The organism is Pseudomonas sputi (genome assembly GCF_021603585.1).
Lineage (GTDB): Bacteria > Pseudomonadota > Gammaproteobacteria > Pseudomonadales > Pseudomonadaceae > Aquipseudomonas > Aquipseudomonas sputi.
In genome coordinates this window covers 1-47,683 of the sequence record NZ_BQHI01000035.1, presented here as the reverse complement: position 1 = coordinate 47,683, position 47,683 = coordinate 1, and the positions used below count along the sequence as shown (strand labels likewise).

Sequence of the window (47,683 nt, the reverse complement as noted above, 5' to 3'; positions counted from 1 at the left end):
CGATAGACGCGAAAAATCGTCCGACGCCTGCCGCTGGCCGGCGTAATTTGAGTACCCGCAGGCTTTGCTGTTAAATAGGCAGTGTGTCGCTACGCCCCGTTTTCCGGGCCTGCGCATAGGCTGATGCCGGGTACGTGTCCAACGCCTCTTTTTGTTCCGAAGCGAACCGTGCGCCTTCAGCTCTTCCTTGTGAGCCGTCATAACGTGAGTCAATAAAAATGTTGAAAATCGTCCACCTGCTAATGGGCGCAGCAGCCTTGCTGCTGTCCTTCATACCTAGCCTGAAGTCCGAAGCGGTACCTTACCTGCAACAACCCGATGCACTTTACCTGGCCTTTTTCGGCCTGCTGAACCTGATCCTTGCGCCAGTCATCCCTTACTGGAACAAAGGTCCGCGCCAGCATCTGCAAAACCTGGTCAGCGCCCTGCTGGTCCTGACCGTTGTCCTGCAAACCCTGACCCTGATCGCGCCGATGCCTGTCATCGCCGGCCAGCCAGCCGTGCTGTTCAGCCTGGTGATCGCACTGGTCGCCGTGGTGCTGCACCTGGCCGTCAGCTTCTACAAATCCTCACCGGCCGCCGCCGCGCAAAGCTACGACATGAGCAACCGCGATACCGGCACCGTCAAGTGGTTCAACACTTCCAAGGGCTTCGGTTTTATCTCCCGGGATTCCGGCGATGATATTTTCGTGCACTTTCGCGCCATCCGTGGCGAAGGTCACCGCGTTCTGGTCGAAGGCCAGCGTGTGGAGTTCTCGGTGATGAACCGTGACAAGGGCCTGCAGGCCGAAGACGTGATCGCCGCCCTGCCGCGTCGCTGATTCACGCCTCCTGGCACTAAAAAACCGCGAACAGCCTGGCTGTTCGCGGTTTTTTTATTCACGGGAACATGCCCACCCAGCTCTCAATAGTGTGGCGGCGGCGCATCCTCTTCAAAGGATCCGATCTGGCCCACCATCTCTTCCTGGCGCTTGAGCACAGCCGCCATCTGCAACTGCAGACGCTCGACCACTCGCTGCTGCTCCACCAGCACATCGTTCAATGCCTGAATGGTGTCGTCCTGAAACGCCAGGCGGCTTTCCAGCTCGGTAACACGTTGTTCAAGGCTCATGACTCAGCTCTCCAGAAAGGTGAAATCTTCGTCCAGTACCAGACGCAGGCGCTCGCGGATCGCGACCACTTGCTCGGCACTGTAAGGCTTGGCGGGGTGCCTGCCCCATACCGGTGCCGGCCAGGCGGCATCGTCCCGCTTACGCACGATCACATGCATATGCAGCTGACTGACGACATTCCCCAAGGTCGCGACATTCATCTTGTCAGCGTCGAAGGAATCCTTGAGCACCTCGGCCAGGGCCGTGGTTTCCTGCCACAACCGCTGCTGGTCGGCGACATCCAACTGAAACAACTCGCTGATATCGTCCCGACGTGGCACCAGGATGAACCACGGGTAGTTGGCGTCGTTGGACAACAGCAGTCGGCACAGCGGGAAATCGCCGATGGTCAGCGTGTCCTGTTGAAGTCGTGGGTCTAAAGCAAACACTGCGCGCACTCCCGGCGAAATGACCTGTTTTCAGCTTAGCGCCCCGCAGTGAAAGCAGCGCGCCAGGCGACTGGACGGCAGCATACCTGCGATTGCGGCGTCCTTCACGGCGAATGCGCCACGGCAAGGATCTGCGACGCCCTGCAATAGGACATTTACGGCACGAGCGCACCAGTACGGAACCCGAACCGTCTTCGAACGGGGTGAAACGAACGGTTCAGGACGCAGGGTTCACGCAGCATCAACGGCTCGACTAGATGGATTCGGTAAAGCCATTGAAATTTTTTGCACCAAAACCGCACAGCACGTCTACGCTCAGTGGGTCGGGCATCCGCCGAATACTCACCAACGGGGTGAACCGGTAACGTTTTTGGTTGTCGCGCTGCGACTTTCAGGGAGCAACACCATGCGAAGGATGGCGTCAAGCCTGTTCGAAAGGCCCTCGCGCCCCCCGGTTTTATGAGGTTTTTACAGCATCAGACGAGCACCTTGAAAAAAACCGGAACAATTCAGCGGTTTGTGCACGCTTGTTGCATTCATACCCATATGGACTATAAGCGCACCACAAGAAGTGGATGCCTTGAGCCCCATAAAAACAGTGGCAGGGCTGCCCGATGGAGATTCAAGCGTTTTGCCAAGGGACTCTTTTTTACCGATGCTCAAGCGCTGTAAAACAGCGCTGAAGTTGTCAGTCCCATTGCATTTGGACTGTAAATTTGCGACATCTACCAAGCCGATTGCGACACGCTCGTAAAGAAGCCGAAAGGTTGGATGCGCAAGTATCGCCAACATGGTCGGCGTGATATAAGTTTGCGCCGACACAAAAAGAAAGAGCCGCCCAGATAATAAAACAGGTGGGACGGCAGTACTCTTCTAAAACCAAAGGAGCAAATCACGATGCGCGTGATGAAGTGGAGCATGATCGCACTGGCAGTTGCAGCAGCAGCCAGTACTCAGATGGCTACGGCCGCACCGTTCGTAAGTGACCAGGCTGAAGCCAAAGGCTTTGTTGAAGACGCGAAAGCTGATTTGCTGATTCGCAACTATTACTTCAACCGTGACAACAAAGACGGTGCCCGTGACGTAAAAGACTGGACCCAAGGTATCTGGGGCAACTTCAGTTCCGGTTACACCAAAGGTACTGTTGGCGTCGGCGTTGATGCATTCGGTTACCTGGCCATCAAACTGGACGGTGGTGCTGGCACCAGCGGCTCCGGCAACATGAGCCGCAGCAACGAATTCAATGCAAACGGTTCCCGCGACCCTGACGACAGCCAAGGCAAAGCCGGCGCTGCCATCAAGTTCCGCGTATCGAAAACCGAGCTGAAAGTCGGTGACATGCAGCCTAGCACCGCTCCGGTGTTCGCTGTCGGCGGCTCCCGTATCCTTCCGCAAACTGCCAGCGGTTTCCAACTGCAGAGCAGTGAGATCAAAGACCTTGACCTCGAAGCCGGTCACTTCTACTCGGCAACCAGCCAGGACCGTAACTCCCGTGAAGGTGGTCTGTACGCGACCTACGCTGGTGTTGAAGCCAACACCATCGACTACTTCGGTGGCAAGTACGGCATCACCGAAAACCTGAGCGCATCGCTCTACGGCGCCAAACTGGAAGATATCTGGAACCAGTACTACGCCAACGTGAACCTGACCACTCCATTTGGTGGTGACACTTCGCTGAACACCGACTTCAACATCTATCGCACCACCGACACCGGAAGCGCGAAAGCCGGTGACATCAGCAACACCGCGTTCTCCCTGGCCACCGCTCTCTCGTTCCTGAAAGCGCACACCATCACCCTGGCCTTCCAGAAGGTCAACGGCGACACTCCGTTCGACTACATCGGCGTGGGCAAGAACAACCGTGGCGGCGACTCGATCTTCCTCGCCAACTCCATCCAGTACTCTGACTTCAACGCCCCTGGCGAGAAGTCGGCCCAGATCCGTTACGATCTGAAAATGGCCGAGTACGGCGTACCAGGTCTGAGCTTCATGACCCGTTACGTGAAAGGTTGGGACATCGACGGCACCCACACTCCAGCAGGCAGCGCCTACGCTGGTCTGTATGGCGAAGATGGCAAACACAACGAAACCAACTTCGAAGCCAAATACGTAGTTCAGTCTGGCCCGGCCAAAGACCTGTCCTTCCGTATTCGTCAGGCCTGGCACTTTGCTAACGCTGACCAAGGCGAAGGCGATATCAAAGAGTTCCGTCTGATCGTCGACTACCCACTGTCGATCTTGTAATCGCCAACATTTAGTTTGCGGTAACAACAAAAAGGCCCATCTTCGGATGGGCCTTTTTTGTTGCTTTGCTTTTGCGTTAATTGCCTGACCGATAAGTCAGGCAATTAATTAGCAACCTATCATTACACCACCGACTCCTGAACCACACGAATCACTCGCTGCGGAAACGGGATATCAATGCCGGCAGTCTTTAAACGATCACGCGACTGCTCGTTAAACATGAACATCACATCCCAGTAATCCGCCGTTTTCACCCAGACCCGCAGGGAAACAGTGATCGAACTGTCACCCAGCGTCGAAATAACAGCTTGAGGCGCCGGATCCTGCAGAACGCGCTCATCCTTGGCCAGATCCAGCAGCACCTGACGGGCCTTTTGCAGATCGGCTGCGTAATCCACACCTACGTCGAACACAACCTTGCGGGTCGGCTGACGGTTGGTGTTGGTGATGATGCCGTTCGACAGGTTGCCGTTCGGTACGATGATGGTCTTGTTGTCGCCGGTGCGCAGCACAGTGTGGAAGATCTGAATGCTGTCGACGGTACCCGCCACACCCTGGGCTTCGATCCAGTCACCGATGCGGAACGGACGGAACAGCAGAATCAGCACGCCGCCGGCGAAGTTCGCCAGGCTGCCCTGCAATGCCAGACCGATGGCCAGGCCGGCCGCACCGATCGCCGCGACGAACGAGGTGGTTTCGACGCCGATCATCGACGCCACGCTGACGATCAGCAGCACTTTGAGAATGATATTGGCCAGGCTGCTGATGAAACCTTGCAGCGCCAGGTCGGCATTGCGCAGGGCCAGCAGGCCGCCGAGCTTTTGCGTGACCTTGTTGATCAGCCACCAGCCGATGGCCAGGGTAATAACCGCCAGCAGCACACGACTGCCGTATTCCATGATCATCGGAATCCACGCCTGGGACGCCTTGACCAGGTTGTCCACCTCAGCATTCAAATCCATCTTTTATCTCCTGATTGCCGGCTTCCCGGGCTGTAAAAAACCAGCGGCAGAAAGACCGAGCCGAACAGGGCTCAATCGTTTCTGCCGTTGCTTGGGCCTCGGACGCTGTAAACGCCGAGAGGTTCCCGACCGAAAAAGCTTAGTCGCGGAAGTTGTTGAACTGCAGTGGCATGCCGAATTCCTTGGCACGCAGGGCCGCGATGGCTTCCTGCAGGTCGTCACGCTTCTTGCCGGTCACACGCACCTGCTCGCCCTGAATGGCAGCCTGCACCTTGAGCTTGGCTTCCTTGATGTGGCCGACGATTTTCTTCGCCAGCTCCTTATCAATGCCTTCCTTGAGGACGGCGTCCTGCTTCATCAGCTTGCCCGAGGCGAAGGAGTCTTTGACTTCGAGGCACTGCACGTCGATCTTGCGCTTGACCAGGGCCAGCTTGAGGATCTCGATCATCGCTTCCAGCTGGAAATCAGCTTCAGCGGTCAGGTGGACGGTCAGGTCCTTTTCCTTGTATTCGAAGCTGCCCTTGCCTTTCAGGTCATAACGACGATCGAGTTCCTTCACGGCGTTCTCGACCGCGTTGGTGAGTTCGTGTTTGTCCAGTTCGGATACCACGTCGAACGACGGCATGTAATCTCTCCAATAAAAAGGCGCGCTCGTACGGGACGCGGCGCGCTTGGCTTGCGGTTAAAATCGGGCTCATTATAACGGGTCTTTTCCTACCGACACGGCGAGCCTTGCATGCCTGTACCTTACCGAGTGAAAAACTGATGTCCACCCCCTGGCATGTCCTCGGTGCCGGAAGTCTCGGCACGCTCTGGGCCACGCGCCTGGCCCGGGCCGGATTGCCGGTCCGGCTGATTCTGCGCGACATCGACCGCCTGCACGACTATGCAACGGCCGGCGGCCTGACCCTCGTCGAACAAGGCGTGGCCAGCCGTTACGCCATCCCCGGGGAAACCCCGGACAGTCCCGGGCCGATCCGCCGCCTGCTGGTGGCCTGCAAGGCCTACGACGCCGAAGCTGCGGTGGCCGGGCTTGCCCATCGCCTGGCACCGGACGCCGAACTGATTCTTTTGCAGAACGGCCTCGGCAGCCAGGAAGCGGTCGCCGCGCAAGTTCCACAGGCCCGCTGCATCAGCGCCTCCAGCACCGAAGGCGCGTTCCGCGATGGCGACTGGCGCGTCGTGTTCGCCGGCCATGGTTACACCTGGCTGGGGGATGCCGGTCATCCGGTGGCGCCGGTCTGGCTGGACGATCTCGATGCGGCCAAAATCCCACACGAATGGAGCGCCGACATCCTCACTCGCCTGTGGCGCAAACTCGCGCTCAACTGTGCGATCAATCCGCTGACGGTGCTGCACGACTGCCGCAACGGTGGCTTGCAGCAACATCACTGCGAAGTCGCCACCCTTTGCAGCGAATTGACCGAACTGCTCGAACGCTGCGGGCAACCGGCAGCAGCGGATAACCTGCAACAGGAAGTCGAACGGGTGATCCAGGCCACGGCAGCGAATTTCTCGTCCATGTATCAGGACGTGGCCAGTCAACGCCGCACCGAGATCAGCTATCTGCTCGGCCATGCCTGCAAGGTTGCGGAGCGTCATCAGTTGAACCTGCCGCATCTCAAGCAATTGCAGCAGCGCTTGACCGCTCATCTGCACAGTCTCGGATTGCCCGTCGACTGAGCAGCGGCTACGCTGGCCACTTGTTCCTTTGCTGCGATAAACCTGATGCCATTGCGCCAGCGTCTTGAAAACCTGCCGGTCGGCCAGAAACTGCTGGCCGCCCTGCTGGTGCTGTTGACCACTGTGTTGCTGGTCGCCAACCTGACTTTTATCAGCGCTGCCTACTACATATCCCAGGAAAGCATGGCGCCCCAGGCATTGCAGACCATCGGCCGGCTGGTGTCCAACCCGAGCCTGGTGGCCGACGCCTTGCAGTCGCCACAAAGCGCCGAGCGCCTGCTCAAGGAACTCGACAGCTATTCCCCGCTGCGCGCCGCCGCTTTATATGACGGCAAAGGCGAACGTCTGGCGCAATTGCAGCACGGCGACAAACTCAACTTGCCGGAACGCTACCGGCACATCGAAGCCTGGCAACTGACCGAGTTTCGCAGCAACCAGTTGATCACCCTGCCCCGCCCCGGTACTGCCCCGGGACACCTGCTGTTGGTGGCCAGCAGCGAACTGCCGATGGCGTTCTACACCGGTACACTCACGGCCAGTCTGGGGATTCTGATTTTCAGTGTGCTGCTGTGGCTGGTCATCGCCCGGCAGATCAAACGCCTGATTACCCGGCCGATCCATCAACTGGAAGAACTTTCCCGCCAGGTGACTCGAGAAGAGAACTACGCGCTGCGCGCCTCCCGGGGTAACCACGACGAAATCGGCAGTCTCGCCGAGGCGTTCAACACCATGCTGTCGCGCATCGAGGCCCGAGAGCAGCAGCTCAAACGCGCCCGCGACGATTCCCAGGCGGCCTACGATCAGGCCCAGGGTCTGGCCGAAGAAACCCGCCACACCAACCGCAAGCTGGAGCTGGAAGTCCAGGTGCGCAGCAAGATCGAGAAAAAACTCACCGGGTTCCAGAACTACCTCAACAGCATCATCGACTCCATGCCTTCGGCGCTGATCGCCCTCGACGAACAGCTCTACGTCACACAATGGAACCAGGAGGCCAGCGCGCTATCCGGTACACGACTGGACGAAGCGCTGAACCAGCCGATTTTCCTCGCTTTCGAGCCGCTCAAGCCGTTCCTGCCGCAACTCAAGCAGACCGTCGAACAACACACGGTGGCGAAAATCGAACGGGTGACGTGGTTCAAGGACGACGAGCCCAAGCACTACGCCCTGACCTTCTATCCGTTGATGGGCGGCGCCGGGCGCGGCGTGGTGATCCGGATCGACGACATCACCCAGCGCCTGTCGCTGGAAGAAATGATGGTGCAGTCGGAAAAAATGCTGTCGGTCGGTGGACTCGCCGCCGGCATGGCCCACGAGATCAACAACCCGCTGGGGGCGATCCTGCACAACGTGCAGAACATTCGCCGACGCCTGTCGCCCGACCTGCCGAAGAACCTTGAGCAGGCCGAGCAACTGGGCATCGAACTCGACACCGTGAACCGCTACCTGCAAAGCCGGGAAGTTCCGCAACTGCTCGACGGCATCCAGCAGGCCGGTGCCCGCGCGGCAAAAATCGTCACGCACATGCTCAGCTTCAGTCGTCGCAGCAACCGCCAGATGGCGCCGTGCGACCTGCCGGCGCTGATCGATCAAGCCGTGGAGATCGCCGGCAACGACTTCGACCTGGCCATCGGTTTCGACTTCAAGGGTCAGGCAATCATCCGCCAGTTCGATCCGGCACTGGGCCCGGTGCCCGGCACCGCCAACGAACTCGAGCAGGTGCTGCTCAACCTGTTGAAAAACGCCGCGCAGGCGATTCACCAGCGCGAAGATGACAGTGAGCCGGGGCGAATCACCCTGCGCACCCGGCTCAATCCGCCCTGGGCCGAGATTCAGGTCGAGGACAACGGCATCGGCATGAGCGAGAACGTGCGCAAGCGTACCTTCGAGCCGTTCTTCACCACCAAGGAAATCGGCCAGGGCACGGGCCTCGGGCTGTCGGTGTCGTACTTCATCATTACCAACAACCACAAAGGGCAGATGGAAGTGCAGTCGGCGCCGGGGCAAGGCACCTGTTTCACCCTGCGCCTGCCGCTGGCGCAACCGGCGCCCATCGCCGCCGAAACCAATCAACTACCGAGGTAAACCATGGGCTTTCGCTTGTCGAAGATCTACACCCGCACCGGCGACAAGGGCGAAACCGGACTCGGCGACGGCCGCCGGGTGCCCAAGGATCACCCGCGCATCGAAGCCATTGGCGAGGTCGATACGCTCAACAGTCAGGTCGGCGTGCTGCTGGCCGGGTTGATCGCCGAGCGCGAAACCTGCCCCGGACTGAACGAACTGATCGACGTGTTGGCGCCCTGCCAGCACCGGTTATTCGACCTTGGCGGTGAACTGGCGATGCCGGAGTATCAGGCATTGAACACAGCAGAAATCGAACGGCTGGAAGCCGCCATCGATGTCTGGAACGAGGAATTGGGGCCGCTGGAGAATTTCATTTTGCCGGGCGGTTCGATGCTGATTGCCCAGGCCCATGTCTGCCGCAGCCAGGCGCGCAGTGCCGAACGGCGTTGTCAGCATTTGAATGCGATCGAACCGTTGGGCGGGGTTGGCCTGGCGTATATCAATCGCTTGTCGGATCTGTTATTTGTCGCGGCCAGATTGATTGCGCGGCGCCAGGGTGTTGCAGAAATCCTGTGGCAACCGGCGGCGAAACCTTCAGATCAGTAACGACTGTCAGGACGTCTTCGTCGGAACGCCGCCCGGAGCAAGCCCGCTCCCACAGTTGATTGCATTCCAACGGGAAGAACTCGATCAACTGTGGGAGCGGGCTTGCTGACGAAGGGGCCATCAGCGTCACTGAAGCGTCAGGCCTCAGGCCAGAACGCTCTAATTCCCGCCACACCCTGAGCCCCGGCGTTCCACGCTTTCTCGCGCTCTGCTGGGCCGACTCCACCCAGCAGAAACACCGGTTTACTAAAGCCTTCGATCAACGTCGATGCCTGTTCCCAGCCCAACGGCTGTGCATCCGGGTGAGTCAGGGTCGGCTGTACCGGCGACAGGGTGACGAAATCCACGCCCATCTGCTCGGCCAGCGCCAGTTCTTCAGCGTTATGGCAGGAAGCCGCCAGCCAGCGCTCCGCCGGTAGCGGGCGCCCCGCGGCGGCGTATTTGCGCAACTGTGCCGAGGTGATGTGCCAGCCGGCCGCCGGAAAATCGCCCAGCCACTCGAACGGGCCCTTGATCATCAACTGCGCCTTGCCGGCGCACAGGCCGACTGCGTCTACCGCAAGGTCGCGATACTTCGGGTCATAACCATTGGGCGCACGCAGCTGGATCAGCTTGATGCCACCGGCAATCGCCTTCTGGATGCCGCGCAGCAACGCCGGGGTTTCCAGGTCTTCCGGGGTGATCAGGTATTCGGCGGGCAAGCGCGCCGCCGCCACGATAGGCTGGTTGGCCGCCGGGAATTGATAGTCGCCCAACTCGCGCGCCGTCACCCACGCCAAGGGCTGGCCTTCGGCGCCATGGGGCTCACCAGTGAAGCTTGAAACCTCCCAGACATCCAGCAACACCTGCTTGTCCGGGTAATCATGGCGCACCTTGATCAGCGGCCGAGCAGCGCCGGCGACGATGCCCAACTCTTCGTGCAGTTCGCGGGCCAGCGCGGTTTGCACCGACTCATCGGCCTCGACCTTGCCACCCGGAAATTCCCAGAGACCACCCTGATGCTGGGTATCGGCACGCCGGGCGATCAGAATCTTGCCACTGCCGTCACGAATGACGGCGGCGGCGACGTGTACACGTTTCACGACTGCAATTCCTCCAGTCCAGCCTTTTGCCAGGCCTTGAAGGCTGGCCATTGGTAGACGGTTTCAACATAGGCTTGATCTTCGGCCGGCAACTTCACCTGATAGGTGCGCAGGCGCACGGCAATCGGCGCGAAGAACGCATCGGCCAGCGACACCCGACCGAACAGGTAAGGCCCAGGCTCGGTCGCGGCAGCGCGGCATTCGGCCCACAGCGCGAGCATGCGTTCGATGTCGACCTTCACCTCCGGCGGCACCGGATTGAGCGGCGCATCGTGGCTCAAGTTGAACGGCATGTGATTGCGCATGGCGAAGAAGCCGCTGTGCATCTGTGCGCAGGCGGATCGCGCCTGGGCACGGGCGAAGATATCGGTCGGCCAGAGCTGCTCGGAAGGAAACTGTTCGGCCAGGTATTCGGCAATTGCCAAAGAGTCGGCAATGGTGCCGCGGGTGGTTTTCAGCAACGGCACCTTGGCGGTCGGTGAATGCGCCAGCAGCCGCTCGCGAGTGTCGGGCTTGCCGAGTCTGACCAGTTCTTCGGTGTAAGGCGCACCGGTCAGTTCAAGCGCCAGTGCCGCACGCAGGGACCAGGAGGAAAGCAGTTTGTCGCCAATGATCAGGTGAAGGCTCATGTTCGGGTCCTTTCATGGGACAGCAGAAAAGGAGGCCCGCAGACCTCCCTCTTCGGCAGGGATCAGGTGCGATATTCGGCGTTGATCTTCACGTACTCGTGGGACAGGTCGGTGGTCCAGATGGTTTCGCTGCAATCGCCGCGACCCAGTTCGATACGGATGGTGATCTCTTCTTGCTGCATCACTGCCGAGCCCTGGGCTTCGGTGTAGGTCGCGGCGCGGGCGCCACGGCTGGCAATGCACACGTCGCCAAGGAATACGTCGATCTTGCTGACGTCCAGGTCCGGCACGCCGGCACGGCCGACGGCGGCGAGGATGCGGCCCCAGTTGGGGTCGGAGGCGAACAGTGCAGTCTTGATCAGCGGCGAGTGAGCCACGGTGTAGCCGACGTCCAGGCATTCCTGGTGATTGCCGCCGCCGTTGACTTCAACGGTCACGAACTTGGTCGCGCCTTCGCCGTCACGCACGATGGCCTGGGCCACATCCATGCACACCTCGAACACGGCCTGTTTCAGTTTGGCGAACAGCTCGCCTTCGGCACGGGTGATTTCCGGCAGCGCCGCCTTGCCAGTGGCGATCAGCATGCAGCAGTCGTTGGTCGAGGTGTCGCCGTCGATGGTGATGCGGTTGAACGACTTGTTGGCGCCGTCCAGCATCAGGTTGTGCAGCACGTCACGGGAGACTTTGGCGTCGGTGGCGATGTAGCCGAGCATGGTCGCCATGTTCGGGCGGATCATCCCCGCGCCCTTGCTGATGCCGGTGACGGTGATGGTCACGCCGTCATGCTGGAATTGGCGGCTGGCGCCCTTTGGCAAGGTGTCGGTGGTCATGATGCCGGTGGCGGCGGCTTCCCAGTTGTTTTCCGACAGATCGTCCAGCGCGGCCTGCAGGGCGCCTTCAATCTTCTCGACCGGCAGCGGTTCGCCGATCACACCGGTGGAATACGGCAGGATCTGGCTGGCATCCACGCCGGTCAGCTCGGCCAGTTTGGCGGTGGTGCGCTCGGCGGCGGCCAGGCCTGGCTCGCCGGTACCGGCGTTGGCATTACCGGTATTGGTCAGCAGATAGCGCACCGGGTTCTGCACGCGCTTCTTTGCCAGGATCACCGGCGCTGCGCAGAAAGCGTTCAACGTGAACACGCCCGCCACCGTGGAACCTTCGGCGCAACGCATCACGACGACATCCTTGCGCCCCGGGCGCTTGATGCCGGCCGAAGCGATACCGAGTTCAAAACCGGCAACCGGGTGCAACGTTGGCAAAGGACCAAGACCAACAGCCATGAATGCGCTCCTTACTCAATGATGTCAGCACCGCCAAGCGTAGTGACGGTGGTGTAAATGGCAAAACGCCGCGACGGCTGGTGCCGGTCGCGGCGCGGGTATTTCAGCGATTGAAACGGGGTTTACTGGATCTGCCCGTGGCAATGCTTGAATTTCTTGCCCGAACCGCAGTAGCACAGTTCGTTGCGGCCCAGCTTCTGCTCGTTGCGCACCGGGGCGGCAGCTAGGGCGACATCGACCTCCTCACCCACCAGTGCTTCCGGTTGTTCCAGACCTGGCGCTTCAGCGTGTTCGAACTGCATGCGGGCGGCCAGTGCTTCGGCTTCCTGACGCAGGCGCTGCTCTTCTTCGACCGGATCTTCGCGGCGAACCTGAACGTGCGACAGCACACGGATCGAGTCGCGCTTGATCGAATCCAGCAGTTCGGAGAACAGCTTGAAGGACTCGCGCTTGTATTCCTGCTTCGGGTTCTTCTGCGCATAACCACGCAGGTGGATACCGTGACGCAGGTGATCCATGGTCGACAGGTGGTCTTTCCACAGGTCGTCCAGAACGCGCAGCACGATCTGCTTCTCGAACGAACGCAGGGCTTCGGCGCCGGCCTGGTCTTCTTTTTCGTTGTACGCGGCGATCAGCTCGTTCATCAGCTTCTCGCGCAGGGTTTCTTCGTACAGGTGATCGTCTTCATCGAGCCATTGCTGGATCGGCAGCTTCACGCCGAAATCGCTGGCAATCGACGCTTCCAGACCGGCCACGTCCCACTGCTCTGGCAGCGATTGCGGCGGAATGTGCGCGCTGACAGTGGCGTTCAGGACATCCTGACGGAAGTCAGCGATGGTTTCGCCGATGTTGTCCGCAGCCAGCAACGTGTTACGCATGTGATAGATCACTTTACGCTGTTCGTTGTTGACGTCGTCGAACTCGAGCAGTTGCTTGCGAATGTCGAAGTTGCGGCCTTCTACCTTGCGCTGTGCCTTCTCGATGGCGTTGGTCACCATGCGGTGCTCGATGGCTTCGCCAGGCTGCATGCCCAAGGCCTTCATGAAGTTCTTCACCCGGTCGGAAGCGAAGATGCGCATCAGGCTGTCTTCCAGCGACAGGTAGAAGCGGCTGGAACCGGCGTCCCCCTGACGGCCGGCTCGGCCACGCAGTTGGTTGTCGATACGACGGGATTCGTGACGCTCGGACGCGATCACCTGCAAACCGCCGGACTCCAGCACTTGCTGGTGACGCTTCTGCCAGTCGGCCTTGATCTGGGCGATCTGCTCAGGGGTCGGGTTTTCCAGCGACGCGACTTCAACTTCCCAGTTGCCGCCCAACAGAATGTCGGTACCACGACCGGCCATGTTGGTGGCGATGGTCAGGGCGCCCGGACGACCGGCCTGCGCAATGATTTCAGCTTCTTTTTCGTGGAACTTGGCGTTCAGAACCTTGTGTTCGATGCCTTCCTTCACGAGCAATGCGGACATGTGCTCGGAGGTTTCGATGGTCGCAGTACCCACCAGCACCGGACGGCCGGCGGCCATGCTTTCCTTGATGTCATTGACGATTGCCGCGTATTTCTCTTCGGCGGTCAGGAACACCAGGTCGTTGTAGTCCTTACGGGCCAACGGCTTGTTCGGCGGAATGACCATAACGTCCAGACCATAGATCTGGTTGAATTCGAATGCTTCGGTATCCGCGGTACCGGTCATGCCGGACAGTTTGGTGTACAGGCGGAAGTAATTCTGGAACGTGGTCGAGGCCAGGGTCTGGCTCTCGGCCTGGATATTCAGGCCTTCCTTCGCTTCGATGGCCTGGTGCAGGCCTTCGGACAGACGACGGCCCGGCATGGTACGACCGGTGTGTTCGTCCACCAGCACGACCTGGCCGTCCTGCACGATGTATTCAACGTTGCGGTTGAACAGCTTGTGCGCACGCAGACCGGCATAGACGTGGGTCAGCAGACCCAGGTTGTGCGCCGAGTAGAGGCTCTCGCCTTCAGCCAGCAGGCCGACGCGGGTGAGCATGTCTTCGATGAACTGGTGACCGGCTTCGTTGAGTTCGACCTGACGGGTCTTCTCGTCAATGGTGTAGTGACCAGCCTTGGTGACTTCGCCTTCGACTTCTTCAACGTGCAGTTCCAGCTGCGGGATCAGTTTATTGATCTCCATGTACAGCTTGGAGCTGTCCTCGGCCTGACCGGAGATGATCAGCGGGGTACGCGCTTCGTCGATAAGGATGGAGTCGACTTCGTCGATCACGGCAAAGTTGAGTTCGCGCTGGAATTTTTCTTCCATGCTGAACGCCATGTTGTCGCGCAGGTAGTCGAACCCGAATTCGTTGTTGGTGCCGTAGGTGATGTCGGCGGCGTAGGCAGCGCGTTTCTCCTCCGGCGGCTGGAACGGCGTCACGATGCCGACGCTCAGACCGAGGAATTCATACAGCGGACGCATCCAGTTGGCGTCCCGGCGAGCCAGGTAATCGTTCACGGTCACAACGTGCACGCCCTTGCCGGACAGCGCGTTGAGGTAAACGCCCAAGGTACCCACCAAAGTCTTGCCTTCACCGGTGCGCATTTCGGCAATCTTGCCTTCATGCAGGGTCATGCCGCCGATCAGCTGGACGTCGAAGTGGCGCATGCCCATGACCCGCTTGCCGGCTTCGCGGGCAACTGCAAAGGCTTCCGGTAACAGCTTGTCGAGGGTCTCCCCCTTGGCAATGCGGTCTTTGAACTCTGCGGTCTTGGCGCGCAGTTGGTCGTCCGAGAGGGCGACCATCTTCTCTTCGAAGGCATTGACGAGCTGCACCGTCTTGAGCATGCGTTTGATTTCACGCTCGTTCTTGCTTCCAAAAAGTTTCTTTAACAAAGGCGCAAACATATCGGCAGGATCTTCCACACTAAAGGGATGGAGGGCGGCCCCGTGAGTCGCCCGTGCAGCCCTCATGGCCGCATGCGAACGAGCATTCTACCCGGAAACGGTGGTGAGGAAAGTGGGGATATTCCACGATGCTGGCACTGCGCTTTGACGGGGCTCACTTAAAATAGGGGCGTTTTGCTCAACTTCAAGCCATGCAGGGAAGAAGTTAGTCGTTGATTTAATGGGCAAAGCAGGGATAAAAGCAATGGGCGAGTGAAACCGGTGCCATCTGCTACCATGGCGCCTCTACAACTTCAGGTCCTAGATCATGGCATTTCGCCCTCTCACAGCCAGAGCGCCCGCCGTTCTGCTACGCGAAGCCAGGCCGTTGAAAGCCATCCTCGGTCATGCCCAACGCCTGGCCCATCTGCAACGTCTGCTCGAAAGCCAGCTGCAACCTGCCGCCCGCGAGCATTGCCACGTGGCCAGGTGGCGAGAAGGCGAGCTGCTGCTGATCGTCACCGACGGCCATTGGGCCACCCGCCTGCGTTATCAGCAGAAACGTCTGCAACGACAACTGCAGATGTTCGACGAATTCGCCAATCTGACGCGGATCAAGTTTGCCGTGCGGCCACCGACCGTCCAGCGCGAAGCGAGCGGCCCTACGATCGATCTGTCGACGGATGCGGCGGCGACCATCCAGGCCACCGCCGAAGGCATCAGCGATCCGAATCTGCGGGCGGCGCTGGAACGACTGGCCGCCCACGCCAAACCCAAAACCTGAGCCTTGTTGATCAGCGGCGTTTGCTGCCGCCGAGCAATGATCCCATCAGACCGCGCACCAACTGCTTACCCAGCGAATTCGCGGCCTGGCGCATCGCCGACTTGAGCGCCTGCCCCGCCGCCGTGCCGAGGAATTCTCCGGCCCTGTCCGCCAGGCTCGGCTCTTCAGCCGCCGGTTTACCCGGCGCCGCTTCAGCCTCCGGCGCCAGCCCCTTGCGGCCCATCAGGATTTCATAGGCCGACTCGCGGTCGATCGGCTTGTCATACCGCCCCTTGAACGGCGAACCGGCAATCAGCACCGTGCGCTCGGTCTCGGTCAACGGCCCGATCCGCGATTGCGGCGGTGCCACCAGCACCCGCTGAACCCTTTCCGGCGTGCCCTTTTCTTGCAAGGTGCCGACCAGGGCTTCGCCAATCCCCAGCTCGGTGAGCACCGACAACGTATCGAACGCCGGATTCGGCCGGAAACCATCTGCCACCGCTCGCAGGGACTTCTGCTCCTTGGCGGTGAACGCGCGCAGACCGTGCTGGATCCGCAACCCCAGTTGCGCCAGCACATCGTCCGGCAGGTCGCCCGGCGACTGGGTGACAAAATACACGCCCACCCCTTTGGAACGGATCAGCCGCACCACTTGCTCCAGCCGTTCCTGCAACGCCTTGGGCGTGTCGCCGAACAACAAATGCGCCTCATCGAAAAACAACGCCAGCAACGGTTTGTCGGCATCACCGCGTTCCGGCAGTTGTTCGAACAGCTCGGCCAGCAGCCACAGCAGGAAGGTCGCGTAAACCTTCGGCGCCTCGTGCACCAGACGGCTGGCGTCGAGCAGATGGATGCGACCGCGGCCGTCGGCGGCCGGTTGCAGAATGTCTTCCAGTTGCACGGCCGGTTCGCCGAACAACGCTTCGGCGCCCTGCTGTTCCAGAGTGGCCAGCCGCCGCAACAGCGCCTGACTGGAACCGGTGGTGAACAGCGCGGCGTCTTCGCCCAACAGTTGCGGATTGTCCTTGAGGTGATTGAGCAGTGCTTTCAGGTCTTTGAGATCCAGCAGCAAGAGGCCTTCACGATCCGCCACTTTGAACGCCGCGTACAGCGCCGACTGCTGGCTGTCGGTCAGCTCCAGCAGAGCGCCAATCAATAGCGGCCCCATTTCGCTCAAGGTGGTGCGCAGCGGATGACCGGACTGACCGTGAATGTCCCACAAGGTCACGGGGTAGGCCTGAGGCGTGTGCTTGAGCCACGGCATGCCGGCGATGCGCTCGGCAACCTTGCCCTGGGGATTGCCGGCGGCACCGAGGCCGCACAGGTCGCCCTTGACGTCGGCGGTGAACACCGCGACCCCGGCGTCGCTGAATGCCTCGGCCAGACGCTGCAAGGTGACGGTCTTGCCGGTACCGGTGGCGCCGGCTACCAGACCATGACGATTGGCCAGGCGCAGGGCCTGGGCGATCGGTTGCCCGGTGAGGTCGGCGCCGATTATGAGTTGCAAGGAGTCAGGCATTTGGTCACCCAATGGTTAATCTTTGTCGAGCATGGCCGATAGCTAAAGGTGACAGATGCGACTGACAACCGCATCGGAGATTTCCCTAAGGAGAAGCGGAAATACCTGCTTGTACTCATCAAGCCCACCTAGCGAGCATCTATAAAAGCACGCCCTGAATAATAAGACCTTAGCGGAACCCCAAGCCATGAACAAAAATCTGCGTTTCAGCCACAAAATTTTGCTTGCCGCCGCCCTCATCGTCATTGCCGCCTTCGCCTCGTTCACGCTGTATAACGACTGGTTGCAACGCAATGCGATTCGCGAAGACCTGGACAATTACCTCAACGAGATGGGCGAGGTCACCGCCGACAACATCCAGACCTGGCTCAGCGGGCGCATCCTGCTGATCGAGAACGCGGCCCAGAACATCGCCATCGATCCCGAGCCTGCCGCTGTTGCCAGCCTGCTGGAACAGAAAGCCCTGACGTCGACCTTCATGGCGTCCTACCTCGGCGATGCCACAGGGCACTTCACCATCCGCCCGGATGCGAAGATGCCGGACGGTTTCGATCCACGGGTTCGCCCCTGGTATAAAGGTGCCGAAAGCAGCACCACGTCGACCCTGACCGAACCGTACATCGACGCCGCCACCGGCCAGACCATCATTTCCATCGCCACCGCCGCGAAAAAGGCCGGCCAGAGTGTGGGCGTGGTGGGCGGCGACCTGAGCCTCCAGACCCTGATCGACACCCTCAGCGCCCGGGATATCTCCGGCATGGGCTACGCGTTTCTGGTCAGCGCCGACGGCAAGATCCTGGTGCACCCGGACAAGGCCCTGGTGATGAAATCACTGAAGGAAGCCTATCCGCAGGACACCCCGCGCATCAGCAGTGACTTCAGTGAAGTCACCGTCGACGGCAATACCCGCATCGTCACCTTCAGCCCGATCAAGGGCCTGCCGTCGGTGAACTGGTACATCGGCCTGTCGGTGGACAAAGACAAAGCCTTCTCGATGCTCAGCGAATTCCGCACTTCGGCGGTGATCGCGACGGTGATTGCGGTGGCGATCATCATCGCCCTGCTCGGCATGCTGATCCGCATCCTGATCCAGCCGCTGCACGTCATGACCCGCGCCATGGAAGACATCGCCGACGGCGAAGGCGACCTGACCAAGCGCCTGACCATCCAGAACCAGGACGAATTCGGCGTGCTCGGCACCGCGTTCAACCGCTTCGTCGAACGTATCCACGGCTCGATCCGCGAAGTGTCGTCGGCCACCGGGCAAGTCAATGAAGTCGCCCTGCGGGTAGTCGCGGCCTCGAACTCGTCGATGTACAACTCCGACCAGCAGGCCTCGCGCACCAACAGCGTAGCGGCGGCCATCAACCAGCTCGGTGCTGCCGCTCAGGAAATCGCCCGCAACGCCGCCCAAGCCTCGACCCAGGCCAGTGACGCCCGTGGTCTGGCCGAAGACGGTCAGCAAGTGGTGGATCGCAGCATCAAGGCCATGAACCAGCTGTCGAGCATGCTCAGCGCATCGAGCAGCAACATCGAATCGCTGAACAGCAAGACCGTGAACATCGGCCAGATCCTGGAAGTGATTACCAGCATTTCCCAGCAGACCAACCTGCTGGCACTCAACGCGGCCATCGAAGCGGCCCGTGCCGGTGAAGCCGGGCGTGGTTTTGCAGTGGTGGCGGACGAAGTCCGCAACCTCGCCCACCGCACCCAGGAATCGGCGCAACAGGTGCAGACCATGATCGAGGAGCTGCAAGTCGGCGCCCGCGAGTCCGTCAGCACCATGAGCGAAAGTCAGCGCCACAGCCAGGACAGCGTGGACATCGCCAACCTCGCCGGCGAACGCCTGAACAGCGTGACCCAGCGCATTGGTGAAATTGACGGAATGAACCAGTCGGTGGCCACCGCGACCGAGGAACAGACCGCCGTGGTCGAGTCGATCAACGTGGACATCACCGAGATCAATACGCTGAACCAGGAAGGTGTCGAGAACCTTCAGGCGACGTTACGTGCCTGTTCGGATCTGGAGCAGCAGGCTTCGCGGTTGAAGCAACTGGTTGGCAGCTTCCGCATTTAAAGCCGTTCTGCCGGTCGTCTTCGTCGGTTCGCTGCCATCCGACGAAGACGCCCGACACCCCTTGCAAATCCGGCCTTGCACCTTGCGCGAAACCCCGACCGAACATCTATTCTTGATAAAGGTCAACCAAGGGAGATCAACGCGGAGGGACGTTCACCGTGCATATCGCTGACATCACCATGTTCTACGCCCCGGCCAGCGGCGGCGTGCGCACCTATCTGGATGCCAAGCACCGTCGGCTGGGGGTCAAGCCGGGCATCCGCCACAGCCTGCTGATACCCGGCGCGCATTTCGGTGAGCATGATGGCATCTACACGGTCCCCGCACCCGCCCTGCCCTTCGGCAAGGGCTATCGTTTTCCCCTGCGCCTGGCCCCTTGGCGAAACGTCCTGCAGGATCTGCAACCCGATCTGATCGAAGTCGGCGACCCGTACCTCACCGCCTGGGCCGCGCTCGATGCACGGCGACAACTGGATGTGCCGGTGATCGGTTTCTACCACTCGGACCTGCCGCTGCTGGTGGGCAACCGCATGGGCCATTGGGTCACGCCGAATGTCGATGCGTATGTGCGCAAGTTGTACGGCAATTTCGACCGGGTGCTGGCACCCAGCCGGGTCATGGCCGACAAGCTCAGCAGGCTTGGGGTACGCAACGTATATGTGCAGCCACTGGGCGTTGACCTTCAGACCTTCCACCCGGATGCCCGCGACGCTGGATTACGCGCCGAGCTGGGGATCGCCGAGGACACGCGCCTGTTGATCTTCGCCGGTCGCGGTTCCAAAGAGAAAAACCTGCCGGTGCTGCTCGACTGCATGAAACGCCTGGGCCCGCGTTATCACTTGTTGCTGGTCGGCTCGTCGATGCCGACGTCCGTCCCGGACAATGTCAGCGTGATCGACCGGTTCTGCCCGGCCACCGAGGTCGCACGGCTGATGGCCAGTGCCGACGCGCTGATCCATGCCGGCGATCAGGAAACCTTCGGTCTGGTGATCCTGGAGGCCATGGCCTGCGGCATTCCGGTGGTGGCGGTGGCAGCGGGGGCGTTCGAGGAAATCGTCAGCGAATCCTGCGGGCTGCTTTGCGCGCCGAACAATGCGCAAGCCATGGCCAATGCCGTGCGTGAACTGTTCAGTCGCGGGACTGACGTACTCGGTCGACAGGCACGCGAACATGTCGAACGGCATTACGCCTGGGACACGGTGGTCGACAGCCTGCTGGGGCATTACCACGCGGTACTCGGCGATTCGGTTCCTCGGGTGGCCAATGGCTGAATCTCACGAGCGCCCGGCGGTAATGCTGGTGCTGCATGACGTGGCACCCTCCACGTGGGCCGATTATCGAGAGTTTGTCGAAGCCGTTGACCGGTTGGGCAACGTCCCGATGACGTGGCTGGTGGTTCCGGACTTCCATCGCCACGATGCCCTCGAGGCCCATCCGGCATTTTGCCGAATGCTCGACGAGCGGGTTGCCCGAGGGGATGAACTGGCGCTGCACGGCCATTTTCATGAAGACACCGAACCCGCCCCGCGCACCGCACGCGACTGGTTCATACGCCGGGTCTACACCCATGAAGGCGAGTTTTATCAACTGTCCCGTGAAGCCGCCCTCGCCCGCCTGCGCCCCGGCATCGATCTGTTTCGGCGCCACGGCTGGCCGCTGCACGGTTTCGTCGCCCCAGCCTGGCTGATGAGCGCGGGCACGCGCCAGGCATTGCGCGAATTGCCGCTGCGCTACACCAGCGATCCGCAGCATCTTTATCACTTGCCGGATTTCGCGGCGGTCGAGGCCCCGGGTCTGGTCTGGAGTGCACGCAGCGCCTGGCGCCGCGGTCTGTCGAAAGTCGTCAGCGAACAACGTGAGCAGCGCTGGCGTCAGGCACCGGTGATTCGGCTGGGCTTGCACCCGGTGGACATGCGTCACCGCTTTTCCCGGGATTACTGGTGGCGCACCCTGGAACGACTGCTGGCGGACGGACGCGTGCCCATGACCAAAATCGACTGGCTGATGCGCCAGCGCGCCCAAGCCGAGTGTGCCGCTTGAGTCGCGGCATTCTGTTGCTGATCGGCCTGCTGGTGGCCGTGGCGATTCCTGTCCTGCTCGGCGGCGGCGAGACCTGGGAGCGCCTGCAGGCTTTCCCGCTGAACTGGCTGTTGATCATGTTCGCCATGGTGCTGCTGTGCTGGGGCATCAACACCCTGCGCCTGCGGCTGTTGCTCGGCGATCAGCGTGACCGGGTCACGCCCGTCAAAAGCCTCGGGGTGGTGATGGCGGCCGAATTCGCCTGGTGCGCCACGCCCGGCGGCAGCGGAGGGCCGTTGGCGATCATGGCGCTACTGGCGCGCAGCGGCGTCCGCCCGGCCCGGGGCAGCGCCGTGTTTGCGATGGATCAGTTGAGTGATCTGCTGTTCTTTCTCTGCGCCCTCAGCGCAATCCTGATCTACGCGCTGTTCCAGCATCTGAGTGATCGTATGGAATGGCTGCTGATTGTCAGCGCCGTGTCATTGTCCGGGGGCTTGCTCATCTGCCTATTGGTCGCGCGCTATCACCGCCGTTTGATCCGCTTGAGCGGACGTCTGTTGGCCGGGATGAACATCGAACCGCGGACTCGACGGCGCTGGGCGCGGCAGTTGCTGCATTTTCTGGCCGGTTTCACCGATGCGCTGAAATTGCCTTGGCAGACATTGATCAAGGTGTTCGTCCTGACCTGCGTGCATTGGTCGCTGCGTTACAGCGTGCTGTATCTGGCGTTGCGCGGTCTGGGGGCGGATGTGCAGTGGGCCTGGACGTTTCTGATCCAGATGCTTTCGCTGGGGGCGGGGCAATTCAGCCTGTTGCCGGGCGGTGCCGGTGCAGCGGAACTGACCTCGGCGGCGCTGCTGGCGCCGATGGTCGGCAAGTCCACCGCGGCGGCGGCGATCCTGATCTGGCGGGTGGTGACGTATTACTTCTATCTGCTGGTGGGTGGCCCGGTGTTTCTATTGATGCTGGGCCGGCCGTTGCTGAAAAAGCTGCTGAGCGTCAGACAGGCTTCTTGACTTCATCCTCTTCGTCCTTGAGTTGCTCCCACAGCTCGGCAGCACCGGGAAACTCCGTGCCGTCCTCCGGGCTCAGGTCATCCGGGTCATAGCGGCTCAGACAACCCTCGCCCAGGGTGGCGGGCGCCTTGGAAGTGGCTTTGTCCAGTGGATCGCTCATCGGTCATTCCCCAAGGTTCATGGGTCGCTCCCACGCTCTGCGCGGGAGCGATTCTGAATCAGAACACCACGGTCTTGTTACCGTGCACCAGCACGCGGTCTTCCAGGTGATAACGCAGGCCACGGGCCAGCACCATCTTCTCGACGTCACGACCAAAACGCACCATGTCTTCGATGCTGTCGCTGTGGCTGACACGCACCACGTCCTGCTCGATGATCGGGCCGGCATCCAGCTCTTCGGTCACGTAGTGGCAGGTCGCACCGATCAGCTTCACGCCGCGCATCGAAGCCTGGTGGTACGGCTTGGCACCGACAAACGACGGCAGGAAGCTGTGGTGAATGTTGATGACCTTGTGCGCGTATTCGCGGCACATGTCCGGCGGCAGAATCTGCATGTAGCGCGCCAGTACCACCACTTCGGCGTCGTGCTGCTTGACCAGGCGCGACACTTCGTCGAAGGCCGGTTGCTTGTCCTGCGGATTGACCGGTACGTGGTAATAAGGAATGCCGTGCCACTCGACCATGCTGCGCAGGTCGTCGTGGTTGGAAATCACACAGGAGATCTCGCAGTCGAGCTCGTCGCTGTGCCAGCGGTGCAGCAGGTCGGCCAGGCAATGGGATTCGCGACTGGCCATCAGCACCACGCGTTTTTTCTGCTCGGTGTCGGTGATGCGCCAGTCCATCGAGAATTCTTCGGCAATCGGTGCAAATTTCTCGCGCAACACCTCGATACCGAAAGGCAGGGAATCGGCACGGATTTCGTGACGCATGAAGAACCAGCCGACCTGATTATCCGAGTGGTGGCTCGCTTCGGTGATCCAGCCATTGTGGGCCGCCAGAAAGTTACTGACTTTGGCAACGATGCCAACGCGGTCCGGGCAAGAAATCACCAACCGAAAAGTGCGCATGAGGGGGAAACTCCAGAACTTCGCAAAGGCGGCCATTCTAGCGACTGCGCGGAAAAACTGCAGTATTGATGACCCTCGGAGCCTCACGGCTGCCCATCACAGCTTTTTTGACGCACGTAAACGCCAGAATGATGGCGTCGCAATAGCCATGCTTGAACAGAGCGGTGTGAATATCTGTGAAGACTCCATCACATTATTTAACTGAATATTCAATTCAGGGGTTTTCGACGTAACTAATCCAAATAAAAACCCCGGTTAAATGTTTACTTGATGAAACAGCCTGACTATTATTGCCGCACTGTCCCTGCCATCGCGCACTTCCACATAAGGTAGTAATCATGTCCTTGATCAACGAATATCGTGCCACCGAAGAAGCTATCAAAGAGCTGCAAGCCCGTTTGAAGAACCTGTCGCAAGACGACAAACTGCAAGCCGAGCTGGAATTCGAAGGCAAACTGCGCACACTGATGGGCGAATATTCCAAGTCCCTGCGCGACATCATCGCGCTGCTGGATCCAGAGTCGAAAACCAAAGCACCACGTGGCGGCGCAGCCAAAACTACCGGCACCAAGCGTGCTCGCAAAGTTAAACAATACAAAAACCCGCACAACGGCGAAGTCATCGAAACCAAAGGTGGCAACCACAAAACTCTGAAAGAGTGGAAAGCCAAGTGGGGCGGTGACGTGGTTGAAGGCTGGGCGACCCTGCTGGGCTAAGCCGCAACCCCTGTCGCAGAGCGCTTCTGTGACACAAAAAACGCCAGCGAATGCTGGCGTTTTTTTATGCCCGGCATTCAAGCGCCGGACATGTTCGATTTCAAAGATCCAACCGTTTGCGTAATGCCTGGACATAGTTCTGCCATTCACCCAGCACCTCGGCCTGCATCGGCGCAGCACTAAGCAGCCATTGCTCCATCGCCTCGGCAAAAGATTTCAAGGTATTAGGCGCGCCCCACTCCGGCTCGGACAAGCGCTGCCGGCAAAAGATTTTCCAGCGTTCTTGCTCTTCGAAATTCAACGTATCGGGAAAGTTACGTGCTCGATATCGAAACAACAATTCAGGCAAACGTTCGTCATCGAACGGCCATTGCTCTCGCGCCAATTGGGCAGGATCGGTCGTCCTCACTTGCTCACATAAACGACGATCGCGATCACCGATAAATCCGTCATACAACTGTTGTTCCGGATCTCCACTCGAGGTGAAATCTTCGCTGGCATAAATCGCCGAGACTTTATCTTTCCAAACTTGTTGTGCGTCACTTAGTCGCAATGCACGCGCCTGATACAACGCCATGTCCAGCCCCAGGCGCTGCTGATCCTCAGCACGCAGCACCGACAATGGCGCCACCACCGGGCACTTGTTGATGTGAATAAGCTTGAGCGGCACCGGCAACTCGCCTTCGGCCAGCTCGTCACGCCGGGTATACAGGCGCTGGCGCAATGTTTCGGCATCCACGTCGAGCAGCCCCTGCGGATCCAGGTGCAGATCACAGACGATCAACGCGTTCTTGTTGCGCGGATGCCAGGCCAGCGGCAGCACCACACCGACATAACTGCGCGCGGCCGAGAAACGGCCGGAAATGTGCACCATCGGCTGCAACAGACGAATCTGGTCCATGACCTTCTGTTTGCTGCGCAACTGAAACAGCCAGTCATACAGCTTCGGTTGCTTCTCGCGGATCAACCGGGCCAGGGCAATGGTGGCGCGCACGTCCGACAAGGCCTCGTGCGCGTTGCCGTGATCGATGCCATTGGCGGCGGTCAGGCGTTCGAGCTTGAGCGTCACCCGGCCTTCGTCATCGGTCGGCCAGACCAGACCATCGGGGCGCAATGCGTAGGCGGCGCGCACCACATCGATCAAGTCCCAGCGACTGTTGCCGCCCTGCCATTCACGGGCGTAGGGATCGAAAAAGTTGCGGTACAGGCTGTAGCGGGTCATCTCGTCGTCGAAGCGCAAGGTGTTGTACCCGGCGCCGCAGGTGCCGGGAGCCGCGAGCTGGGCGTGGACCCGGGTCATGAAGTCGGCTTCGCTCAAGCCTTGTTCGGCGAGACGACTAGGCGTGATCACGGTGATCGCGCACGCCGCCGGGTGCGGCAGGATGTCTTCGCTGGGCTGGCAGTAGAGATTGACCGGCGCGTCGATTTCGTTGAATTCATGGTCGGTGCGGATCCCGGCCACCTGCAACGGGCGGTCGCATCGCGGATTGATGCCGGTGGTTTCGTAGTCGTACCAGAAGATGGAAGTCACGGGCGGTTCCTGAACTGAAGATCGGCAAAGTCTAGGCGTTCGACCGCCGTCACGGCCAGCACCGCATCATTCAGTCACCTTTGGTTGAAAGATGTGTATGACATAGTGATGTCGTTTCCCCCCGAGAGACTGCTAGCATCGGACGCACTTGCATCCCGATCCGGCAACATCAGGTAGCCCATGCTCGAGACCACAGCACCGCCAAGGAAAGCACCGCTGGCCCCGCCACTGGACACGCGGCACCCGGTCGAAACGCCGGAAGGCATCGACCTGCCGCTGCGTCCCGCCGGCCTGATGGTGCGTGCCGTGGCGTTCACCATCGATCTGGGAGTGCGCGGGCTGATCCTGGGCCTGTTGCTCACGTTGCTGGCACTGCTCGGCAAACTCGGCATCGGCCTGGGCTCACTGCTGCTGTTTGTGGTGAGCTGGTGGTACATGGTGTTGTTCGAAGTGCTGCATCAGGGCCGTTCACCGGGCAAGCAATGGATGGGCCTGCGGGTAGTGCACGACGATGGCACGCCGGTCGGCTGGTCAGCCTCCCTGCTGCGCAACCTGCTGCGTTTTGTCGACCTGATGCCGTTCGGCTATTTCCTCGGTGCGATCAGTTGCCTGCAACACCCGACCTTCAAACGCCTTGGCGACATCGCTGCCGGCACGCTGGTGATCTACAGCGAACGCCCGCTCATGCGTCCGCAATTGCCCGATGCCGAACCCCGTCGTTCGCCGATCCCGCTGACCCTGACTGAACAACGTGCCCTGCTCGCTTTCGCCGAACGCCAGGGCGAACTGTCGACCGCGCGGGTCAATGAACTCGCGGCGTTGCTTGCTCAACCACTGCACATCAGCGCGCCGAAAGCCGTCGGTGAACTCAATGGCATCGCGCGCGGCCTGTTGGGGCCGACATGAAGCAAAGCCTTTTCGAATCCCGCCACAAGGCTGAATGGGAGCGTTTCACCCTCGCCCTCGAACGCCTGGAGCGCGGCAAGGACAGCACACAGATGGCAGAATTTCCCAAGGCCTATCGCCGCCTCTGCCAGCATCTGGCCCTGGCACAGGAACGCGGTTACAGCAGTTTTCTGGTCGACTCCTTGCAACAGCAAGTGCTGCGCGGTCATCAACAGCTTTACCGTCATCGCAGCCAGCTCGGCGCTGACGTGCTCGGTTTCATCCTGGCCGGTTTTCCACAATTGGTGCGCGCCGAATGGCGTTTCGTGCTGACGGCCGCACTGCTGTTCTTCGGCAGCCTGATCGGTTTCGGGATGCTGGTGTATCTGAGTCCCGAATTGATCTACAACCTCATCCCCGCCGAGCAGGTGCGCGAGATGCAGAACACGTACGACCCGGTCGCCGGCCATCTCGGGCGTTCGGCCGAACGCGCGGCCAGCGAGGACTGGGTGATGTTCGGTTACTACATCATGCACAACATCGGCATTGCCTTTCAGACCTTCGCCAGCGGTTTGCTGCTGGGGGTGGGCAGTGGTTTTTTCCTGCTCTACAACGGGCTGATCATCGGCGCGGTAGCCGGGCATCTCAGCGAGATCGGCTTCGGCCAGACCTTCTGGTCGTTCGTGATCGGGCACGGTGCATTTGAACTCAGCGCGATCGTTCTGGCCGGTGCGGCGGGGCTGAAACTGGGCTGGGCGTTGATTGCACCCGGACATCTGACGCGAATCGAGGCCCTGCAGATGGCGGCCCGCCGGAGCATCCTGCTGATCTGTGGCGTGATGCTGTTTCTGCTGATTGCCGCATTTATCGAGGCCTACTGGTCGGCGCGCACCGGGGTTTCGCCGCCGACCAAATACCTGGTCGGCGCCGGGCTCTGGCTCGGCGTGGCGCTTTATCTGCTGTTCGCCGGAAGGACCCGCCATGCGCCTGAGTGACGCCAGCGTGGCGATCCGCCCGCGCACCACTTGGGAAGCCATGGACCTGGGCGTGCTCATGAGCCAGCAGCACCGGCGCCTGCTGATGACCAGTTGGGCCCTCGTCACCCTGCCGCTTTTCGCGGCGCTCAGCCTGTTGTTGTGGGATGCGCCGTCGCTTGCCGTGTTCATCTTCTGGTGGCTGAAACCGGCCTACGAACGCTTGCCGCTGTACATCCTGTCCAAGGCGTTGTTCGGCGAAACACCCACCTTGAAACAGGCGTTGCGCCAATGGCCGCGCCTGCTCAAGCCACAGTTGCTGGCCAGCCTGACCTGGCGCCGGCTCAGCCTGAGTCGCAGCTTCCTGCTGCCCGTGCAGCAACTTGAAGGCCTCGACGGTACGGCGCGCCAGCAGCGTTTGCAGGTGCTGCTGCAACGCAATGCCGGCGCGGCCCAGTGGCTGACGGTCATCGGCGTTCATCTGGAAACGGCGCTGTGGATCGGCCTGATGGTGTTGTTCTATCTGCTTGTGCCGCAACAGGTCGAAACCGATTGGGACTGGCAAAGCCTGATTTTCGCGGCCGACTACGAATGGCGCTGGCTGGAGCATCTGACCAATGCGCTCTATGCACTGATCCTGGTGGTCTGGGAACCGGTGTATGTCGCCTGCGGATTCAGCCTGTATCTGAACCGCCGCACCGTCCTCGAAGCCTGGGACATCGAACTGGTGTTCCGCCGCTTGCGCCAGCGTTTGAACAGCAGCGCGATCGGCTTGCTGCTGGTGGTGTGTCTGCTGTTGCCGGGCGTGCAATCAGCCTGGGCCACCGAGCCGGCCACTACTCCGGATGCGCCCCGTCTCTTGAACCAGCCACTGACCAGCGAGGCATCACGCGACAGCATCAAGGCCTTGCTCGAACAACCGCCGTTCAAGAACAAGGAAACCGTCACCCGTTATCGCTTCGGCGAAGATCCCGCGGCTGCCGAAAAACCCAGGGAAGGCGAAGCTCCGCAATGGTTGAAAAGCCTGCTCGAATGGCTGGACGGCCGACACCTCGACGGCCTGGCCAAGGCGATCGAAGTCGTGCTGTGGGCCGCAGTGATCGCCGGACTCGGCTGGCTGGTCTGGCGTTATCGGGATTTTCTGCAAACGTTCGTCGGCCGCCGTCCGCGCTTGCCCGAAGCGAACAAAAGACCCTTGCCGCAACAGGCCTTCGGCCTGGACCTGCAAAAGGAAAGCCTGCCCGATGACATCGCCGGCCACGCGGAACAGCTCTGGCAGACCGAACCGCGCGCAGCGTTGGGTCTGCTGTACCGGGCCCTGCTCAGCCATCTGCTGCACGACTTCAACCTGACCCTCAAACCCGCCGACACCGAAAACGAAGTGCTGGCCCGGGTCAAACAGTTGCAGCGTCCGGAACTGCTCGCTTACAGCCGCCATCTCACGGGCCACTGGCAGAACATGGCGTATGGGCACCGAGTGCCGGCGGCGCATCTGCAACAGCAATTGTGTGATGGCTGGCGTGCCCTGTTCGGCCACGGAGCCGCCCGTTGAACCGGCGCGGGCTCTGGCTTCTGGGCGGCGCGCTGATCGTCGCCCTGCTCGCTGCGCTGGGCTTTTATCTGTACCTCAAGGCCACGCCTTACCAGGCCGAAGTCGATCACGGCCCTTCCCCCGCAGCACAAGCCAACCCTTATCTGGCGGCGGAGATGTTTCTGCGCGAGCGCGGGATCGACGTCAGTCATGCCGAAAGCCTTGCCGTGTTGCCTGAAATCGATCCGCGCCAGCAGACGCTGCTGATGTTCAACGACCGCTCGAAAATGACCCCGCGTCAGGTCGATCAGGTTCTGAACTGGGCTCGCGCGGGCGGACGGCTGGTGTTCGTCGCCGAGTCGATCTGGGATGAAAAGTCCGGCCAGAGTAACGACCTGCTGCTCGACCGTGTGCAACTGCATCAGTCCTTCAGCAAGGATCTCAAGGATCCGCCACTGGATGCCGCCGCAGATCCTTACCCCAATCTGACCAAGCTCTATCTGGAAGACGAAGATGCCCCCGCCTACGCCGGGTTCGATACCGCGTTCCACCTCGACGACCCGAAAAACCTCGCCCAGGCCTGGGCCAACAGCGCCAAAGCCACGCACATGATGCAACTGCCCTATGGCAATGGTTCGATCACCGTGGTCACCGATGCAGACCTGTGGAAAACCCCGGCCATCGCGCAACACGACAATGCCTGGCTGCTCTGGTACCTCAGCGCCGACACGGCCGTGACCTTGCTGTACAACACCGAACACGACGGTCTGCCGACCTTGCTCTGGCGCTATTTTCCGCAAGCCATCGTCGCGCTGCTGGTGCTGATCGGTCTGTGGTTGTGGCATGTCGGCATGCGTCACGGCCCGGTGCAGAAGCCCGTTCCTATCGGTCGTCGTCAACTGATGGAGCACCTGCGCGCCAGCGCCGAATTCATTTCCCGTCACAACGGCCAGCACTCACTGCTGCAAGCGTTGCAGCAGGACGTCCTGCGCCGCGCCCGTCACCGTCATCCCGGTTTCGACCAACTGAATGTCGCCGAACAATGGCTGGTGCTGTCGCGCCTGACCCGCCAACCGACCCGTGCCATCAGCCAGGCCCTGAGCCCGGTACCGAAGCGGCGGATGTCCAGCGCCGAATTCTGCCGTCAGGTCGCCCACCTGCAAGCCTTGAGGAACACGCTATGACTGAACACATCGAACCCGGCTCGCTCAGCCACGCGGCCCAGCAACGCCAGCGCGCCAGCCAGTTGGCGCAAGCGGTGCGCGGCGAATTGCAGAAGGCGCTGATCGGCCAGAACCCGGTGATCGACGACGTGTTGACCGCGCTCATCGCCGGCGGTCATGTGCTGCTCGAAGGCGTTCCCGGGCTTGGCAAGACGCTGCTGGTTCGCGCCCTGGCCAAATGCTTCGGCGGCGAGTTCGCACGCATCCAGTTCACTCCGGACCTGATGCCCAGCGACATCACCGGCCACGCGGTCTACGACCTGCAGACCGAGCAGTTCAAATTGCGCAAAGGCCCATTGTTCACCCACCTGCTGCTGGCCGACGAAATCAACCGCGCCCCGGCCAAGACCCAAGCCGCGCTGCTCGAAGCGATGCAGGAACGTCAGGTCACCCTCGAAGGGCGAGCCTTGCCGATTGCTCAACCGTTCATGGTGCTCGCCACGCAAAACCCGATCGAACAGGAAGGCACTTATCCGCTGCCGGAAGCCGAACTCGACCGGTTCATGCTCAAGGTGCGCATGGATTACCCCGACGCCGACCAGGAGCTGGACATGGTGCGGCAGGTCAGCCGCTCGACCCGTGCCGACATGCTCGATGTGCAACCGCTGCGCACCGTATTGCAGGCCAAGGACGTGCAAGCCCTGCAACGCATCGCCAGCGATCTGCCGCTGGACGACCAGGTGCTCGATTACGCCGTGCGTCTGGCCCGCAGCACCCGCACCTGGCCGGGCCTGACCCTTGGCGCCGGGCCACGTGCCTCCATCGCACTGGTGCGCTGCGCCCGCGCCCGGGCCCTGTTGCGCGGTGGTGAATTCGTGATTCCGGACGACATCAAGGGCTGCGCACTGGCGGTGTTGCGCCATCGCGTACGCCTTGCGCCAGAGCTGGACATCGAAGGGCTGCAAGTCGATCAAGTCCTTCAGCAACTGCTCGACCAAGTACCGGCGCCACGCCTGTGAAACCCTCACGCCTGCTGCTGATCTGGTTGGCGATCCTGCTGGCCATCGGCATTGTGCTGGGTGCATTGCAGGCGCTGGACGTCGAGGTGCCTTCGAGCCTGCTGTCGATCAACTGGGGATTGCTGCTAGCGCTGTTCGTGTTGAGTCTGCTGGATGCCTTGCGCCTCAAGCGACTGCCTTCGCCGCGCGTACACCGGCAGATGCCAGGGAGCCTGGCACTCGGCCGCTGGCGCGAAGTGCGACTGGAGGTCGAACACGACTATCCGCAACCGCTGACCCTTCAGCTCTTCGACCATGTACCCGATGGCCTCGAGTTCGAAAGCCTGCCACTAGTCGTCGAACTGCAATCCGGCCAGCGCAGCCTGATCGGCTACCGCCTGCGCCCACTCAAACGCGGCCATTTCACATTCCACGTCTGCGAACTCAATTTGCCCAGCCCATTCGGTTTGTGGTCCGGCAAACGGCTGCTGAACATCACCGACCACACCCGCGTCTACCCCGACTTCGCCCGCCTCTACGGCGGCCAGTTGCTGGCGGTCGACAACTGGCTCAGCCAGCTCGGCGTACGTCAGCGCCAACGCCGTGGCCAGGGGATGGAATTTCATCAACTGCGCGAGTTTCGCGAAGGCGACAGCCTGCGCCAGATCGACTGGAAAGCCACCGCCCGCCATCGCACGCCGATTGCCCGGGAGTACGAAGACGAGCGCGACCAGCAGATCATTTTCATGCTCGATTGCGGGCGGCAGATGCGCAGTCAGGATGGGGAGCTTTCGCACTTTGATCATGCGTTGAATGCATGTTTGCTGTTGAGTTATGTGGCTTTGAGGCAGGGGGATGCGGTGGGGTTGATGACCTTTGCCAGCGATCAGCCGCGCTACGTGGCGCCGATCAAAGGGACGGGGCAGCTCAAGGTGTTGCTCAACAGTGTTTACGATCTGGACAGCACGCACCGGCCTGCGGATTATCCGGCGGCGGTGAATCAGTTGCTGGCAAGGCAGAAGCGTCGAGCGCTGTTGGTGCTGGTGACTGAATTGCGGGATGAGGACGACATTGAACTGCTTAGTGCCGTCAAACATCTGAGTCAACAACACCAGGTGCTGGTGGTGAGTCTGCGCGAGGCTGCCCTGGAACCCTCGCACCTGCCGACCGTGCATGCCTTGCAGGCAGCGCTCGCCTACTGTGCGACTGTGGACTACGTGAACGGCCGAACCAACCTCCATCAGCGTTTGAGCGCCCATGGATTAGCAATACTGGATACGCTTCCTGGGCACTTGGGCGCAAAGCTTGTTTCACGATACTTGAGCTGGAAAAAAGCAGGTGTGCTGTAAGGAAATGCCTGAATGGTACCTGCTTACGAAACGCTCACTTGCACCGAGCCCACCTCGGTATTGCTCTGGTTATACACGTAAGCCCAGATTGTTGTCGTTCCGGTGGTTGTAGCGACCCAGTTCGCTTCAGCCCTGCCTGATTCATTCGTGTAGCTCGTTTGGAACTCAACATCATCGACCTCCCAATGAACTGTTCTCCCCTCCAAAGGTTGCTGGGTAAGCACATTTCGAACCGTCGCTGTAATGTTTGAAGACTCTCCGACACGCAGTGAAAGCGGAAAGGCAGACACCCCGTAAACTCTTGCGGGCTGCAACGCCTGAACCACAATTTTCTGAGTCTTTGAATCGGGAGTGCCGCTTGGCGAAGTAACAACCAGTTCATGCTCGCCAACCTCTGTTACCACGAATGTGAATGACGCCTGGCCGTTCTCATCCGTAACAGCCTCAGGCAAGGGCTGTTCCGCGTAGGTGCAATCAAGTGCAACTCCCGAAACAGGTAGACCGCTCGGAGAAGCCAGTACCAGGGCCTGAGCATTAACTTCATATCCGCTATAAGTGACGGGACGATCGCACTTCAGGGAATCGACAACCACGCTTTCAACCTGTCCCGGGATAGAAGGCGAATCTGGCATGCCGCTATAAAGAGGCATTGAAAAGTAAATATGAAACGGACCTGGATGGGCCTGCTCCGTTGAAATCTTCCAGGTCACACTGCTGAAATTGCTCGGATCCCGCACCAGTTTCACCAGTTGTGTCTCTGGAGGTGAGAACTCGATTCCACTTGAACCGATACCCGATACACAGTGCAAAGCAATGGGGGATTCGGGATCGTCCTCAAGGTGGCTTTCATCATATTCCAAGGTCAGCGTGTAACATTTACCCGCTATCAGGTTTAATACCAGATCATCCCATCTGTATCGCACACCACCAAAATGCGGCCTGAAGTTTGCACGCCAGGTTGAAGACAGTGAATATCTGGACATTCGTCATGCGCCTGTTTAATAAATAGCCGTTAAGTTATCGGGCCTGGTAATCATGCCCACCTTAAAATCCTATCCTTCATTCAGCATCTACAACCAAAAACGATGATGAGGCGCTACTTTCTGTCTGGGCATACATATGAACCGATATCGTTCCCGATCCGCTGTGAACAGGTGTGAACGCCATGTAGACGTTTCCCCAATGATCCGAATAACTCTTGTCGATCACTTCTCCATCTACTGCCAGAACAACTTGTACGCCTTCTATTCTCGACATTGAAAACCGATCCTGAGCTACAAGGCCTACTCTAATGGTTTCCCCAGGATGTAGGCTTTTTGGTTCGAATGACGCTCCATAAAACGTGGCATCCGGCATCGGCAGCCCCGTAACTTCCAGCGCCTTTGAATCGAGATTTCCAGAAGGCTGAGCCACTGCCAAAGTATGCTCGCCCAACTCGACAGTGAAGGCATTTAACGCCTTGCCATCAGTTCCCGAAGTAGAGTCTGGTAAAGGCTTCTCTGCATAACTCCATTTAAGCGTGACCCCTGACACAGGTTGACCGCTGGGGGAGGCCAACATCAAGGCCTGAGCATCGATTTCGTATCCAACATAAGCCTCAGCTCGATCGCAACTAAGCGAATCGATAAACACCTTCGTAATTTCCCCCGGAACCAGCGGTGAAGGCGGCATCCCAGAATATAAAGGCATCTCAAAATGCAGCTCAAACGGTGAACCGGATGTCTTGTGGGCACTAATATGCCAAGTCAGCTCAATAAGCCCCTCCGCCATCTCGACCAGTTGTCCAAAGGGTGGATCACACACCAGCCCCAACGACTCTGCATCCGGCTCACAACACAACTTCAAGAAGCCTTCCGGATCACCAATCAAATAACTGTATTCAAACTCCAGCGTCAGATCGATGGACCCTCCAGCAATCAGAGTCAAGTGCAGATCTGACCATCTCACTCTTACACTGTTAAGTTCTGGTCTAAAGTTCTGAAACCAGGTCTGGGAGTTAATAGTTTGACTAGACATTTGGTATCACCCTGAATTCAAGATATTCGACTTCCCAACCAGCACACCCGCCCGTTACATAGGCCTCTAGAAGCGAGCGATTCATGTTTGGCAGTCTGAAGCTCACCGTCGCCTTGCCCTCGACATCCGTCTTCGATGGTTGAAGGACAAGATCCCGAAATCCCCAATGAACATCGACGTCATGCTGGGGCAGGCCAGTGAGCGCTGACACCACCTGGACTTCTGCTGACACCCTCGTTCCCACAGGGCCCGACGTAACCGGACTGGTGAGCGACGCAATCGACCGTGGTTCCAACAATTGATATGGGAGGCTGACCGACCGCGAAAGCGCCTCTGATCCCACAGAGGCCTTCACCGCTGACGTACCTGTAATTGTCGGTACGAACCGTAACCGCGCATTCCCGTAGTAGTCGGTGACCCCGGTTACGGTCTGATCGTTTTCTACCAACCAATTGACCTCCACACCGGCCATCGCCTTGCCACTTACGGACGACAGAACCTTCACCTGTCCAATGAACGGCTCCCCCCAATAAAGGATCGGGTCGGCACGACTGACGACACTGATAGTCGAGACCTGCTCACCCGCCCCGACCGACATCGGCATCGCTGGCGACAAACGAGCCAGTCGCTCCGCCCCCAGCCGCAGGATGCAACTGCCGTCCTTCAAATCACCGACGCTGAACGAGTAACGCAACTCACCCGCAAAGCGCTGTGGCAATCCAAGTACATTGGTCGGCTGGAATGTCAAGCCGAGGTCGCCAGGCCCGGTTCCGGACAAGCCCAGTCTTAAGGTTTGACCGAACAAAGGGCTGTCATCGGCCGCCATGATCAAGAGTTCATGATTGCCTTTACGGCGCGGAAAGTAGGTTTTCGATCCTGCAAGATGAGGGACGCTGCCATCGAAGCTGACACGCAGTGTTTCCCATGGATCACTCCCCAACGCCTTGGCTGTTGTCGAGTACGACGCCCTGTAGCCGTCGTAACGGCTGACGACCTGTGCGCTGACCTGATGATCGCCTTCTGTCTTGGGGTCAAAACCGAAAGCACTTCGACCATCTACATCGGTTTTGACTTCCGTGAAGCGCCCCTCGGCTTCCCATGTCACCGGCACGTCGGGCACGGGCTGCCCGGTGTAATAGGAAACCAACCGAGCCCGGATCCACGCCTTGTCCAGCCCGACGACCGGGTCTATCGCCGGAGCACGCAGTGACTGCAACGTGAGCCGGTTATTGTCCAGCATCATTGTCGTTTCGGGAGCAACTGTATCGAGCTGAGGCAATGCCACTGTCAGAGCAAACTGCCCAGGCATTCGACTGTCAGTACAATCCAGCGTCCAAATTGCCCCCCCTGCGTTCAGCACCTGAGACTGACCCGATGGAGGCTGCAGCGTCGCTCCCAACTGTTCGCCTGGTGTCCCCGACCACGTCAACGATACGTGCAGGCCAACCAGTGGACTGAGTGCTTCAGGTACAACGTTGAGGGTATGGAGGGCCCCCTGGCAGGGATACAATCCTTGACCATCGAGCGGTGCGAGAACCTGATCGAGCAGCAGACTCAACTCTTGCGGCAGATCCGGGGACATCAACCGACCGGGCAGCTCCAAAACAATGGGCTCGCCCGCCACACGCAGTTCCAGTTCAAAAGGACTGCTACGACTGGAAGAAGCCTGCGAAGACAACGGCCATTCCACACCTGCTGTCGTCAATGTTTTCGGAACACCCACATCACCGAGCGTCAGACCAATCTGCGGATCTGCATTGCGCCAGTGCGCGCTGACGGTTTTGCCAATCCACGTGCTGCCGGCCGCTGGCAGGACTTTCAATGTGTGGGGCTCCCCACGGCAACAGATCACACCCAGTGACTGGCGATCAACCTCCTCGCCATCGAGCAGAATTCTGGCCTGCGTGTTCCAGGGGCTACTCGCAATCGCCTTCACGTAAAAGGCTCGCTCAATCGGCACGGCGTCCGGATGAGCCTTTATGCGGGCCGTGACGAGATGATCTCCGGCACTGTCGGGCTGGCATCTGAAACTGGCCCAGCCCCCATTTCCCGTAATGGTGTGAGTACGGGTCCCGACGGGGTATTCAACGTCGACCAGTGCACCGCGGACGGCTTCGCCTGTGCCGCTTGCAACATGATGCAAGACCTGCAGCCAGATCCACGCTCCGTCTCGGTTCTCCACAATGCAAGTCCGGTCGGCTTCACGCACATCACCCAGCACGACCTCGTTGCGGGCCAGCTTCATGGTTTTTTCAGGCGACGACTTGAGCAGCTTCGAACAACTCAACCTCAGGCGGAATGTGCCATCCAGGACATCCGCGCTTCTCAGCTCCCAAAGCAATGCCCGAGCAGCCGGCACCGGAAGCGGCAAGTCAAGCGCCGGTGAAACCTCGACACCCAACTGTCCAGGCGAATCACCTTCCCAGTGAAGCTTTACCTCTGTTCCAACAAAAACCTCTGAAAACCTTACCAACAGCGGATACGTCGCCCCCCGATTGGGCCACCCGGTCTTCTGCTCCCAAGGTGTTGCCTGGTCAGCGACCACCGCCAGGACATCCGGCCACGGAGACGTCGCCAGGACCGTTACCGAGAACGCCTGAGTCACAACACCCTCAGCGTAATAAAGACTGGCGACAGAGGCCGTGAGAATAAACGTTCCCGCAGCGACCGGTATGAAGTCGAAATAGCTCCAGCCATTGGCATCAGTGACCGTACTTGTCCCGGTGACGTGCCCGTCCACCGCCCAGGTGACAGTCAGCCCTTCAAGCGTCTGACTGGTGTAGAACGATCCCACCTGCACGCCTGCCTGGACCGATTCGCTCTCATCAAGTACGGGAAAGCAGGAAGGCGCCTTCACGTCGAGAAAGTCTAACCGGTGATGTCCCAGGGACGCACCGATCTTGCACGGCGAGGCGTTGTACCGGTTCCACACCGTGATCGTCAGCGGGTGTGGCGCCGAAAGATCGAGTACCGGGCAACTGAGCTTCCAGCGCTGGTCCAGCGGATGGTCAATGTGCCAGTCAGGCTGGGCGACAATCGCTCCCTGCGGATTGTCCTCGATTGTCAGGGAAGCCTGAGTGCCCAACCAGATATTGCCGGGCACGATGTCGAATCCAACCTGGTGCTCAGCCCCCAGGCAAACATACAGAGGCTGGCTCGGCGTGTACGTTTGCTCATCGAGCAACAAGGCTTGCAATGCCAACGGTGCCAGCTGCAACTGGATTTCGATACGGGTGAAGTACAGCAGATGATCGTAATCGGCCGGTCCACTCGACGCGCTTATGAACGTGATAGTCAGATCAGAAGGCCCTGTAAAAGCCGCCTCAAGCGGGACAACGTATTCCACCGGATCAAAACTCTGCGGATCCGCGCCCGTGCGCGAGGGGCCGGGAGGAATCTCGATTTCCAGCAGCAGCTCATCCTCCTTGTGAATATGTACCCGCCCCGTTGCGGGATGGCGTGATTCAGCTAAAAACTTCACGACGTAGGTGGCGTCCGGGCCGGTACTCACGGGTGCTGTGACGCGCTGGCGGATCGATGCCGAATTACCGATCGTCACCGCTTTGATCGGGAAGCCGTTCATGTTCAGCCCCACGACACGAACCCAGGGGGAGTTTGCCGGGAGAATTGTCCAACCCGTCAGGACTTTGCTGAAGTCACCATTGCTCACCAGACTTTGATTGGCCCGAACACTCTGGTTAATCATGATTGTCCGCTCCCTTGCGCCTTGTGAGTTTTTTCGGGTGCCTCGGCGAGCGTCACCAGATCCACGACTTGACGCGTGAAGGTCGGGTCACCGGGCTTGGCGGTATAACAAATCTCCAGAATGATGTCCGTCAGCGAGCTCAGCATCGCCGCTTGCGGTTGCTTAAGCGGCCAGGGGAACTTCAACTGCCAACAGGACACCGCCCCGGAGTTTTCGAACGGATTGAGCAAACCTTCGTCGGGCTTCTGCGCGGTCAAACCGCTGTCCGATACTCCGCTCGACAGGACAATCGACTGCCCGGCGAGCAAGTTGAACTGTATGTCGGATGGAGCCACGCCCTTCCGATCGCCGTGCAGGTAAGCCACCGACTGCCCGGTGGGTTTCGTCGCGATCACACTGCCGATCTGGGTCAGAGTTGCGCGCACATCCTCAAAAGGCCCTTTCACTACGGGCAGATGAACTGTGACCGTGCTGATCTGCCGACAGTAGTGCCCCGGATGATCCTGATCAAACAACAACTGGGTGAGGCAAAATTCCAGCGATCCTGTTGCCATCAGTTGCGCCAATGCCTCTAACCAGCTGTAAAGGCCGGACTGAGGTTTGACTGTGTCATCGAACAATTTGCGCAACGAGATGGTCTTGCGCAATTCCAGCCGCCGCTCATAGCGATGGATATAGTTGTGCTCCATTCGTAGCAGCCAGAGTCGCAGATGCTCACCCGATGTCTGACCATGGCGCCTATCCAGCCAGACTTGAGGGAGGCTGTCTGGCGAATCAAACTCGCCGAGCTCGACATTCAATGAACTCCAGGCACTGAAACACAGACTGCGAACCGCATCGTACGCCTGATACTGCAGAGCTTTGAGCTGGCCCACCATCCACCTGTAGAGTTCGGAATGGGTGGCGCGTTTTTTGAGGAAATCAAACATCGCCTGCGCCTGAGTGCTGGCCAGTACGGCTTGTTCCAGACCGGTCTGTGCTGCCACCTGGGCCTGCGACTGCGCATTGATCTGTGCATTGATGGCACTGACTTCAGCCAGAGCCTGATCGCGCTGGATACCCCAATCATGACGCCGGCGACGGTAGGCCTCGGTCGTCGCTTGTTTTTCGGCGTCCATGTGCAGTATCTCGCTGGCCACGCTCAATCCGAATACGAGCGCATCGGTAATCTTCTCGGCACGGTGCCCGCCATTGGCCATACCGAAAATGTTGGGCATCGAAGCCAAAACCGCGCCAGCAGGCATTAACAAGGACGCTATGGACTTGGTGATCTGGGACGCCAGGATCTTGTCCATGACTTGGTATTCCGCCGACGACACATCCTCCTCAAAGAGTTTCGCGAATGCATCCGCCCGCTGCTGTGCCATGGCCTTGCTCTGCTCCAGCGCAAAGACTTGCATACCTAATTGCTCGACAGTCTGCTCCTGCATCGTGCGCGCGAGGCGTCCCAATTCCAGCAGATCGCTTTGCTGCCTTTCTTCCTGCTCGGCCCGGTCTGCGCTGCCTTGCAGGTTCAACACCTTATCGCTGATGTCCGTGAGCAACTGCAACGCACGCACCGCCGTCTCGTGCGCCACCTTCCAGCGAAACCGGATGATATTAAGGGTCCCCCCCAACATTCTTGGCGCTCCGCTGTTTCCTGCAGCCAGTGCGCTCAGCAAGTCGCTCGGGTTGGTGCGCGGACTGAACAGCGGTATTTGCAGCGGTGTACCGTCGATGTTGCGATTGTTACGCAAGTTATCCAGACGCTCTTCAGGCAGGTGAAACAGTCTCAGCAACTGCTCATTGATAGGGATCAGGAACGATTTTGAGCCAAGCAATCCGAGATGGAGACGGTCATCGGTGCCGCCGGGAAAATCCCCAGGTTTGAACTCAAATGACTTCTCGAACGCTTCAAGTCCGGGTCGCGAACCATTTTCGGCCAGAAGATCGCCAAGCCTCATCGCTTGCCAGCGGTTCACAGCGCGAACCGTGGGCGCTTTCCCCATCAGCGACAGGGCACGGGCGTAGCACAGTTTGGCTGCAACCAGACTGTCGCGGGTCAACTGGCGATAGTAGCGATCCCCCATTGCCATCAGGGTTTTGACGTGCTCACAGAACACCAGAATCTGGTAATGCCTGGGCTTGGCATAGCAAATGGCATCGGGGTCGAGAGAGTTCCTTGCCTCAAAACCCGGATTGCCTGACCCCACCAATGGCCGACAACGCCAATACGCCTGCCGGCGATTGTTCAGGGATGACACGTCCGGATCGGCCGGCGCCGCCGGATCAAACAGATAAGCGAGCCAGTCCAGTGCTTCCTGAAAACGGTCCTCATCGCGCAGACGAGTCGCGATCAGATGCGGCACATGGAAAAACAGCTCCCAGAAATTGACGCCATTGGCGCTATCGAACGCACCGTTGGGTTCGTGGAAGGAAGGCTCTGTGGAGGGCGGCGGGTCGTCCAGAAACTGGGTGAACCAGTCCAGTAAATCATCAATGGAAATCGTGGCGAGTTGTGCCAGCTCTGGACCATACAGCGTGTTGAGCCGGATGAAACCCACTTTGAAGTCCGGCTGGTTGAGCGCAAGAAACTGAGCGGCATTCTCGCTGTTTTTATGCAGGGTCGGGACAGGAAATACCGTCAGGTTCGTGACCCGAACCTCGAATTTCCTTTTGCCCTTGGCCACACTGCCAAAAGTGAAAACGACAGGCTGCGGCCAAGCTCCCTGAGGCCGGGTAAACGTCAGTGGGCCAGTGCTCCAGCCACCGGCCAGTGGATATTTGCCGACAAGCTCGAAGGGGTTGTCTTCAGCGGCCGGATCCTGCATTGCCAGTGTCAGTTCGACTTCGCTGCCCGACAGACCTGTCCCCCTGCAATATCCCTGAACGACCAGCACATCTGCATTGCCCACACGAAAGGCCGTGGCATGCAGCCCCAGGGAAGCCGTCAAATCACCTTGGTTGAGATCAAAGGCAACCACGTGCGGCTGATTCATCAACGGATGCTGAACCATGTCGGCGCTCTTGAAGCGATTTTTCGCCGCTTCCTCCAGCCAGGCACCGTTGTCATGAGGCACAGGACGCAAAAATACATCACGGACAAGATACTCCCTGAGAGCATCGCTACCCGTTTTGTCGTTGGTCAGCAGCACCCCCAGTTTGCCCTTGGGGTTTGTGTAGTCGGCCCAGACCGTTGCAATCAACCGAACGCCGACTGGAGAAGTGCCCTGCTTATAATTGCGGGAAAACAAAAGCGTCGGGGCCGACCACTGATCGTCCTGACGCTTGAATGCCAGAAAAATATCGAGCTTTTCCGGAAGAGGATCCACCTCTCGCTCCATCCCCTCGCGCCAGACGGCCCACAGGATGCACAGTTGGCCATTCCAGATGACCGGACGCAGATCCAGCACATTCACGTCCGGGGGAATGTCCACATTTTTCCATTCATCCCAGTCGGCGGGGTTCATGGCGACGTCTTCCTCGACCAGTACGACGTCAGCCTTGCGCCAGAAATACTGGCGCGGATCACTTCGTGTGCGACCGATGAAATAATAATTCGCCTTCTGTGGCGAAAGACCGGACATGAAGGCGCTGAACACATCCAGATTACAGACTTTCATGAACGCCTCAAGATAGGCCTGAAGCGCGGTTCGCACACTCTCGTTCGTCAATCGCGCCTGGTTCAGGTCGTTCTCAAGGTTGCGAAACAGGCTGGTCTTGCGAATCCGTACGGAGGGAGTGACGTAGTTTTCCGGGTAAATCCCAAGTTCCTGAATCCCTGCCCAGTCCGGATAGTTTCCGGAGATACGCCATTGCTCGAGATGCGCCTCGTCAAAGAGGCAGCCCAGAAAGCCAGGCTCCTGCCCCGCATACACCGAAGCGATATATTGCTGCACGCAACTGACCGCTTCGGCAAGCGGAGAACTTTGCACCTCGTAGCCCTCATTCGGGTCCAGACGCATGAGCTCCATCAGGTCTTGCGCCGTTCGTACAAACTGATATTTCTTGACGCCATCCGAGCGGATCTGTCCGATGACGAAAGCCATCAATGCATTGCGATGTTTTTCCTGCAGCCCGCCAATATTGTTGATCGATGCCATGATCCTTGCTCCTGTGCCTGAATCGAGACTGAACGTTCATCTCGCTTATGTGGCGGGCTCAAAAGTGATGGGGCCGAAGACAGTGCTTGTGTCATTGGAATGGTTGCGGACCTCGATCGTCCAGGTTCCGCCTTCAGGCGCGCTGACAAACACTGTTGTCTGACCTTGTTGGTCAGTGAGGGTCTGGGTGTACGGACGGATGACTAACGACTTGCTCTCACTCCCTTCATCAGGAATGGCAAACCACTCCACCAGCCGGTTCAGCCCGAGGTTGCCGTATTTATCGGTCATCGCGGAATACAGCTGCACTTCCTCGCCATTCGGCACAGGACCCAGTGGATCTCTGGACGTCAACGGACCGCGAAACGCCAGTGTTGCAGCGTCGGAGCCAACATGAATTGACTGGGCAACGACCGGTTTTATCAGATCCAGCCAAAAACTCGGCGTATCGATGCCCTGCTTGCTGCCGGGAATAAATTCAGCCTTGACCACACCGTTGATATCAGTCGTTTTCGTGGCAATGGTGCCCAGGGTGGCCTTCCAGAACACCCTGACGCCCTTCAACGGCGCGCCATTTGTATCCGTCAGTGTCACCGTGTAGGTGGCTTTCGAGTCTGGCTTGTTGGCCACGACTTCGGTGGTGTCCACATTGCAAGTCATGTTGACCAGTTGCTCGACTTCACCGGCAAGCTGCAATTGAGGCACCTGCGCCTCGGTCTGACTCAGCAATACGCCTTCGGCAGCGGCGGCGTAGGCGTCCTTGTCAATATCTTCCGTCAACATACCTACCTGGAAAATCATCTGCGCATTCATGCCAGTGTGTTTCGCCAGGGTGCGGATACGCATCAAAAGATCCAGTTGCCGCAGGTCTTTCAGAAGCTTGAGATCTGACCCCGAATGGTTGAGGCACTCACGTATATCCTCAACACTCCATCTGAAAAAATTGGCCAGGATGAGGTAGCACGCCTCCCGGGCGAGCCTCAGCGAGTCACCACTAATATCAGGCTCAAGACTGTTGACGGTTCGCAGGTAGTCGAGCAACACCTTGGGTGCCTGATCACTCATCTCGAACGCACGGATGAGCGTGGCCAGGTAATAAAGCGTACTCATGCTGAACTCGTACTTGTTGTCCTGGCCCAACCAGGCCGTGTGGCCGTAATCCAGAAAATCACGCAGCACCTGCGCACTTAGCCCGAGCTTTGTCACCACAGAACCAAGGCGCTGCACATTCGCCAGGATTGTGAGCAAGGGATCAGGCTCAGTGGCGCGAGCCCGTCGAACATCTTGCGGGGTATTGCCGAGGCGTTCGTAAATCTTGCTCAACAGCTCATGGACCGAGACGTCGGCCCACGACAAAACCAACAGCGCCAGCTCGGCATCAAGCTCCGTGAACACGGCCAGCGCCTCCCGGACTACCGAAACCTGGGCGTCCCGAGCCTGCAACAGAACAACCAGCATTTTTTCGACAATGACCGCTCGCGCCTGGTCATCCATGGCCGGAAGGCCATCCTTCACAGCATTACCGAGATGAAAGCGGGCGATTTCCAGATACTCGTCCTCAGCGACAGAGAGGTGCTTGATCAAGCCATCGCCATCGGCCAGTACCGTCAAGTGATTCAGCCAATTGCCATCCAGCGCAGACGGCACTCCCGCACTCCGGAATCCGGTATCGTTCAACGAAGCTGCCGTCAGAAAACTGCTTACCTTCTCGATCAACTGCAATTCTGGTTCGGAAGCTGTGCCACCGGGCTGCGACTTCGTCAGCGCCTGCACCACCCACCCCACCTGCAGCTTCCGTTCCTTGCACCAGCTGGTGCAGGAGTGCACGGCATAGATGAGGTTCAAGGCGTCGGGTACGTCGGCCTCTTGCGGATTGATGACGGGCAACCCGGCCAGGCCGTCGAGCCACTTTTCGCCACCCAGCAACGTCAACATCAATACAAGTTCGGCCGGGGTGATGCTCACAAGACGTGCGAGCTTCACCAGTCTGTAAAAAGCGGAAATGACCGCCAAGTCACGGCGAAGGTTGTCACCCAGGTTTTGCGCCCTGGCAATGACGAGTGCCAGGTAGACATAGGTCATCAAATCAATCTGAAGAGCGCTGCACAGCTGGTTGACAGTCAGGTTGGTGCTGCCTGTTGCAGGGATGACCGGAAAGCTCTCGCCATCGAGCACGAATGGCTGGCCATAATCTCCACCAGGATTGAAGACCTGATCAAACAGTGAAAGCTCGTTTTCGACCCCGTAAACCGTCATGAAATGCAGCATGGCTGCAAAGTCCAGCGCCGTGCATCCATAGCGTTCGCGCATTAACTGGAACAGGCCCAGTGCCTGCACGACGTGCTCGGTGATCCAATACTTCTCCAGCTCTGCACCGCCGCGAACTTCTGCATTGATGGCGGCATCCAGTAGCACATCGGTCTCATAACTGCGCAAGCCCAACCAATCGTCGAGGCGTACCTTGCGATTGAGCCGATCCAGGCGATCGAGGCCCTCTGGCTTGTCAACATCCAGCGTCATTGTCTGACGCAAGGAATCACCTTCAGTGATGCTGACCGGAGGCGAGGTGGCAGCATTGACGTAGACCGCCCCGAAATGCTCGCTTTCTGCTGCAATTGGCTGCGCAGTATCGAACTTCACATTGGGTGAACGCACCGGAGCACGGGTGCGAATTGCCAGCAGAGACTCGAGACCTACAGAGGTGAGACGTACCTGCTGACCGAAGAAGGCGACTTCAATAAGATTTCCATACTTATCGGCATTATCGGTGCCGTAATTGTCATTGTAGAAATCTTCCCGCTTATCGAACGATTGAGGCAGCTCGGTCAACAGCGTTCGCTGGTAAGGCCCCATTCGTGATGCATGGGTCAAGGCACGAGCGGCATTGACAGACGTGGCTCCGGGTTTCAGAAAGTATGGAAAATGGAAATCCACCATATGGACAAAATTACCCACTGACATCCCCAGGTGGTGGGCAATCGTATCCAGGGTGACCCAATGCTTGTAATAGGGCAGGTTAATGGGATACCGCGCCTGAATCATGGCCTCCACCAGTTCTGTTTGCGGTCCATGTCTGGTGATGAACGCTTCCAGAACCCGATTGATGATTTCGACCGCAGGAACCGACCCGTGAACCGCGTTGTTGTCGATCATCAGCTGTTTCAGATCGACGCGCCGTTCATGCAAGAGGTATTCCGCCGGTATGTCGCCAACAGGTTCGATTCGCCCGCTGATCCACTGCATCAGTGCGACCAGATAGGCAACCGGTGACCACAGGCTTTCCAGGGCATCGGGGGGGCACAAACTACCGAAGTCGGTTCTGAACAATCTCTCGTAACTGGGCCCGTCAACCATTGACCGCGTACTGCCGGAGGAATCTTTCTTTTTTGGCGTTCGCGCGGTGCTCTTGTGCACATCGCCGGTGAGAATGGCTTCGATGTACTGACGCTTGATATAGATGCCCATGCTGTTGGCCGCGCGCGTAAACGCCTTGGCGTCCTCGGCGGTCATCCCGTATCGCTTCACCAGCCCGGACTCCCCCATATCGACCAGAGGGAAAATCGATCCACCTTCGTTCAGATAGGTGTGCAGGCCAGGGTACTTTTTATGACGCGTGGTTGTAGGGAACACCCGATCATAAATTTGCTCGGCAGGGCTTTTCTGGATTTTGGCCATAATGAATTTCCTTTCGGCAAAAGCAGCCCCGATGGCCCGATTTTCTTGTTCTGGCCATTCGTTTGATTGATTCGATTTAGCCCCCGTCGCCGGCAGCCGTCTACTGTCAGAAATGACAGTCATCCAGACCGTTTGTCGGACTTTTCGAGTGGGTGCCGATTTGCCGATTCGTCGTCGACCTCGAACCGATGGCTCGTTACCGAATCGGAAATCGTCGCACCGCCTGCATCGTCAGTGATGGACTGTCGAATCACGCACCACTGGCCGCCGGGCGTCAGGGACTTGGTAGCAGTACCGGCCCAGACGCCGTCGAGGACGGAGATAGACAACCACGTGAGGTCAGGATTGAACCAGCTGCAAACCTGCATGGCGCCAGCACGACCTCGTCCGTCGAAAGCAACGGGATTCTCAACAGGCTGCCCCTCCGAGGGGCGATCAACCGCGGGCTCGAATGTCCCCAGATCCAATGACCGACCGGCAGTGGGGTCGGACGCAAAACCATCGCATGTGGCTGTCGCCTTCATCTGATAGTTTTGAGCGGAGTACGTTGCCTGTATGCGGGCTGACCACGTGAGTTCCTTCCCTACAACGGCTTCCGCTATCTTGCCTGCTCCGTTGTCGGTCTCTATCCAGACGCTGACAACATCCCCGTCCTGCTCCCCGAACCCTGAAGCGTGCGAGCCATTGCCAACAGGCTCGCCATTCGCAGGTGACTCCCAAATGGGAGGGGCTGGAACAACAACGTAATCCACCCGCTGACTGTCTTTGGAGATATGGCCTTCGAAATGCTGTCGAGCCCGAAGGGTTTTCGCCCCGACCTTCGCCTGCATGACCTTGTCTTTCCAGAAACCCTTCGAATCCGCCATGGTATCGAGTACAGGCTCAGAGTCCCCATTCTGGAAAACCTCGATCCGCGCGTTCGGCATGCTCTTGCCTTCCATCATCGCGGTACGGGTGAGCCTGCCGCCGCTCGTTGGCGTCGTGATTTCCGGTGGCATCACCACCACCGTCACTGGGTGCTGTTCGCTGTAATCCGATTCGCGACCGTCGATCTCCTGCACGGCCCGAATGACCAGAGGGCCGTATGGCAAACCCTTCAGCAACATGCTCCAGACACCATCAGCCGGCAGCACTTTCGAGCCCAGCTCACGGCCAGACACATAATCGTAAACAGTCAAAGTGGCGCCCTTCATGCCACCCGTGCCTCCCACCTCCATGTCGCGGCCGACATCAGTGTCTTTCGGCGGCTCGGTAATGACCGGGGCAACCATCGGCCTGGGGAGCTGGAAAGTGACCGTTTCCTCAGGTGAAGATTGCTGAGCGGCGATCTGGATGGCAGTGATCGTATGGGGAATCTCGGCGGCAAACGGATCAGGGCGCTGGTACGACCAGGTATTGCCTGAAACGACGGCCGGAAACCGGGTGGTGCCGCTGTCGCTGAAGAGCAGTTCGACCACGGCATTCAACCAGCAGGTGCCCGAGAAAACCGGCAACAGGTCGTCTGTCGACACCGGATGAACGACCGGTTTGTGCGGTGCAATGGTGACGCTGTACGCAACCCAGTCCGACGTCTGCTGCGCCAGTTTCTGAATGATCTGAATTTCTCGCTGGTACGTCGGCCCCCACTCCACGTTGACTTTGCTGGCCCATTGGCCATTGAGGCCCA

At 59.3% G+C, this 47,683-nt stretch carries 36 protein-coding genes and 1 pseudogene; 18 read left to right on the top strand and 19 right to left on the bottom strand.

What is annotated here, in order from left to right; all coding sequences use genetic code 11:
* Positions 1-218: 218 nt before the first annotated feature.
* Complete coding sequence (locus tag L6D81_RS29570) at positions 219-821, top strand: cold-shock protein (protein ID WP_007951213.1); 603 nt, start codon at positions 219-221, stop codon at positions 819-821.
* Positions 822-904: 83 nt separating this feature from the next.
* Here the strand turns inward: L6D81_RS29570 and L6D81_RS27040 are convergent, their stop codons facing one another.
* The 3 genes from L6D81_RS27040 to L6D81_RS27030 all read right to left on the bottom strand — a co-directional run bounded on the left by L6D81_RS27040 (position 905) and on the right by L6D81_RS27030 (position 2,362).
* Complete coding sequence (locus L6D81_RS27040) at positions 905-1,111, bottom strand: SlyX family protein (RefSeq protein ID WP_039766003.1); 207 nt, start codon at positions 1,109-1,111, stop codon at positions 905-907.
* 3 nt (positions 1,112-1,114) lie between these two features.
* Positions 1,115-1,540 carry an HIT family protein gene (locus tag L6D81_RS27035; RefSeq protein WP_236182651.1) on the bottom strand — a complete coding sequence of 142 codons (426 nt, stop codon included), beginning with the start codon at positions 1,538-1,540 and terminating at the stop codon, positions 1,115-1,117.
* Between the two features lie 468 nt (positions 1,541-2,008).
* Positions 2,009-2,362: a hypothetical protein gene (locus L6D81_RS27030; RefSeq protein WP_236182650.1), complete on the bottom strand. Its 354-nt coding sequence runs from the start codon at positions 2,360-2,362 to the stop codon at positions 2,009-2,011.
* 75 nt (positions 2,363-2,437) lie between these two features.
* Here L6D81_RS27030 and L6D81_RS27025 point away from each other — a divergent pair, with 75 nt between their 5' ends.
* On the top strand, positions 2,438-3,784 hold the full coding sequence (locus L6D81_RS27025) for an OprD family porin (protein ID WP_236182649.1): 1,347 nt from the start codon (positions 2,438-2,440) through the stop codon (positions 3,782-3,784).
* A gap of 122 nt (positions 3,785-3,906) precedes the next feature.
* On the opposite strand, the gene L6D81_RS27020 is transcribed toward L6D81_RS27025, so the two are convergent.
* Both L6D81_RS27020 and L6D81_RS27015 read right to left on the bottom strand, forming a co-directional pair.
* Positions 3,907-4,746, bottom strand: a complete 840-nt coding sequence (locus L6D81_RS27020) for a mechanosensitive ion channel family protein (protein ID WP_236182648.1) — start codon at positions 4,744-4,746, stop codon at positions 3,907-3,909.
* 139 nt (positions 4,747-4,885) lie between these two features.
* A complete protein-coding gene (locus L6D81_RS27015; RefSeq protein WP_011335651.1) occupies positions 4,886-5,371 on the bottom strand; it encodes a YajQ family cyclic di-GMP-binding protein in 486 nt (161 codons plus the stop codon).
* A gap of 140 nt (positions 5,372-5,511) precedes the next feature.
* Between L6D81_RS27015 and L6D81_RS27010 the strand changes: the two genes are divergently transcribed.
* From L6D81_RS27010 to L6D81_RS27000, 3 genes are read left to right on the top strand one after another with little or no spacing between them, the layout of a single operon-like run.
* Complete coding sequence (locus tag L6D81_RS27010) at positions 5,512-6,429, top strand: putative 2-dehydropantoate 2-reductase (RefSeq protein WP_236182647.1); 918 nt, start codon at positions 5,512-5,514, stop codon at positions 6,427-6,429.
* A gap of 45 nt (positions 6,430-6,474) precedes the next feature.
* Positions 6,475-8,511 (top strand): sensor histidine kinase, encoded by a 2,037-nt coding sequence (locus L6D81_RS27005; RefSeq protein ID WP_236182646.1) that lies wholly within the window; start codon positions 6,475-6,477, stop codon positions 8,509-8,511.
* A 3-nt stretch (positions 8,512-8,514) separates the two neighbouring features.
* The gene (locus L6D81_RS27000; RefSeq protein ID WP_236182645.1) at positions 8,515-9,099 is read left to right on the top strand and encodes a cob(I)yrinic acid a,c-diamide adenosyltransferase; all 585 of its coding nucleotides are present in this window, start codon (positions 8,515-8,517) and stop codon (positions 9,097-9,099) included.
* A 137-nt stretch (positions 9,100-9,236) separates the two neighbouring features.
* Here the strand turns inward: L6D81_RS27000 and L6D81_RS26995 are convergent, their stop codons facing one another.
* The 4 genes from L6D81_RS26995 to secA form a co-directional block, all read right to left on the bottom strand.
* The gene (locus tag L6D81_RS26995) at positions 9,237-10,181 is read right to left on the bottom strand and encodes a Nudix family hydrolase (RefSeq protein ID WP_236182644.1); all 945 of its coding nucleotides are present in this window, start codon (positions 10,179-10,181) and stop codon (positions 9,237-9,239) included.
* Positions 10,178-10,810, bottom strand: coding sequence for a glutathione S-transferase family protein (locus tag L6D81_RS26990; RefSeq protein WP_236182643.1), 633 nt, complete (start codon positions 10,808-10,810; stop codon positions 10,178-10,180). Before L6D81_RS26990 ends, L6D81_RS26995 begins: the two co-directional genes overlap by 4 nt.
* A gap of 62 nt (positions 10,811-10,872) precedes the next feature.
* Positions 10,873-12,090, bottom strand: a complete 1,218-nt coding sequence (argJ, locus tag L6D81_RS26985) for a bifunctional glutamate N-acetyltransferase/amino-acid acetyltransferase ArgJ (protein WP_085606632.1) — start codon at positions 12,088-12,090, stop codon at positions 10,873-10,875.
* Positions 12,091-12,212: 122 nt separating this feature from the next.
* Positions 12,213-14,951, bottom strand: coding sequence for a preprotein translocase subunit SecA (secA, locus tag L6D81_RS26980; protein WP_236182642.1), 2,739 nt, complete (start codon positions 14,949-14,951; stop codon positions 12,213-12,215).
* A 307-nt stretch (positions 14,952-15,258) separates the two neighbouring features.
* Between secA and L6D81_RS26975 the strand changes: the two genes are divergently transcribed.
* The gene (locus L6D81_RS26975; RefSeq protein ID WP_236182641.1) at positions 15,259-15,714 is read left to right on the top strand and encodes a DUF721 domain-containing protein; all 456 of its coding nucleotides are present in this window, start codon (positions 15,259-15,261) and stop codon (positions 15,712-15,714) included.
* A 10-nt stretch (positions 15,715-15,724) separates the two neighbouring features.
* Here the strand turns inward: L6D81_RS26975 and L6D81_RS26970 are convergent, their stop codons facing one another.
* Positions 15,725-17,212 carry a helicase HerA-like domain-containing protein gene (locus L6D81_RS26970; protein ID WP_236182640.1) on the bottom strand — a complete coding sequence of 496 codons (1,488 nt, stop codon included), beginning with the start codon at positions 17,210-17,212 and terminating at the stop codon, positions 15,725-15,727.
* 187 nt (positions 17,213-17,399) lie between these two features.
* On the opposite strand from L6D81_RS26970, the pseudogene L6D81_RS29785 reads away from it, so the two are divergent.
* From L6D81_RS29785 to L6D81_RS26950, 5 genes and pseudogenes are all read left to right on the top strand, one after another.
* Positions 17,400-18,431: pseudogene (locus L6D81_RS29785) on the top strand (HAMP domain-containing protein); the annotation flags it as partial.
* 93 nt (positions 18,432-18,524) lie between these two features.
* The gene (locus L6D81_RS29780; protein ID WP_373874350.1) at positions 18,525-19,289 is read left to right on the top strand and encodes a methyl-accepting chemotaxis protein; all 765 of its coding nucleotides are present in this window, start codon (positions 18,525-18,527) and stop codon (positions 19,287-19,289) included.
* A gap of 158 nt (positions 19,290-19,447) precedes the next feature.
* Positions 19,448-20,560, top strand: a complete 1,113-nt coding sequence (locus tag L6D81_RS26960; protein WP_236182638.1) for an N-acetylglucosaminyl phosphatidylglycerol synthase — start codon at positions 19,448-19,450, stop codon at positions 20,558-20,560.
* Positions 20,553-21,329: an N-acetylglucosaminyl phosphatidylglycerol deacetylase gene (locus L6D81_RS26955; RefSeq protein WP_236182637.1), complete on the top strand. Its 777-nt coding sequence runs from the start codon at positions 20,553-20,555 to the stop codon at positions 21,327-21,329. Before L6D81_RS26960 ends, L6D81_RS26955 begins: the two co-directional genes overlap by 8 nt.
* A complete protein-coding gene (locus L6D81_RS26950; RefSeq protein WP_236182636.1) occupies positions 21,326-22,324 on the top strand; it encodes a glucosaminyl phosphatidylglycerol flippase in 999 nt (332 codons plus the stop codon). Before L6D81_RS26955 ends, L6D81_RS26950 begins: the two co-directional genes overlap by 4 nt.
* Here L6D81_RS26950 and L6D81_RS26945 read toward each other — a convergent pair.
* Both L6D81_RS26945 and purU read right to left on the bottom strand, forming a co-directional pair.
* On the bottom strand, positions 22,308-22,484 hold the full coding sequence (locus L6D81_RS26945; RefSeq protein ID WP_236182635.1) for a hypothetical protein: 177 nt from the start codon (positions 22,482-22,484) through the stop codon (positions 22,308-22,310). The genes L6D81_RS26950 and L6D81_RS26945 overlap by 17 nt on opposite strands.
* 58 nt (positions 22,485-22,542) lie before the next feature.
* Positions 22,543-23,391 (bottom strand): formyltetrahydrofolate deformylase, encoded by an 849-nt coding sequence (purU, locus tag L6D81_RS26940; RefSeq protein WP_011335666.1) that lies wholly within the window; start codon positions 23,389-23,391, stop codon positions 22,543-22,545.
* A gap of 338 nt (positions 23,392-23,729) precedes the next feature.
* Between purU and mvaT the strand changes: the two genes are divergently transcribed.
* Entirely contained in the window at positions 23,730-24,107 is a 378-nt protein-coding gene (mvaT, locus tag L6D81_RS26935) for a histone-like nucleoid-structuring protein MvaT (RefSeq protein ID WP_007951234.1), read from the top strand.
* Positions 24,108-24,207: 100 nt separating this feature from the next.
* Here the strand turns inward: mvaT and sbcB are convergent, their stop codons facing one another.
* Positions 24,208-25,638, bottom strand: coding sequence for an exodeoxyribonuclease I (sbcB, locus tag L6D81_RS26930; protein ID WP_236182634.1), 1,431 nt, complete (start codon positions 25,636-25,638; stop codon positions 24,208-24,210).
* A gap of 180 nt (positions 25,639-25,818) precedes the next feature.
* On the opposite strand from sbcB, the gene L6D81_RS26925 reads away from it, so the two are divergent.
* From L6D81_RS26925 to L6D81_RS26900, 6 genes are read left to right on the top strand one after another with little or no spacing between them, the layout of a single operon-like run.
* A complete protein-coding gene (locus L6D81_RS26925) occupies positions 25,819-26,544 on the top strand; it encodes an RDD family protein (RefSeq protein WP_236182633.1) in 726 nt (241 codons plus the stop codon).
* Complete coding sequence (locus L6D81_RS26920) at positions 26,541-27,518, top strand: stage II sporulation protein M (RefSeq protein WP_236182632.1); 978 nt, start codon at positions 26,541-26,543, stop codon at positions 27,516-27,518. The genes L6D81_RS26925 and L6D81_RS26920 overlap by 4 nt, the downstream gene beginning before the upstream one ends.
* A complete protein-coding gene (locus L6D81_RS26915; RefSeq protein ID WP_236182631.1) occupies positions 27,505-29,049 on the top strand; it encodes a DUF4129 domain-containing protein in 1,545 nt (514 codons plus the stop codon). Before L6D81_RS26920 ends, L6D81_RS26915 begins: the two co-directional genes overlap by 14 nt.
* Positions 29,046-30,212: a DUF4350 domain-containing protein gene (locus L6D81_RS26910; RefSeq protein ID WP_236182630.1), complete on the top strand. Its 1,167-nt coding sequence runs from the start codon at positions 29,046-29,048 to the stop codon at positions 30,210-30,212. The genes L6D81_RS26915 and L6D81_RS26910 overlap by 4 nt, the downstream gene beginning before the upstream one ends.
* Complete coding sequence (locus L6D81_RS26905) at positions 30,209-31,210, top strand: AAA family ATPase (protein ID WP_236182629.1); 1,002 nt, start codon at positions 30,209-30,211, stop codon at positions 31,208-31,210. The genes L6D81_RS26910 and L6D81_RS26905 overlap by 4 nt, the downstream gene beginning before the upstream one ends.
* Positions 31,207-32,538 (top strand): DUF58 domain-containing protein, encoded by a 1,332-nt coding sequence (locus L6D81_RS26900; RefSeq protein WP_236182628.1) that lies wholly within the window; start codon positions 31,207-31,209, stop codon positions 32,536-32,538. Before L6D81_RS26905 ends, L6D81_RS26900 begins: the two co-directional genes overlap by 4 nt.
* A gap of 23 nt (positions 32,539-32,561) precedes the next feature.
* Here L6D81_RS26900 and L6D81_RS26895 read toward each other — a convergent pair whose 3' ends face one another.
* The 6 genes from L6D81_RS26895 to L6D81_RS26870 form a co-directional block, all read right to left on the bottom strand.
* Positions 32,562-33,521: a hypothetical protein gene (locus L6D81_RS26895; RefSeq protein WP_236182627.1), complete on the bottom strand. Its 960-nt coding sequence runs from the start codon at positions 33,519-33,521 to the stop codon at positions 32,562-32,564.
* 76 nt (positions 33,522-33,597) lie between these two features.
* Positions 33,598-34,464, bottom strand: coding sequence for a hypothetical protein (locus L6D81_RS26890; RefSeq protein WP_236182626.1), 867 nt, complete (start codon positions 34,462-34,464; stop codon positions 33,598-33,600).
* Positions 34,465-34,546: 82 nt separating this feature from the next.
* A complete protein-coding gene (locus L6D81_RS26885) occupies positions 34,547-38,260 on the bottom strand; it encodes an Ig-like domain-containing protein (protein WP_236182625.1) in 3,714 nt (1,237 codons plus the stop codon).
* Positions 38,257-42,342: a Tc toxin subunit A-related protein gene (locus L6D81_RS26880; protein ID WP_236182624.1), complete on the bottom strand. Its 4,086-nt coding sequence runs from the start codon at positions 42,340-42,342 to the stop codon at positions 38,257-38,259. The genes L6D81_RS26885 and L6D81_RS26880 overlap by 4 nt, the downstream gene beginning before the upstream one ends.
* A gap of 45 nt (positions 42,343-42,387) precedes the next feature.
* A complete protein-coding gene (locus L6D81_RS26875) occupies positions 42,388-46,017 on the bottom strand; it encodes a Tc toxin subunit A (protein ID WP_236182623.1) in 3,630 nt (1,209 codons plus the stop codon).
* Between the two features lie 119 nt (positions 46,018-46,136).
* A partial coding sequence (locus L6D81_RS26870) for a hypothetical protein (RefSeq protein ID WP_236182622.1) occupies positions 46,137-47,683 on the bottom strand: 1,547 nt, incomplete at its 5' end.

What these genes read in the sequence shown, in the direction of transcription:
- L6D81_RS26895 (WP_236182627.1), bottom strand. Translation starts at nt 33,521, where the DNA reads ATGTCCAGATATTCACTGTCTTCAACCTGGCGTGCAAACTTCAGGCCG.
- L6D81_RS26925 (WP_236182633.1), top strand. Translation starts at nt 25,819, where the DNA reads ATGCTCGAGACCACAGCACCGCCAAGGAAAGCACCGCTGGCCCCGCCA.
- L6D81_RS27020 (WP_236182648.1), bottom strand. Translation starts at nt 4,746, where the DNA reads ATGGATTTGAATGCTGAGGTGGACAACCTGGTCAAGGCGTCCCAGGCG.
- L6D81_RS26975 (WP_236182641.1), top strand. Translation starts at nt 15,259, where the DNA reads ATGGCATTTCGCCCTCTCACAGCCAGAGCGCCCGCCGTTCTGCTACGC.
- L6D81_RS26885 (WP_236182625.1), bottom strand. Translation starts at nt 38,260, where the DNA reads ATGATTAACCAGAGTGTTCGGGCCAATCAAAGTCTGGTGAGCAATGGT.
- L6D81_RS27010 (WP_236182647.1), top strand. Translation starts at nt 5,512, where the DNA reads ATGTCCACCCCCTGGCATGTCCTCGGTGCCGGAAGTCTCGGCACGCTC.
- L6D81_RS26920 (WP_236182632.1), top strand. Translation starts at nt 26,541, where the DNA reads ATGAAGCAAAGCCTTTTCGAATCCCGCCACAAGGCTGAATGGGAGCGT.
- L6D81_RS26915 (WP_236182631.1), top strand. Translation starts at nt 27,505, where the DNA reads ATGCGCCTGAGTGACGCCAGCGTGGCGATCCGCCCGCGCACCACTTGG.
- purU (WP_011335666.1), bottom strand. Translation starts at nt 23,391, where the DNA reads ATGCGCACTTTTCGGTTGGTGATTTCTTGCCCGGACCGCGTTGGCATC.
- L6D81_RS27000 (WP_236182645.1), top strand. Translation starts at nt 8,515, where the DNA reads ATGGGCTTTCGCTTGTCGAAGATCTACACCCGCACCGGCGACAAGGGC.
- mvaT (WP_007951234.1), top strand. Translation starts at nt 23,730, where the DNA reads ATGTCCTTGATCAACGAATATCGTGCCACCGAAGAAGCTATCAAAGAG.
- L6D81_RS26905 (WP_236182629.1), top strand. Translation starts at nt 30,209, where the DNA reads ATGACTGAACACATCGAACCCGGCTCGCTCAGCCACGCGGCCCAGCAA.
- L6D81_RS27015 (WP_011335651.1), bottom strand. Translation starts at nt 5,371, where the DNA reads ATGCCGTCGTTCGACGTGGTATCCGAACTGGACAAACACGAACTCACC.
- argJ (WP_085606632.1), bottom strand. Translation starts at nt 12,090, where the DNA reads ATGGCTGTTGGTCTTGGTCCTTTGCCAACGTTGCACCCGGTTGCCGGT.
- L6D81_RS27025 (WP_236182649.1), top strand. Translation starts at nt 2,438, where the DNA reads ATGCGCGTGATGAAGTGGAGCATGATCGCACTGGCAGTTGCAGCAGCA.
- L6D81_RS27005 (WP_236182646.1), top strand. Translation starts at nt 6,475, where the DNA reads ATGCCATTGCGCCAGCGTCTTGAAAACCTGCCGGTCGGCCAGAAACTG.
- secA (WP_236182642.1), bottom strand. Translation starts at nt 14,951, where the DNA reads ATGTTTGCGCCTTTGTTAAAGAAACTTTTTGGAAGCAAGAACGAGCGT.
- L6D81_RS26945 (WP_236182635.1), bottom strand. Translation starts at nt 22,484, where the DNA reads ATGAGCGATCCACTGGACAAAGCCACTTCCAAGGCGCCCGCCACCCTG.
- L6D81_RS29570 (WP_007951213.1), top strand. Translation starts at nt 219, where the DNA reads ATGTTGAAAATCGTCCACCTGCTAATGGGCGCAGCAGCCTTGCTGCTG.
- L6D81_RS26990 (WP_236182643.1), bottom strand. Translation starts at nt 10,810, where the DNA reads ATGAGCCTTCACCTGATCATTGGCGACAAACTGCTTTCCTCCTGGTCC.
- L6D81_RS26880 (WP_236182624.1), bottom strand. Translation starts at nt 42,342, where the DNA reads ATGGCATCGATCAACAATATTGGCGGGCTGCAGGAAAAACATCGCAAT.
- L6D81_RS27040 (WP_039766003.1), bottom strand. Translation starts at nt 1,111, where the DNA reads ATGAGCCTTGAACAACGTGTTACCGAGCTGGAAAGCCGCCTGGCGTTT.
- L6D81_RS26955 (WP_236182637.1), top strand. Translation starts at nt 20,553, where the DNA reads ATGGCTGAATCTCACGAGCGCCCGGCGGTAATGCTGGTGCTGCATGAC.
- L6D81_RS26875 (WP_236182623.1), bottom strand. Translation starts at nt 46,017, where the DNA reads ATGGCCAAAATCCAGAAAAGCCCTGCCGAGCAAATTTATGATCGGGTG.
- L6D81_RS29780 (WP_373874350.1), top strand. Translation starts at nt 18,525, where the DNA reads ATGTACAACTCCGACCAGCAGGCCTCGCGCACCAACAGCGTAGCGGCG.
- L6D81_RS26970 (WP_236182640.1), bottom strand. Translation starts at nt 17,212, where the DNA reads ATGCCTGACTCCTTGCAACTCATAATCGGCGCCGACCTCACCGGGCAA.